We start from the raw sequence: 57,061 nt of genomic DNA, 5'->3' as shown, positions 1-57,061 counted from the left end.
GTGCGCGCCACCGGGCAGCGGCCGCCGTCCCAGCCGACCGCCTGGATGTGGCTGGAGCCGTGCACGACCTCCGGGTAGCCCCCGGCGGCCGCGTTCCACGGCGCCTCGATCTTGTTCCACACGCCCAGTGCCTCGGTGCCGCCCGGCACCGGCAGCCTCTGCCCGCCGCGCACCACGAACTGGTGCTCGCCGAGCGGCGCGTCCGGCGCGATGCCCGCCGCCGTCAGCTCGGCGACGGTGTCCGCGAGCGCCCGCCCGATCCCGGGCGCCGCCTGGTTGAGCGTACGGGGCGTACGAACGGGATCGGCTGCCGAGAACGGCACCAGCCACAGGTCCTTGGCCGCCGTGCCCGCCGTCAGCTTGCGCCAGAACCGGTCGAAGAGCAGCGCGCCCCGACTGCCGGTGTCGGCCGTACGGTCCCAGCCCGCCAGCACCGCGCAGGCCGCCGAGACGTCCACCGCCCGGCCGTCGCTCGCGGTGGCCGCGCCGGCGGGCAGGGCGGCGCAGGCCTTCGCCGCGTCGGCCGCCGCCAGGTCGCCGGCCGGGACCCGGTCGGCGAACTGCTGCTCCTGCAGATCGGCCACGGTCAGCCGGCCCTTCGCGGCCATCGCCGCCACGTCCTCGACGGCGCCGCGGGTGCGCAGCGACCGCGGGGTGCCCGCATTGCCCCATACCCGCTCGTACCCGGTCAGCGGCCGGTCGGCATTGGCCAGCCAGGCGCTGTCGTTGGAGTTCTCGGCGTACGGGGCGTCGCGCAGCGTCGGTGCCTTCCCCGGGCCGAACACCCCGGGCTGCACCGCGTCCGGGTCCGAGCCGGGCGCGCAGTCGCCGCGCGCACCGTCGAGGACCGCGAGCCCGGACGCCGGGTACGTGGCCCTGCCGAGCGGTGTGGAGCAGCGGGCGGCGAGCTCGTCGGTGATCCGGGGGAGCACCTGGGACTGGGTGAACAGCGTGCCGCCGGCGGAGTCCGCGGCGACCGTGTTGACCCAGGGCAGGCCCTGCGTGCGCTTCAGCGCGTCCTGGATCCCGGCGACCGAGTGGGCCTTGCCCATGGCGAGGGCGGTGTCGGAGCCGCGCAGGTTCGCGGCGTTCGGATCGTTCAGGGCGTACGCCGTACCGGCCGTCCAGGGCAGCGGCAGGCCCGGGCCGAGGCCGGTGACCACGGGCCCGTAGCGGGTCCACCACTGGGTGCGGGTGACGGGCTCGCCGCCCGCCACCTGGATGGTGACCGTCCGCTGCGTCATCTTCTCCGGCTGGCCGTCGACCAGATAGGCGGTCGGGTCGGCCGGGTCCAGGGTGAGCTGGTGCAGGTTGACCGGGGTTCCGGTGGCCACGGTGTGGCTCCAGGCCACCTTCTCGTTGAAGCCGATGTTGACCACGGCGGTGCCCAGCAGGGATCCGCCGGAGACGTTCAGCTCGCCGGGTATGGTCTGCTGCGACTGCCAGAACCGGCGGCCGCCCTGCCAGGGGTAGTGCGGGTTCCCGAGCAGCAGGCCGCGGCCGTTCGCGGTGGTGGAGCCGCTGAAGGCCACCGCGTTGGAGCCCATGTCGTAGCGGCCCGTGTCGAAGAAGGCCCGCGCGGCCTCGGCGGCTGCCGCGGGGTCGGTCGCGGGGTCGGCCGCGGCCGCAGGCTCCGTACGGGCGGCCCCGCCGGCAGCGGGCCCGGTACGGGGCGCGGCGGCGCCGGACGCCGCCCGGCCCGGCGGCTGCGCCGCGGCGATGCCGTCGACGGCGCGCCCCTGACCGCCGAGCACGGAGACGGCGAAGCCCCGGGAGGCCACGTCGAGGACGGTGACCGGGCGCACCCACGCCGCGCCCTTGCAGGCCGGATCGCTGATCTTGTTCTGGGCCAGCCAGGCGTTGTACCCGGCCGCCCAGCCGCGCATCAGCTCCTTGAGGTCCCGGGTGGGGCCGGCCGGGGCGGGCGTGGCGAGCAGCTGCTCGACGGTGCCGGACTCCCGCACCCCCTTGAAGTACACGTCGCTGGACAGGTTCCCGGCCGCGGAGGAGAGCGAGCCGTCGGGCGCCGCCTCGGCGCCGAACCAGCGCGAGCGCTCGCCCGCCACGGTCACGAACCCGTCGGCGAGCACACAGACCTGGTCGGCGGCCTGGGCCCAGCCGGTGCCGAAGCCGAGGTGCGCGTAGTCCCGGGCCAGTATGTGCGGGATGCCGTTCTCGGTGTACCGGATGACGGCGGACAGTCCGCCGCCGGACGGCCCGCGGTCGGCGGCGGCCGTCGCGGCCGAGGCCTGCGGCACTGCCGCCGTGAGGGCGAGCAGGGCGGCGCCGGTGAGCGCGGCGCGCCGGAGCAGCGGGCGGGTGCGGAAGTATCCGTCAAGCATGCGCAAGATGCCTCCCAAGTAGCCTGCGGATGGGCGTGGTTGCCCGTGGTACAGGCGGTGCTTGCGTGCCCCCACACTCATGCAGGCAGCCTGACGATCTGTCAACATCCCGTTCGGTATCCCGGTTGTGCCGGTTCTTGACCCCGGCCGCCGGCGGAGACGAGGATCACGCCATGACGGCAGCGCAGACGGTGCGGGCAGGGCAGGCCGGGGAGCCGGTGCGGCGCAACACGGTCGACGGGCTGGTGCGCGACAGCGCGCTGCGGGTCCCCGACCGGGTGGCCGTCCGCTACGGCGACCGGACCTGGACGTACGCGGAGCTCGACGCCGCCGTCTCCACCGGCGCCGCCGTCCTGCGGGAGCGGTACGGGCTGGCCGCCGGTGACCGGGTCGCGACCTTCGCCCACAACTCCGACGCCTACCTGCTCGCCTTCCTCGCCTGCGCCCGGGCCGGGCTCACCCACGTCCCGGTCAACCAGAACCTCACCGGCGAGGACCTCGCGTACATCCTGGACGACTGCTCGAGCGCGCTGGTCCTCGCCGACCCGGACCTCGCGGCGCGGATCCCCGAGGGCCATGCCGTACGGGCGCTGCGCGACGCGCCCGGCTCCTTCCTCGCGGAGCTCGCCGGGCCGCTTCCCTTCGCGGCGGACCGCGCCCCGGACGCCGTGGTGCAGCTGCTGTACACCTCCGGGACCACGGCGCTGCCCAAGGGCGCGATGATGACGCACAAGGCGCTGGTCCACGAGTACGAGAGCGCGATCGAGGCCCTGGACCTGGCCGAGGGGGACCGGCCGGTGCACTCGCTGCCGCTCTACCACTCGGCGCAGATGCACGTCTTCCTGCTGCCGTACCTGGCGGTGGGCGCGCAGAACACGATCCTGGACGCGCCGGCCGCGGAGGCGATCTTCGACCTGGTGGAGGCGGGGCGGGCCGACAGCCTCTTCGCACCGCCCACGGTGTGGATCGGCCTTGCCAACCACCCCGGCTTCGGGCGGCGGGAGCTGGGCGCGCTGCGCAAGGCGTACTACGGGGCCTCGATCATGCCGGTGCCGGTCCTGGAGCGGCTGCGCGCCCGGCTGCCCGGGCTCGGCTTCTACAACTGCTTCGGGCAGAGCGAGATCGGGCCGCTGGCCACCGTCCTCGGACCGGACGAGCACGAGGGGCGGATGGACTCCTGCGGCCGGCCGGTCCGCCACGTCGAGGCGAAGGTCGTCGACGAGGACGGTGCGGACGTGCCGGACGGCACGGCGGGCGAGGTGGTGTACCGGTCGCCCCAGCTCTGCCTGGGCTACTGGAACGACCCGGAGGCGACGAACAGGGCCTTCCGGGACGGCTGGTTCCGCTCCGGGGACCTCGCGGTGCGGGACGGGCAGGGGTACTTCACCGTCGTCGACCGGGTGAAGGACGTCATCAACTCGGGCGGCGTGCTGGTGGCCTCACGGCAGGTCGAGGACGTGCTGTACACCCATCCGGGGGTGGCCGAGGCGGCGGTGGTGGGCCTGCCCGACGAACGGTGGATCGAAGCCGTCACCGCGGTCGTGGTGCCGCGCGGCGAGGTGACGGAGGCCGATCTGCTGGCGTACGCCCGGGAGAGGCTGGCCGGCTTCAAGGCTCCGAAGCGGGTGCTGTTCGTCGACGCCCTTCCGCGCAACGCCAGCGGCAAGATCCTCAAGCGTGAACTCCGGGACCGGTTCGGGCAGGAGGGCCGGCAGGGCCGGTAGACCCGGCCGCTGCTCACCCGGGCAGCAGTCCGGTGTCCTGGAGGCGCCGCAGGGTGAGGTGTTCGTGGACCAGGCGGCCGACGAGGGCGCCGCCGTAGACGACGAAGCCGACGCCGACCAGCCAGGACTGGACGACCAGCAGGGTGCCGAAGGGGCCGTAGGTGACGGCGTTCGACGCGATCAGCGGGGAGAACACCAGCTGGGAGAAGACCCGCAGGCCGAGCAGGCCCAGACTGGTCGCCACCGCGCCCGGCAGCAGGGCCCGCCAGCGGACCCGGCCGCCGAGCAGCAGCCGCTGCGAGCCCCAGAAGAACGCGCAGGTGCCGATGAGGTCGCCGGTGGTGCCGAGGATCGTGCCGGGCGCGTCGTTCGACGGCGCGGGGATCTCGACGAGCAGCCCGAGGTAGCAGACCAGCAGCGCGAGCCAGACGACGTGCCGCCACATGGTGTGCCAGCGGGCGGTGGGCAGGTCCCAGACCTTCTCGTACCCGGTCTGCACGGCCGAGCCGAAGGTCAGGCCGAAGACGGCGAGGGCCGCGAGCCCGAAGGCCGTGGTCCGCTCGAGCGCCAGGTCGGCCGCGCCGAACAGCATCTCGACCCGGGCCCGCGAGGACTCGGTGACCCCGAGGGCCTGGCCGAGCCAGCGGCCGAAGCCGGAGCCGCTGCCGGGGGCGGCGGCCGCGACGACCACCAGCAGCGGCACCAGGGTCAGGAAGCCGAGGGCGGCGAAGCCCATGGCCCGGTGCATCAGCTCCATCTCCCGCCCCCGGCTCCACGCCAGCCCGGCCGGGGAGGCCTGGAGCCGGTCGTGGAGCTGTCGGAAGATCGAGGTCACGCCTCATGGACTACCCGGACGGGCCCGCCGGGTCCCGGAGGCTCCCCCGAAGTAGGCCCGAAGGGGTGGTTCCGGGGGTGAGCCGGGCCCGGCCCGGCCCCGAGGTACCGGCCCTCCCGGCCCGGCTACTGCGCCTCGCGCAGGTCCACCAGCCGCTTGATCTTGCCCACCGAGCGCTCCAGGGTCTCCGGGTCGACCACCTCGACGCCCACGGAGACCCCGATGCCCTCCTTGACCGCCCGGACCACGGCGGCCGCCGCGGACTCCCGCTGACCGGCATCCGCCTCCCGGCGCGCCTCCACCCGTACGGTCAGGGCGTCCATCCGGCCCTCCCGGGTCAGTCTCAGCTGGAAGTGCGGGGCCAGGCCGGGCGTGCGCAGCAGGATCTCCTCGATCTGCGTCGGGTAGAGGTTCACCCCGCGCAGGATGATCATGTCGTCGCTGCGGCCCGTGATCTTCTCCATCCGGCGGAAGGCCGGCCGCGCCGTGCCGGGCAGCAGCCGGGTCAGGTCGCGGGTGCGGTAGCGGACGACCGGCATGGCCTCCTTGGTGAGGGAGGTGAACACCAGCTCCCCGGACTCGCCCTCCGGCAGCACCTCGCCGGTGAACGGGTCGACGACCTCCGGATAGAAGTGGTCCTCCCAGATGTGGAGGCCGTCCTTGGTCTCCACGCACTCCTGCGCCACGCCCGGGCCGATCACCTCGGACAGGCCGTATATGTCCACCGCGTCGATGTCGAGCCGCTGCTCGATCTCGCGGCGCATCTCCTCGGTCCACGGCTCGGCGCCGAAGATGCCCGTACGCAGCGAGGTGCTGCGCGGGTCGATCCCCTGGCGCTCCATCTCGTCCAGCAGCGTGAGCATGTACGAGGGCGTCACCATGATCACCTCCGGCCGGAAGTCCTGGATCAGCCGGACCTGGCGGTCGGTCATCCCGCCGGACGCCGGGACGACCGTACAGCCGAGCCGCTCCGCGCCGTAGTGCGCGCCGAGCCCGCCGGTGAACAGGCCGTACCCGTACGCGATGTGCACGATCTGGCCCGGTCTGCCGCCCGCCGCCCGGATGGACCGGGCCACGACGTCCGCCCAGGTGGAGAGGTCCCCGTCGGTGTACCCGACGACGGTGGGGCGGCCGGTGGTGCCGCTGGAGGCGTGGATGCGGCGCACCTCGGAGCGGGGCACGGCGAACATGCCGAAGGGGTACTGGTCGCGCAGGTCGGCCTTGGTGGTGAAGGGGAAGAGGGAGAGATCGGCGAGGGAGCGGCAGTCGTCGGGGTGCACGCCGGCCTTGTCGAAGGCCTGCCGGTAGTGGGGCACCCGCTCGTAGGCACGGCTCAGCGTGCCGCGCAGCCGCTTGAGCTGGAGCGCGGCGAGCTCGTCGCTGCTCAGCCGCTCGCTGTCGTCGTGGACATCCGCATACGCCGTCATGCCGTCACCCCGTCGTGAGCAGTGAGCCGTGAGCCAACAAACCGACCGATCATTCGGTACATTGCCCCAGCCCGGTGGCGAAATCAATGACTCGAACGAGTGATCGCATGATGGGATGGGCCCATGTCGATCTTCAACACCCACGACGGAACCGAACTCGCCTACCACGTCCGGGGCGAGGGAGAGCCGCTCGTCTGCCTCCCGGGCGGCGCCATGCGGGCCTCCGCCTACCTCGGCGACCTCGGCGGGCTGACCGCCGGACGCCGGCTGATCCTCCTCGACCTGCGGGGCACGGGCGGCTCGGCGATACCGGCCGACGAGTCCACGTACCGGGTCGACCACCAGGTCGCCGACGTCGAGGCGCTGCGGATCCACCTCGGCCTGGAGCGCATGGACGTGCTGGCCCACTCGGCCGGCGGCAACCTCGCCCTGCTGTACGCGGCCGCCCACCCCGAGCGGGTGCGCCGCCTGGCCCTGGTCACCCCGACCTGCTGGGCCGTGGGCCTCGACTCGACCCCTGAGCAGCGCCTGGAGGTGGTCCGCAAGCGGGCGGGCGGCGAGCCGTACGACACGGCCATCGCCGGGTACGAGCGGATCCTCGGCATCCTGGCGGCCGGCGGCACCCCCACCCCGGCGGACTGGCGCCGGGCGATGCCGCTCGCCTACGGGCGCTGGGACGAGGAGGCGCGCGCCCACGTCGAGGCGAGCGACCGCGAGAAGAACGCGGCGGCGGGCGCCGCCTACGCGGGTCCCGGCGCCTTCGACCCGCCCGCCACCCGGGCCGGGCTCCGCCGTGTCGCCGGTGAGGTGCTGGTGCTGGCCGGGGAACTGGACAGCAATCCCACCCCCGCCCTTGCCGCCGAACTCGCGGGGCTCTTCCCGCACGGCGCCGTCGACGTCCAGGCGGACGGCGCGCACTTCCCGTGGCTGGACGACCCGCAGTGGTTCGCGGCCAGGGTGGAGCGCTTCCTGGCCGAAGGCGCCTGAGCGCCGGGCCGGCGCGGGCGGGCCGGCGCGGGCGGGCCGGGCGGAGGGCGGCCGCCCGGCCCCAGGCGTACGGTCGAAGGAGATGCCCCCGCCGAAGGAGGCGTGAAGGGAGGCGGTGGCGATGTCCGTCATCGACCCCGCGGTATCGGTACGGCTCGGCGCCGCCGGCGCCCGCCGCCTGGTCGGGCTGCTGGCCGAGGTGGCCCTCCTGCTGGAACACCCCGGCCCGCTGCGGCTCTCCGACGAGCAGGCCGAGGTGCTGGGCCAGGGCGCGGACCGCGACGAACTGGCGTCCTGGACCCGCAGCCTGGCGGCCGAACTGCGCACCCAGCTGTAGACGGGACCTGCGCGCGCGACCTGCGGGGCCCCGGCGGCCCCGTCCGCCGCCGCGGCGCCCGGCGGGATCAGTGCGCCGCGTCCGCGCCGGCGTCAGCGCCGGCGCCGGCGTCCGCCTGCGTCGCCACCGACTTCGCCCAGCGGTAGTCCGCCTTGCCGCTCGGCGAGCGCTGGATGGCCGGCGCGACGACCAACTGGCGCGGGATCTTGTACCCCGCGAGCCGGGTCCGGCAGTGGTTCTGGATCTCCTGCAGGCTCGGCTCCGGGGCGCCCGTCCGGACCTGGACCACCGCCGCCACGTGGTTGCCCCACTTCGCGTCCGGCACCCCGGCGACCAGGGCGTCGTACACGTCCGGATGGGACTTCAGCGCCTGCTCGACCTCCTCGGGGTAGACCTTCTCGCCGCCCGTGTTGATGCACTGCGAGCCGCGCCCGAGGACGGTGACGATGCCCTCCTCGTCCACCGTCGCCATGTCCCCGAGCAGCACCCACCGCTCGGAGCCCCTCCGGAAGAAGGTCTCGGCGGTCTTCGCCGCGTCGTTGTAGTAGCCGAGCGGGACGTGGCCGCGTTGGGCGAGCCGCCCCGGTACGCCCACCGGCACCGGCTCGTGCGTCACCGGGTCCACCACCTGCGTACGGTCGTTGACGACGAGGCGGAAACCCTTCTCGGGGCCCGAGTCGTCGGCCGCACGGCCGTTGGACCCGGATTCCGAGGACCCGAAGTTGTTCAGCAGCAGCACGTTCGGGACGAGCTGCTGGAACTCGGCCCGTACCGTCTCCGACATGATCGCCCCGGACGAGGAGACGCTGAACAGCGAGGACAGGTCGATCCCCTTGAGCGGGCCCTTCAGGGCGTCGATGAGCGGCCGGAGCATCGCGTCGCCCACCAGCGAGACGCTCGAGACCTTCTCCTTCTCGATCGTGCGCAGCACCTCCTCCGGCGCGTACTTGCGGTGGATGACCACCCGCTGGCCGTAGTTGAAGGCGATGAACGAGGTCAGCGTCGAGGTGCCGTGCATCAGCGGGGGAGCGGGGAAGAAGGTGAGCCCGGCGCCCTTCGACGCGACCCGTTCGGCGAGCTCCTCGGGCCGCTTCACCGGTTCGCCCGAGGGTTCGCCGCCGAAGAGCCCCGCGAAGAACAGGTCCTCCGCGCGCCACATGACGCCCTTGGGCATGCCGGTGGTGCCGCCCGTGTAGATGATGAACAGGTCGTCGGGGGAACGGGGCGCGAAGCCGCGCGCGGGCGAGCCGGCCGCCTCGGCGTCCGCGTACGCGACGGGCGCGACGGAGGGCTCCGGAGCGCCCTCCGGGACCGGCCCGACGCGGATCAGGTGGCGCAGCTTCGTCGTCTGCGGGAGGGCCGCGGCCACCCGCTCCGTGAACTCGCCCTCGAAGACCAGCGCGGCGAGGTCGGCGTCGTTGTAGAGGTAGACCAGCTCCTCCTCCACGTACCGGTAGTTGACGTTCACCGGGACGAGGCGGGCCTTGAGGCAGGCCAGGACGGTCTGGAGGTACTCGATGCCGTTGTACAGGTGCAGGCCCAGGTGCTCGCCGGCCGTCAAACCGCTGTCCAGCAGGTGGTGCGCGATGCGGTTCGCCGCGGCGTCCAGCTCCGCGTACGTGAGGCGGCGCTCGGCGCCGGTCCCGGGGTGGTCCACGTACACGAGGGCCTCGCGGTCCGGAACCACGTCGACGACCGACTCGAACAGGTCGGCAAGGTTGTACTCCACCGTTCCTCCTCACCCCCGAGGTTGCCCGTTGCCGGGCCCATGGCCGTGCTGCCCGCGGCGGTCATTAGAGCGCCGCTCGGCCCAAGTGGGAAGGGCGCGGTCCAACAAATCTGACTGTGTGTCAGAAAACTATTGAACTGCACCGGGCCCTCCTGCAACCTGTTCTAGGTCTTGAGACGGGAGGACGGCAATGGGTGGGACCGAACACCTGACCGTGGAACGCCACGGCGCCACGCTGGTGCTCACCATGAACAGGCCCGAGGCGAAGAACGCGCTCTCGCTGCCACTGCTGGTGGGGCTGTACGACGGCTGGCTGGAGGCCGACGCCGACGACACGATCCGCTCGGTGGTCCTCACCGGCGCGGGCGGGGACTTCTGCGCGGGGATGGACCTCAAGGCGCTGGCCGGGAAGGGGATGGCGGGTGACCGGTACCGCGACCGTCTGAAGGCCGACCCCGACCTGCACTGGAAGGCGATGCTCCGCCATCACCGGCCGCGCAAGCCGGTGATCGCGGCGGTGGAGGGCTACTGCGTGGCGGGCGGGACCGAGATCCTGCAGGGCACGGACATCCGGGTCGCCGGCGCGGGCGCCACCTTCGGGCTCTTCGAGGTCAAGCGGGGCCTGTTCCCGATCGGCGGCTCGACGGTACGACTGCCGAGGCAGATCGCGCGGACGCACGCGCTGGAGATGCTGCTGACCGGGCGCCCCTACTCCGCCGAGGAGGCCGCCCGGATCGGCCTGGTCGGGTCGGTCGTCCCCGAGGGGACCGCGCTGGCCAAGGCCCTGGAGATCGCGGAGGCGATCAACGCGTGCGGGCCGCTGGCGGTGGAGGCCGTCAAGGCGTCCGTCTACGCGACCGCCGAGATGACGGAGACGGAGGGGCTGGCCGCGGAACTCGTCCGCGGGTGGCCGGTCTTCGACACGGCCGACGCCAAGGAGGGCGCCCGGGCGTTCGCGGAGAAGCGGCCCGCGGTGTACCGGCGGGAGTAGCCGGGTCCCCCGCCGGGCCCGCGCATGGATCTGCACGTGTCGTGACCGTTCCGAGTATCGGAGAGCCTCTTATGACAGCAGCCGCGTCCCCACCCGAGGTGCTCCGTGCGCCCCTCGTCGTCGAGTTCCCCTTCACCCGGTCCCTCGGGCCCGTCCAGAGCGCCTTCCTCACCGGGCTGCGCGAGCGCGTCGTCCTCGGCGTCAGGACCACCGGCGGCACCGTGATGGTCCCGCCCGCCGAGTACGACCCCGTCACCGCCGAGGAGATCCGCGAGCTCGTCGAGGTCGGCGCCACCGGCACCGTCACCACCTGGGCCTGGAACGGCGCTCCGCGTCCCCACCAGCCCCTGGCCACCCCCTTCGCCTGGGTCCTGGTCCGCCTCGACGGCGCGGACACCGCGATCCTGCACGCCCTCGACGCCCCCGGGCCCGAGGCCGTCCACACCGGCATGCGGGTCCGCATCCGCTGGGCCGAGGAGCGCACCGGCGCCATCACCGACATCGCCTGTTTCGAGCCCCATGACGGCGGCGCCCGCGCGGGGGCCACCCCGCACGACGGGCAGTTCGACGACGCCGTCACCGGCATCGTCGCCGCCGCCCGCCTCGACTACACCTACAGCCCCGGCCGCGCCCAGACCGCGTACATCAACGCCCTCGCCGAGCAGCGGACCGTCGGCGAGCGCTGCCCCTCCTGCCACAAGGTGTACGTGCCGCCGCGCGGCGCCTGCCCCACCTGCGGGGTCGCCACCACCGACCAGGTCGAGGTCGGACCGGCCGGCACCGTCACCACGTTCTGCATCGTCAACATCAAGGCCAAGAACCTGGACATCGAAGTCCCCTACGTCTACGCCCACATCGCCCTCGACGGAGCCGACCTCGCCCTCCACGGGCGGATCGGCGGCATCCCGTACGACCAGGTCCGCATGGGGCTGCGCGTCGAACCCGTCTGGACCGAAGGCGGCCGCCACCCCGACCACTACCGCCCCACCGGCGAGCCGGACGCCGACTACGACGCGTACAAGGAGCTCATCTGATGCCCGCGACGAGCAGGTACGCACGCGACGTCGCCGTCGTCGCCTTCGCGCAGAGCGACCACCGGCGCAGCACCGACGAACTGAGCGAAGTGGAGATGGTCATGCCGGTCCTGCACCAGGTGCTGGCCCAGACGGGCCTGAAGGCCGGCGAGATCGGCTTCACCTGCTCCGGATCCAGCGACTACCTCGCCGGCCGCGCCTTCTCCTTCACCATGACCCTCGACGGGGTCGGCGCCTGGCCGCCGATCTCCGAGTCGCACGTCGAGATGGACGGCGCCTGGGCCCTCTACGAGGCCTGGGTCAAGATCCAGACCGGCGAGGCCGACACCGCGCTGGTCTACTCGTACGGGAAGGCCTCCCCGGGGTCCGTACGGGACGTCCTGACCCGGCAGCTCGACCCGTACTACCTCGCGCCGCTCTGGCCCGACTCGGTGGCCCTGGCCGCCCTCCAGGCCCAGGCCCTGATCGATGCGGGCGAGACCGACGAGGACGCCCTCGCCGCCGTCGGCGCCCGCAGCAGGGCTTCGGCGGCCGGCAACCCGCACGCCCAGCTCGGCGGCACCGTCCCACAGGGCGACTACCAGGTCCGGCCGCTGCGCACGGGAGACTGCCCGCCCATCGGCGACGGCGCCGCCGCCGTCGTCCTCGCCGCGGGCGACACCGCGCGGCGGCTGTGCGGGCGTCCCGCCTGGATCACCGGCATCGACCACCGCATCGAGGCGCACGGCCTGGGCCTGCGCGACCTCACCGACTCCCCGTCCACCCGGATCGCCGCCGAGCACGCCGGGGTCTTCGAACGCCCGGTGGACACGGCGGAACTGCACGCGCCGTTCTCCTCCCAGGAGGTGATCCTCCGCAAGGTGCTGGGTCTCGGCGAGGACGTCGTCGTCAACCCGTCCGGCGGGCCGCTCGCCGCCAACCCGGTCATGGCCGCCGGCCTCATCAGGATCGGCGAGGCCGCCGCCCGGATCCACCGCGGCGCCTCCGACCGGGCCGTCGCGCACGCCACCTCCGGCCCCTGCCTCCAGCAGAACCTGGTCGCCGTCCTGGAAGGGGACCGAGCATGAGCAAGGAGCCCGTTGCCGTCGTCGGCATCGGTCAGACCAAGCACGTCGCCGCCCGCCACGACGTCTCCATCGCGGGGCTCGTCCGCGAGGCCGCGGCGCGCGCCCTCGCCGACGCCGAGCTGACCTGGGCGGACATCGACGCGGTGGTCATCGGCAAGGCCCCCGACTTCTTCGAGGGCGTGATGATGCCGGAGCTGTACCTGGCGGACGCCCTCGGCGCGGTCGGCAAACCCATGCTCCGCGTCCACACCGCGGGCTCGGTCGGCGGGTCCACCGCGCTGGTCGCCTCCAACCTCGTCGCCGCCCGGGTCCACCGCACCGTCCTGACCCTCGCGTTCGAGAAGCAGTCCGAGTCCAACGCCATGTGGGGCCTGTCGCTGCCCGTCCCCTTCCAGCAGCCGCTGCTGGCCGGGGCGGGCGGCTTCTTCGCCCCGCACGTGCGCGCGTACATGCGGCGCACGGGCGCGCCCGACTCGGTCGGCTCGCTCGTGGCGTACAAGGACCGCCGCAACGCGCTGAAGAACCCGTACGCGCACCTGCACGAGCACGACATCACCCTGGAGAAGGTCCAGGCCTCGCCGATGCTGTGGGACCCGATCCGGTACTCCGAGACCTGCCCCTCCTCGGACGGGGCGTGCGCGATGGTCCTCACCGACCGGGCGGGCGCGGCCCGTTCGCCGCGGCCGCCGGCCTGGGTGCACGGCGGGGCGATGCGCAGCGAGCCGACGCTGTTCGCGGGCAAGGACTTCGTCTCCCCGCAGGCGGGCAAGGACTGCGCGGCCGACGTCTACCGGCAGGCCGGGATCACCGATCCGCGCCGCGAGATCGACGCCGTGGAGATGTACGTGCCGTTCTCCTGGTACGAGCCGATGTGGCTGGAGAACCTCGGCTTCGCCGAGGAGGGCGAGGGCTGGAAGCTCACCGAGGCCGGGGTCACCGAACTCGACGGCGACCTCCCGGTCAACCCCTCGGGCGGGGTGCTGTCCACCAACCCGATCGGCGCCTCCGGCATGATCCGCTTCGCGGAAGCGGCCCTCCAGGTCCGCGGCCGGGCCGGTGAACACCAGGTTCCGGGCGCCCGCCGGGCCCTGGGCCACGCGTACGGCGGCGGCGCGCAGTTCTTCGCGATGTGGCTGGTGGGGGCAACGGCCCCGACCTCCTGAACGCAACCGCCCTTCCCGGCGGGCGTGCGGCTGGTGCCGGACCGGCCACGGGTGACTCACCGTGGCCTGTGCGGCACCCGCTGCGATGGTTACTCTGGCCCCCGGACGACGTACCGGGAGGAGCACGCACGTGGCCGAAAGCATGATTTCGCAGCCCCTGGCCGGCTGGGGCAAGCCGGATCTCGATCTCAGCGAGGCGGACTGGCAGTCGAGCAGCCGGGGAGCGGGCGACGTCCAGATCGCCTTCGTCGAGGGGTTCATCGCGATGCGCAACAGCGACCGCCCCGAGAGCCCCTCGCTGATCTTCGCGCCGGACGAGTGGCGCAAGTTCGTCATGAACGCGCGGGGCGGGGAGTTCGACCTGACGTAGGCCGGCCCGATGCGGCGCACCACCGGACGCGGAGCCGCCGCGCCGGTGGCGCCGCCGCACAATCCGCCTGACGCGGCCGCCCGGATGTGCGAGGGTGGCCGGTATGACGATCACCATCCGCCGAAAGGGCGATGCCGCGTAGACGGCCCGGCGCGCTGCGCGCCGAACGAGGAACGTACGAGGACCGGCGGCCGCCCGCCTGGGCATGGCAACTGCCTTCCGTGGACCGGCTCCCGCCCGCCGCCGCCGCGGCGGTCCACTGGGCCCGGCCCGGCCGGGGCGACGAGGTCACCGACCTGCTGACGCGGTACCGGGCCTTCCTGAGCCGCCCCGGCGGCCCCCTGCTCCTGGCCCCTTCCCCGTGTCCTGCCTGCCCCGGATGCGCGCGCGACGACGTCGCCGTCGTCCGGGACGAACTCGCCGATCTCCACCACACCCTGCCGCCCGTCGCGCGCACCGCTCTGGGCCGCGTCCTGCGCGGCCTGGACACGGAGTTCCGCCGGCGCACCCTGCCCGAACCGGACCCGCCCGCCGACCGCTGGACCGACTGGAGCGGCCGCCCCCTCGCCTGGTGGCACCGCCGGATCTACGCGAACGGGGGCCGGGCGACCTGGTGAGGGGGCGGCGGCGTCCGCGGGAGGCGTTCCACCAGCACCCGCGGCCACGCCGCCGCCAGCACCAGCAGCCACACCAGTTGTACGGCCGCGGCCTCCCGGGCCGCCGCCCCCGCCGCCAGTACGACGGCCAGCGGCGGCCCCACCAGCAGCAGGACCTCCCGCTTCCCACGGCCCGAGCCCGCCGACGCCACCCCCGCGATCGCCAGGTACACCGCCAGGCTCCCGCACAGCAGCCACCGCACCGACTCCGGAACCGGATGGTCCGTGTACTCCACCGCGTTGCCGAGCGCCGCCGCCAGCGCCGCCACCGAGCCGGCGACGAAGCAGTGCAGCGGGAGGACCAGCCGTACCGGCAGGACGTCCCACGCCAGCAGCGGCACCCCGTCCGCCCCGTGCCGCAGCGACAGCGACCACAGCAGGAGCAGCAGCAGGAACGCGCCGACCCCGACCCCGTACAGGGCGGCGTCCCACTCCACCCGGGAGGCGGCGGCCACCACCTGCGCCACCGCCTCGCCCAGCACGATCAGCTGGAACAGGCCCAGCCGCTCCCCGAGATGCGGCGCGTCCATCAGGGCCGCCACCGGCTTGGGCGCGGCCCGCCGCCGGCGCGCCGCCTCCTGCGCGTACTGCGCGTCCACCCGCGCGGCCAGCCTCGTGCCGGACACCGAGAACATCACCGCCAGGTCGATGGCCAGCCCCAGCGCCCACAGCGCGTACCGGGCCGTACCGTCGAACCACATCGACACGACCCACGGCGTCAGCCCCAGCCCCAGCTGGGTGATCGGCAGGTCCGGCACGTACTCCCCGCGCCGCTCCCACGCCTTGCCGGCCAGCGACCGCACCAGGATGTAGGCCAGCGCGAACGCCCCCGCCCGGTCCTCCCGTACGCCGTGCACCGAGGCCGCCATCACCGCCATGCCGAACATCCCCGCCAGCACCGTCCACGTGCGGACCTCCTCGCCGCTGACGTTCCCGTACACCGTGAACAGCATCCAGCCCGTCCAGAAGGCCAGGAACATCACCGCGTACAGCGCCACGTCGTCCCCGCCGGGGCTGCCGTGCAGCAGGTGCGCCAGCTGGGCGACGCCCGCCACCGCCGTCAGGTCGAAGAACAGCTCCAGCCAGGACGCGTGCCGTTCGCCCTCCGCGGGCGCCGACCCTGCCGGCGCGGAATCGGTCATAGCGGGATGATAGGTAGGGTGGCCGCATGAGCGGCGAGAGCGACCTGAGGAAACTGCTGAGCGGCATGCGCCCCGAGCTGCACGAGGGGCGGTACGTCTTCTGCACCGTCCCCGGAGCCACCGCACCGCCCCGCGGAACCACGCCCGTCGCCACCGTCCTGGAAGCCGAGGGGCTCACCCTGGTCCTGCGCCAGGAGGACGCCGACTCCGCCGGCCTCACCTACGACTACACCGCCGGGTGGATCACCCTGCGCATCCACTCCGCCCTCGACGCCGTCGGCCTCACCGGCGCCTTCGCCGCCGAGCTCGCCGCGCACGGACTCAGCTGCAACGTCATCGCCGGGTACCACCACGACCACCTCTTCGTACCCGCCGAGCGGGCGGCCGAGGCCGTCGCGGTACTGGAGCAACTGGCAACCCGTTCGGCGCAAGAGGGACACCCGTAAAGGCCTGCAACGGCCCGATACCAAAGATTCCGATCTTTCCAGGCAGAGGGCCTTCCCCCACGCGTGCGCGGGCGTACGCTGATGCCCCGAACAGGCCTGGGGGGTACCAGCCATGACGGAGCGCCGGACCCGCAAACGGCGAAGGATGTTCGAACGCGAGGCGGAACTCGCCACCGTGGACGAAGCCCTGGAGCAGCTCACCGGCTCCGGCGGCGACGGCCGTACGGATGCCGTCGCGGGCGGCGCGCTGCTCGCCTTCTCCGGCCCCGCCGGCCTCGGCAAGACCACCCTGCTCGCCGAGGTGCGCCGCCGCGCCCTCGCCCTCAACTGCACGCTCCTGGCCGCCCGCGGCGGCGAACAGGAACAGAGCCAGCCCTTCCACGTCGCCCGCCAGCTCATCCAGCCCCAGCTGGCCGACCGCTCCGAGGCGGAACTGCACGCCGCCCTCGGCAGCTGGTACCCCATCGTCGGCCCCGCGCTCGGCCTGTGCGCCCCCGAACAAGGCGCCCCGCCCGACCCCCAGGGCCTGCGCGACGGCCTCGACTGGGTCCTGACCCACCTCACCGTGCAGCGCGCCCCCGTCGCCCTCGTCCTCGACGACGCCCACTGGGCCGACCCCGAATCCCTCTCCTGGCTCGCCGCCTTCGCCCCGCGCGCCGAGCACCTCCCGCTGCTCCTCGTCGTCGCGTACCGCCCCGAGGAACTGCCCGCGCACGCCGAGGCCTTCCGTACGCTGCCCGGCCGCGCGGGACACCGCCCGCTGGCCCTCGCGCCGCTCACCGAGGCCGCCGTCTCCACCCTGGTCCGCGACGCCGTCGGCGACCACGCCGACGAGGCCTTCTGCCGGGAGGCCTGGGCCGTCACCACCGGCAACCCCTTCGAAGCCGTCGAGCTCACCGCGAAGGTCCGCGACAAGGGCCTCGACCCCACCTCGGCCAGCGCCCCGCTGCTGCGCGACCTCGCCGCCGCCCAGCGCGGCAGCGGCCTCGTCGCCCGCCTCGAACGCCTCGGCCCCACCACCGTCCGCTTCGCCTGGGCCTGCGCCGTCCTGGGGACCGCCATCCCGCAGGAACTCGCCGCCCGGGTCGCCGGCCTCGGCTCCGAGGAGGCCGCCGACGCCACCGGGCGGCTGCGGGAGGCCCGCATCCTGTCCGGGCCCGGCGAAGAGCCCGACGCAGGGCTGGAGTTCGTCCACCCGCTCATCGCCACCGCCCTCTACCGGGCCATCCCCGACGCACTGCGGGTCGCCCTCCACGGACAGGCCGCCGTGGCCGTCGTCGACGCCGGGCTCGGCGCCTCCAACGCCGCCCGCCACCTGCTGGAGACCCACCCCGAGAACGACCCCTGGGTGGTGCGGACCCTGCGCGAGGCCGCCGCCGAGAACCTGCGGGCCGGCGCCCCCGAGGCGGCCCGCCGCCAGCTCGCCCGCGCCCTGCGCGAGCCGCCGGACTTCGGCGAACGCGCGGCCGTCCTGTACGAGCTCGGCTGCGCCTCGCTGCTCACCGAACCCGCGAACACCGTGAACCACCTGCGCGCCGCGCTCGCCGAACCCTTCGACGACCCCGCGCTGCGCCAGGGCATCGTCATCCGGCTCGCCCAGGTCCTCGCCCACAGCGACCGCCTCGCCGAGGCCTCGGACTCGCTCGCGCGGGAGATCCCGTACACCCCGGACGCCCGGACCCGACTGCGCCTGCAGTCCGAGCAGTTCATGTGGGACGCCTTCGACGCCGTCGAGCCCGACTCCCCGGCGCGCTCGCGCCGGCTGGCCCGCCTCGCCGACCGGCTGACCGGCCGCGACCTCACCGAGCGGTACATCATCGGGCTGCGCGCCTGGGACGCCTGCCTGCGCGGCGAACCGGTGGACGTGGTCCTCCACCACGCCGTACGGGCCCTGGGCGCGGAGTTCAGCTGGGCCTACGAGGACCGCGGCTTCGAGGTACCGGTCCTCGCCGCCATGGTCCACATGTACGCCGACCGGCCCGGCCGGGCGGAGGAGCTGTTCGAGGCCGGCACGGCCGAGTTCGAGCGGCAGGGCTGGCGCGGGGCCCACCTGTCCTTCGCGTACAGCCTGCGCGCGTACATCCGCTACCGGCGCGGGCGCCTCGCGGAGGCCGAGGAGCTGGCCCGGGCCGGGCTGCGGCTCGCCGAACGCGTGGGGCGGGGCACTCCCGTGCACTGGTACAGCATCGCGATCCTGGCCACGACGCTGCTCGCGCGGGGCCGGGTGGACGAGGCCTGGGAACTGGCGCAGGAGCACGGGTTCGGGGAGTCCTTCCCGGCGGCGGTGGTCTTCCCGGACGCGCAGACCGTGTACGCCGAACTGCTGCTGGCCCGCGGCCAGACGAAGGCGGCGGCGGCCGAACTGGAGGCCGTGGACCGCAGGCTGAGCCGGCGCGGGATCCAGAACCCGTCCTGGTGCCCCTGGCAGCTGCACCTGGCCCGCGCGGTGGCGGCGCAGGACCCCGAGCGGGCCCGCGACCTGGCCGAGGACGCGGTCCGCCGGGCCCGGGCCTTCGGCGCCCCCTCGGGCATCGGCCAGGCGCTGCGGGTCGCCGCGGAGGTCGTACCCCCGGCAGAGCGTCCGGCGCTGCTGACCGAAGCGGTGTCCCTGCTGTCCGAGTCGCCCGCGGGGTACGAGCTGGCGCTCGCCCTCGCCGCACTGGGAACCGAGCTGCGCGACACGGCCCTGCTGACCCGGGCGGCGGTGACCGCCCGCGAGTGCGGCGCCGACGGCCTGGAGCGCGGCGCGGTGGACGCCGTGCTCGCGCTCGGCGGAGCGCTGCCGTGCGCCGCGGCGCCCGAGGCCGCCCTCACGGAGGAAGAGGCCGGACTGGCGCGCCGGGCCGCCGAAGGCGACCCGGCGGTGTCCGGCCCGATCCTGTCGGCGGTCTGCCGCAAACTCGGCACGGACCGCACCGGTCTCCGCGAGGCGCTGGAGGTGTTCGCCCGCAGCTCGAGGTGATACGGCCGCTGCCGGCGGGGGCAGGGTCAACCCCATGGACCACTCGACGAGGCTCTCCCACTTCCGCAACGAGACGTCGGCCTTCGAGAAGGCCGTCCGGCGGGCGATCGACGGTGCCGCCCCGGTTCCGCTGGTGCCGTCCTGCCCCGGGTGGTCGGTCGCCGACCTGGTCGGGCACCTGGGCGCGGTGCACCGGTTCGTGGCCCGCATCCTGCGCGAGCGCCTCGCGCAGGCCCCCGACCACACCGATCCCACGCTCTTCGAGCTCCCGCGGGACCCGGCGGTGCGGGCGGCCTGGCCGAAGCCGGAGGGCGAACCGAACCGGGGGCCGGTGCCGGAGGCGCTGACGGAGTGGTTCGCCCAGGGCGCGCGGCAGCTGGAAGCCCTCTTCGCAGAGCTCGGGCCGGACGTGCTGGTGTGGACGTGGTCGGCGGACTCCGGGGACCGCACGAGCGGTTTCTGGCTGCGCATGCAGACCATCGAGCTGGCCGTGCACCGGTGGGACGCCCAGTCCGCGACCGGGGCGCCGGAGCCGGTCGCCGCGGCGATCGCCGCGGACGCGGTCCCGCAGACCTTCGAGGCGATGGCCCCGTTCCGGCGGGCCGTGGCCGGGGCCCCGGCCGGGGCGGGGGAGCGGTACCGCTTCCGGCGGACGGACGGGCCCGAGTCCTGGACGGTCACGTTCTCGGGGGAGCGGGTCCTGGTCGGCCACGCGGTCACGGACCCGGTGGACGTCGAGGCCGCGGGCACGGCGTCGGACCTGATGCTGTTCCTCTGGCGGCGGATCCCGTCCACCGATCTGGCCGTCACCGGGGACGCGGACCTGCTGCGGCACTACTTCACCCTGGTCCCGCCGGTCTGACCGCGGCGCGGGCCCCTCCCCGCCCCGCGCAGCCGCCCCCACCCCCCGCCGCGGCAGGCCGGGCCCGCAGGCACGCCCTCCGGGGGACGGGCGGGGCCCGGGACCGGAAAACGCGGGCGGGCACGTACCATGGCGGCATGTCCTTCCTCCGCCGCAACCGCGCCGCCACACCCGCCGGCCCGGACTTCGACGTCCTGGCCATGGACCCGGGGGACTGGCCGGGCAATCTCGGGGCCGGGCTGCTGCCCGCGCCCGACGGCAGCTGCCAGGGCGTCTTTCTCCGCTACGACCTGTTCGGCGGACGCGGCCCCGCAATGATCATCGGCAACCTCCCCGAGGGCTCTCCGGCCCGGGAGCTCACCGAGGGCCAGGTCCCCTTCGAGGTGGCCCAGCTCCTCGACGCCCTCGAGAACGACGAGGACGTCGAGGTCACCGGCACCGAGGACTGCCCCGTCATGCAGGGCGACAACCTCCTCATCGTCCGGAAGATCAAGCTCTCCGAGGGCCGGATCAGCTGCGTGCAGTTCGACCGCAGCGACAACGTGCTGGTCACCATCGCCAGCTGGGACCGGCCCATCACCGACGACCTGTACGCCCTCCTGAAGCCGCTGCCCGCCGAGCTCTTCCAGCAGGGCTAGCAGCCGCCGTCACCTACGCGTCCGCGATGTCGTTCGCCGCCACATAGCCGAACGTCATCGCGGGGCCGATCGTCGACCCCGCCCCCGCGTAGCTGTGCCCCATCACCGCCGCGCTCGCGTTGCCCGCCGCCCACAGGCCCCGGATCACCGACCCGTCCGGCCGCAGGGCGCGCGCCCGCGCGTCCGTGACGATGCCGCCCTTCGTGCCCAGGTCACCCGGCACGATCTTGAAGGCGTAGAACGGCGGCGCCCAGACCGGGGCCAGGCACGAGTTCGGCTGCACCCCCGGGTCCGTGTAGTAGTGGTCGTACGCCGTGTCGCCCCGGTGGAAGTCGGGGTCGGTCCCGTTCCACGCCTGCGCGTTGAACCGGTTGAGGGTCGCCCGGAGCGCTCCCGCCGGGACCCCGATCTGGCCGGCCAGCGCGTCCCAGGTCCACGCCTTCTTCGCCGCGCCGGCCTGGTACCACGAGTCCGGGAACACGATCGTCGGCAGGATGTCCTTGAACAGGTACTTGTTGCGGTAGTTCTGATCCACGATCAGCCACGCCGGGATGTGCGAGCCGACCGCGCCCCGGTCCTTCTCGTACATCACGTGCACCACATCGCTGTACGGCGCCGCCTCGTTGACGAACCGCGCGCCCGCCCCGTTCACGATCAGCCCGCCCGGCAGGGTGCGTTCGGCGAGGCAGAAGTACGGCTCGCCCGGCAGCGGGATCGACGGACCCCACCACGCGTCCTCCATCAGCGCCAGCGCCGCCCCCGCCCGCTGCCCGGCCCGGATCCCGTCGCCCGTGTTCTCCTTGGCGCCCACCGACCACTGGGTGCCGATCGGCTGCTGCTGGTACTGCGCCCGCATCTCCGCGTTGTGCTCGAAGCCGCCCGATCCGACGACCACGCCCCTGCGGGCCCGTACGACACCCCGTACGCCCTCCTTCTCCACCACCACACCGGTGACCGCGCCCGCCTCCTGCACCAGGTCGACCAGCGGGCTGTTCAGCCAGACCGGCACGCCCGCCTGCATCAGTCCGGCCCGCAGCCCGGCCGCCAGCGCCTGGCCCATCGTGAGCGGCTTCTGCCCGCACAGCGCGGCCTTGGTGCCGCGCGCCAGGCACTCCGTGGACACCGCCAGCCCCTTGGCGTTCACGGCCGCCAGGTTCAGCCACTTGTAGTCCTGGCTGAACACCACCATCCCGGCCGGGACCGGCATGTACGCCGGATTCAGCCGGGCCAGTTCGGCGCCCAGGACGTTGCCGTCGAGCTGGTCGGGCTCGATGGACCGGCCGTTCGCCAGTCCGCCCGGGAGGTTCGGGTAGTAGTCGCTGTACCCGTCCATGTACCGGAAGCGCAGCGGGCTGTTGGCCATCACGAAGTCCAGCATCCGCGGACCGTGGGCGAGGAAGGCGGCCTGCCGGTCGGCCGGCGAGCCGTCGCCGACGACCGCCGCCAGGTACGCCGCTGCCTTCTGCGGGGTGTCCGGCACCCCCGCGGCCAGGATCACCGAGTTGTTCGGCAGCCAGATCCCGGCCCCGGAACGCGCCGCCGAACCGCCGAAGGTCGGCGCCTTCTCGACCACCAGCACGCTCAGACCCCGCTTGGCGGCGGTGAGCGCGGCCGTCATCCCGGAGGCCCCGGACCCCACCACGACGACGTCGTACTCGCCGAGCGGGACCCCGTCCGCGGCGCGTGCGACGGCCGACGGCAGCACGGCGGCCGCGACCACCCCCGCCCCGGCCCCGGCGAGGACCGTCCGGCGGGAGGGGAGGGCAGGGCGCGCGGGATCGGCCGGTACGGGACCGGGGCTCGCGGGATCAGGGCGTACGGGATCAGGGCGTACGGGACCGGCGCTTGCGGACATGGGCGGGCTCCAGCGGAGTGGGGAGGGCGGGGACGGCGGCTCCAGCATGTCTGATGCTGAGTCAGAAAAGGTGTTCGGGGGATCATGTGATGTCAAGGCACGTGCAGGGGTGGCGAGTCGGGGCGAGACGTCCCCGAACGCACGAAATCCCGTGGTACGCACATCGAGTGCGTACACCACGGGATTTTCGTACGGGGTGCGGGCCGCCGGGATCAGCGGGTCCCGACCGCCGCGCGTACCGCCCTGCGGGCCATGCCGCAGTCGTCGTGCAGGCGGCGCAGCAGCAGCCGCTGCTCCTCGCCGGAGGACAGGGCGCCCACCGGCAGGGACTGGGTCGGGGCGTTCGCCAGCATGGAGCGCTGGACCGCCGTCTCACACATCCGGATCTCCCGGGTCAGCACCAGCATCAGGTTGACCAGGAAGGCGTCCCGCGAGGCCGGACCGGCCGACTGGGCGAGCCGGCTGATCTGGCTGCGCGCGGCCGGGGCGTCGCCCAGGACCGTCCACAGCGTGGCCAGGTCGTAGCCGGGCAGGTACCAGCCCGCGTGCTCCCAGTCGAGCAGCACCGGCCCCGCCGGGGACAGCAGCAGGTTCGACAGGAGCGCGTCACCGTGGTTGAACTGCCGCTGCACGCCGGCCAGTTTCAGCCCGCACAGCAGCTTCTGCAGATCACCCAGGTCCCGGTCGGTGAGCAGTCCCAGCTCGTGGTACCGCGCCACCCGCTGCGCGTAGTTCAGCGGGTCCCCGAACAGATCGGCCGGCGGGCGCCACTGGTTCACCCGGCACACCGCGCCCAGGGCGGCCCGTACGTCGGCCCGCGGCGGGGCCTCCACGGGGTGCCGCTGCAATGCTGCGACCCGGCCCGCCATCCGTTCGACCACCAGCGTGCAGTTCTCGGGGTCCGCGGCGATCAGCCGCGGCACCCGGACCGGCGGGCGGTGCCGGACGAACGCCCGGTACGTCGCTATTTCGTGCCGGTACCGCTCGCGCCATTCCGGCGAGTGGTCCAGTAAAACCTTGGCGACGGCGGTCATCCGGCCTGTCGTCCCGACCAGCAGGACCGACCGGCCGCTGCGCCGCAGCACCTGCACCGGCGCGAACTCGGGACAGATGCGCTGCACCGAGGCGAGCGCGGTGCGCAGTTGCGCACCCTGCGGTCCCGACAGGTCGATTCTTCCGCTGAGCGGCTGCGGTCCGGCCCCGGGCATCCGCCGCGCCCGTACGGCGCCCTGCGCCGGTGCCGCCTGGCGGCCGGGGTCGAGGTAGGGGCCGCCACCCGCCTGGAGCGTGCGGTGCGGCCGGACCGGGGCGGACACGGAGGACGTTGCTGCGTACATGGCGTTACGGATCCCTTCGTGCGCCGACGAGTTGCGTACGCCGCCCCGCCGGTCCCGTACTTCACCCTGGGGAGTTCCGCCCGGAGACCGGGTCGGGGAGGCGCATTCCTACCTGACACCCGGCCGTGGGTGGCGGACCACGAAGCGTGCCCTGGCGAAGCCTGGCGAATATGCGCGGGGCCCCTGACGGAGGGCTACTGTCAAATCAGCCGAGAACCTGGGGGCTTGACGTGAGCAAAGGACCAAACACCCGCCTGAACGACTTGTTCGGCCTGGCCGGCTGGTCGAAGGGTGAGCTGGCGAGGATGGTCAACCGGCAGGCGGCGGCCATGGGCCACCACCAGCTGGCGACCGACACCTCGCGGGTGCGGCGCTGGATCGACATGGGGGAGACCCCGCGCGAACCGGTGCCCACCGTACTGGCAGCCCTGTTCACCGAGCGGCTCGGTCGTGTCGTGACCATCGAGGACCTCGGGTTCGTACGGCAGCGGCGCACCTCCAAACGGCAGCCGGACGGGGCGAAGGAGAACCCCGACGGAATGCCCTGGGCGCCCGAACGCACAGCCGCGGTCCTCACCGAATTCACGGGAATGGACCTCATGCTCAACCGACGCGGTCTGATGGGCGCGGGTGTCGCGCTCACCGCAGGCTCCGCCCTCACCCACGCCATGAACGACTGGCTGCACACCGATCCCGCCCCGGCCAAGGCCCCACAGACCTTCGGCGACTCCTTCCAGGCCGACCCGGTCGGCTACGACCGCTACGAGGCCGCCCCCATCGGCTCCCAGGAGATCGAGGCCCTGGAGCGCTCCGTGGAGGTCTTCCGCGCCTGGGACGCCTCCCGGGGGGGCGGACTGCAGCGCAAAGCCGTGGTCGGCCAGCTCAACGAGGTCGGCGGCATGCTCGCGTACCACCACCCCGACCACCTGCAGCGGCGGCTGTGGGGCGTGGCGGCCAACCTCGCCGTGCTGGCGGGCTGGATGTCCCACGACGTGGGTCTCGAACCCACCGCGCAGAAGTACTTCGTCATCGCCGCGCACGCCGCCCGGGAGGGCGGGGACCGGCCGCGGGCGGGCGAAGCGCTGTCCCGGGCGGCGCGCCAGATGGTCCACCTGGGCAAGCCGCACGAGGCCCTCGACCTCATGAAGCTGGCGCAGTCGGGCTCAGGCGAGCAGACCCTGCCCCGCACCCGCGCCATGCTGCACACCATCGAGGCCTGGGCACAGGCCGCCATGGGCAAGGGACAGGCGATGCGCCGCACCCTCGGGGAGGCCGAGGACCTGTTCGTGTCGGACAAGGGCGACGTGCCCCCGCCGTCGTGGATGCAGAACTTCGACGAGGCGGACATGCACGGCATGCAGGCCCTGGCGTTCCGCACCCTCGCCGAACACGACCCCTCGGTCGCGCCGATCGCCCAGCGGCACGCCCGGGAGGCGCTTCGGCTGCGGTCCGGCGGCCACCAGCGCTCGCAGATCTTCGACTACATCTCCATGGCCTCGGCCTGCTTCATCGCCGACGACCCGGAGCAGGCCGACCGCTACGCCCGGCTCGCGCTGGTCTCGATGAACGAGACCTCCTCGCACCGGACTTGGGACCGGCTGCGCGAGATGTACCGGCTCACCGGCCAGTACGCCGGGTACGCGCGCATCGAGGACCTGCGCGCGGAGATCAAAATGGCCCTGCCGAACAGCCCGACGCAGCGCACCGTCTAGGCCTTGCGCGGGAACCCCGCGCCGGTGCGCGCACCGGCACCCGTACGGAGAAGAGAAAGGCCGCGCCTCCCGGCGCGGCCCTGAAGAGTCACCGACCGGCGCTCAGCCGCCGACCCTGGCCACCAGGACGCAGGCGTCGTCCTCGCGTTCGCTCTCGCCGAATTCCTCGACCACCATCCGCACGCAGTCCTGAGCCGACCGCGCCGCCGTGAACCGCGGCGCGAGGGCCAGCAGCCGCTCGGTGCCGTCCGCCCGGCTGAACTCGATGCTGCGCGGCGTCAGTCCGTCCGTGTGCAGGACGAGTACGTCGCCGGCCTGCAGGCGTTCCTCGGCCTGCCCGTACGCCGCCCCGGAGGTCGCGCCCAGCAGTACGCCCTCCGGCGGCTGCAAGGCGCGGCCCGAGCTGCCGCGGAACAGCAGCGGGGCGGGATGGCCGGCCTGCGCCCAGGACAGCACACGGCGCGCGGGATCGTAGCGGCAGCAAACGGCCGAGCCGAGCGCCGGCTGTACGGAGGTCTCCAGGAGCTGGTTGAGCCAGCCCATCAGCGGGCCGGGCTCGATCCCCGCCATGGCCATGCCGCGCAGGGCGCCCAGCATCATCGCCATCCCGGAGGTGGCCGTCACCCCGTGCCCGGTCAGGTCACCGACCGTCAACAGCGAGCAGCTGCCGGGTAGTTCGAGCGCGTCGTACCAGTCCCCGCCGATCAGGGCGCTCGTCGTGGAGGGCAGGTAGTGCGCGGCGACGTCGAGCGCTCCGGTGGTGTGGTGCGGGAACCGCAGGGAGCCGCGCCACGGGGGGAGCACGGCTTCCTGCAGCTCGACCGCCAGCCGGTGCTCGGTCTGTGCGATCTCCCGCCGGCGCTGCAGCGAGTCACGGGACTCGCGTACGGCGCGCTGGCTTCGGCGCAGCTCACTCACGTCCCGGAGCACGGCCCACATGGAGGCCGTGCAGCCGTCGGAGTCGAGCACCGGCTCGCCTCGCATGTGCAGCGTCCGGACGCGGCCGTCGGCCCGGACGATGCGGAACTCGCCGTCGATCGGTTTGCCGTCGACCAGACAGGCCGTCACCATCGAGGTGAGCAGCGGCTGGTCCTCGGAGAAGAGCGTGGAGCCGAGTTCGTCGAGGGGGAGCGGTCCCGCCTCGGGCGAGCGACCGAAGATCTGGAACAGCTCCTCGGACCAGTTGACCTCGTCGGTGAGCAGGTTCCACTCGGCGCTGCCGACACGGGTCTGCTGGGGCTCGGTCCCGGCCGCCGGCGCCCCCTCGGGGAGCTCCTCGAGTTCGGGTGCGGGCGGCAGGCCTTCCTTGAGCTGTCCCAGGTGCTCGCGCAGGTCGTCGAGGTGGTGTACGGCGAGGTCGCACAGGGCGCGCTGCCAGCGGCCCTGGGCGTCGTCGTCGTCGACGACGGTGTCGCGGCGCACCGCGTCGACCTCGCCGCGCAGCCAACGGGTCTGCGAGATCAGGGCGTCCACCGAACCGGAGGGCGGCTGCGCGGGACGGTCCGCGAAGAGGTGGGACGGCATGAGAACTCCGATACAGGCGGCGCGGCACGGCCAAGTCTGAAGGAAGGACCGGTTACGACTGTTGCACAGGCGGCGACGGCCCGTAAGGCGTTTGGCAACATCCGTAATGTCGTTGCTTCTGGCATATGCCAAGGGCCTCCCGGCCCCCCCTTCGTCTGTACGAACGTTTCCGGTCAGCCCTGCCGGCATCCCGTCGGCGGTCCCGTGCCGCCCCGGGTCTCACACGACGAGCGGCACCGGGTGGATCTCGCTGGCCGGGTGCCCCGTGCGCTCGTGGATCCGCTTCACCGCCTCCGCGGACGGCGCCTCGGACAGGCAGTACACCGTGCCGGACTCCGGGTCGGCCCAGGCGCGCTCGAAGTGCACCTTCTCGTCGCCCTCGATCGCAAGGTCCGCCTTGTGGGCGGCCATCAGCTCCGCTTCGGTGATGCCCTTCATGCCGTGGTGGACATCCATGAACATCGTCACCGCCGCACACCTCCTCATGTGTCTTTGCGAGTGCAGTCCTCGCTCCTCCCATCGTCCCCCCGCGGCCGGAAACCGGCCCTCCGGAGGAGGCGGATCGATCGTACGGACGAGATGTACGAGACCTCCGGGCGGCAGAACCCGTACCCGAGCCGGATCAACACCCCCGCGGGAGTACCCCCCGAACGAAGGACCCCTGCCCGCGCGGCCGGTAACGCCGCCCCGCTTCCCACCCCACCCCGTGATCGCTACTCTACGTGCCGGTAACGAGTCGGAGGAGGTCCGCGAACGCGGGCCCGTGCAGGGGTTGGGACACAGCAACATGACCGGGCAGAGCCGCCGCTCCTTCCTCACGTACCTCGTCGCGGCGCCGACGCTCGCCCTCGTCACCCGGGCCGGAGCCGACGTCCTCGCCCCGCAGCCCGCCCACGCCGTGGTCCCGAGCCTGCCCGCCCCGGCCGATCTGGTGGACCTCGGCGACCTGTTCATCCTGGCCGGCGCGCCCACCTCCGCCCTGCTGGCGCTCGCCGTGGAGGCGGACGGGACCATCCGCTTCCGCCTGCCGCGCGAGGAGGTCGGCCAGGGGCTCACCACCGCCGTCGCCATGCTCGTCGCGGAGGAGCTCGACGCGCCGCTGGCCGCCGTCCGCGTGGAACTGGACGACGCGCGGCCCGAGCTGCTGTTCAACCAGCTCACCGGAAGCTCCAACTCCATCCGCTCCCTCTACGGGCCGGTCCGGCAGGCCGCCGCCACCGCCCGGGCCCGCCTGGTCGCGGCGGCCGCCCGCCGGTGGGGCCTCGCCGCCTCCTCGCTGACCACCGCGAACGGCGCCGTACGGGCCCCCGACGGACGCACGGCCGACTACGGCAGCCTCTCCGCGGCCGCCGCCGACCCCACCCTGATCGTCCTCGGCGCCACCCCGAAGAAGGCGGCGAAGCACTCCCTCGTCGGCAGGCCCACCGGCCGGATCGACGCCCGCGCCATGGTCACCGGCGCCCAGCAGTACACCCTCGACCTCGACGTGCCCGGCGCCAAGCCCTGCGTGGTGCGCCGCCCGCCCTCCCTCGGCGGCAGCGTGAAGGCCGTCGCCAACCTGGCCGCCGTCCGGGCCATGCCCGGCGTCCTGCACGTCGTGACCATCCCGACCGGCGTCGCCGTCGTCGCCGAGACCTTCGGGCAGGCCCTCGACGCCAAGGCAGCCCTCCAGGTCACCTGGGGTCCCGGTCCCGCAGACCAGCTCTCGGACGCGCAGGTCCGCGCCAAGCTGCGCGCCGCCACCCCGCCGCTGCTGGTGCCGCCGCTGCTCACCCCGTACGTCGACGCCGAGTTCGACTTCGCCTTCGTCAGCCACGCGCCCATGGAGACCAACTCCGCGGTGGCCGACGTACGGGACGACCGCGCCGAGATCTGGTCCGGGCTGAAGTCCCCGATCGTGGCCCGGGAGACCATCGCCGCCGACCTCGGCCTGCCGCTGGACAAGGTCACGGTGCACGTGGTCCAGGCCGGCGGCTCCTTCGGGCGGCGGCTCTTCTTCGACGCGGCCCTGGAGGCCGCCCGCGTCTCCAAGGCCTGCCGCCGTCCCGTCCGGCTGATGTGGACCCGCGTCGACGACACCCGGCACGGCCGGATGCGCCCCGCCACCCACCACAAGATCCGCGCCACCCATCTGCTGGGCGAGGTGCTCAGCTTCGAGCACCGGGTGGCCGCCGCCGAGACCGACTTCCGGCACGGGCTCGGCGAGATCATCACCGCCACCGCCGCCAGCCTGCCGCTCGGCATCGGCAACGCGACCCTGGCGCAGACCCTGTTCCACACCACGGTCAAGTCCCCCTACCACTTCGGGCTCACCACCCACGGGCTCAGCGAGGTGCCCACCGGCATACCGACCGGCTCCTGGCGCTCGGTGTACTCCGCCAACACCCGGGGCGCCGAGGAGATCGTGGTCGACGAACTCGCGGCGCGGACCGGCAAGGACCCGTACGAGTTCCGGCGCGCCTTCCTGAAGACCGCCGCCCAGCGCGCGGTGCTCGACAAGGCGGCGACCGAGGGGGAGTGGGGACGGCCGATGCCGGCGGGCTGCGCGCAGGGCATCGCCTTCCACGACGAGTACAAGTCCCGCACCGCCTGCCTGGTCGAGATCGACGCCCGCGACCCGGAGCACGTCCGCGTCACCAAGGCCGTCATCGCGGTCGACGTGGGCCTGCCCGTCAACCCGCGCGGACTGGAGGCCCAGATGATCGGCGGCCTCACCGACGCGATCTCCACCACCCTGAAGGCCGGGCTGCACCTGGACAAGGGGCTGCCGCTGGAGGGCAGTTACAGCCAGTTCCACTGGGCCCGGCAGCGCGACACCCCGCAGGACGTGCGGGTCTTCGTGCTGCCGGCCACCGGGGAGGAGCCGGGCGGTGCGGGCGAGCTCGGCGTACCCGCCGCGGTGGGCGCCATCGCCAATGCCTGGGCCCGGGCCACCGGCAACAAGCCGCGCAGCTTCCCCCTCGACTTCGACGTCGACTTCACCCCGTACCCCCGCTAGAACAGCCCGTCAGTTCAGGAGAGTCCGCCGTGCCCTCGCACACCTTCACCGTCAACGGGCAGAGCGTCACCGTGGACGCGCCCGACGATCTGCCCCTGCTGTGGGTGCTCCGCGACATGCTGGGCGTGCGCGGCCCCAAGTACGGCTGCGGCGTGGACGTCTGCAAGGCCTGCACCAGCCATCTCGACGGGGCGGACATCCGCCCGTGCGTGGTGCCGGTCGCCGCGTGCGCCGGCAAGACGGTGACCACCATCGAAGGGCTGGCGAACGGGGACGAGCTGCACCCCGTGCAGGAGGCCTGGCTCGAACAGGACGTCGCCCAGTGCGGTTTCTGCCAGCCCGGCCAGATCATGGCCGCCGTCGCCCTGCTGAAGCGCACCGGCGCGCCCACGGACGAGGACATCGACGCCATCGCCAACATCTGCCGCTGCGGCACCTACTTCCGCATCCGGGAGGCCATCCGCAGCGCGGCCGCCCGGATGTGAGCGCCCGGGCGCGAGCGAGAGGGGCCCCGGGGACTCCCCCGTCGATCCCGGGGCCCGACCGCTCGCGGTCAAACCTAGGCGGCCGGTTGCCGGTTCGCAGGGTCCGCCGTGCACAGTGACCGGGCGGGAGGGGTATCACCGAGCACAGTGATGCGCCGGGTGGTTGACTGCGACAGCGCGACCCGGACCGAAGGGAACCTCTCATTTCGCACCCGCCCATCCCGCACACGCCGGCGGACCGGACCCGCAGCCGGTCCGAGGACGTCCTCAAACTGCACCGGCTCGCCCAATCCCGCGGCTCGGCCGCGCTGTTGCAGTGGCTCGCCGCCCGGCTGGGCGGCTGGACCGGCGTGGTGGACGCCGGCGCACCCGCGGGTCCGGAGCTCGCCGTCCGCGGGGCCGCGGAGCTGCACGCCCGGGGCGTGCGCTCGGCCGTCCTGCACGGCGAACGCTCGGCCGCGCTGCTGTTCGCGCTCGACGGGAGCCGTGCGCTGGCCGCCGTACTGGACCTGCCGCACCACCCGGGAGCGTCCGCCCTGCTCGCGGACGCCGCCGCCGTACTGGCCCTCGTCCTGCGGGCCGAGGAGGCCGAGCGGCGCGAGGAGCGGGCCGAACTCGCCGAATCACGGGCGCGTGAGGCCGTCCTGCACCTGCTGATGAACGGCCGGCTCTCCACCGCCCACCAGATCGCCGAGGCGCTCTGCCCCTCGCTGCCCGAGCCGATGCGGATGTACGTCGTGGAGTGCCGGGCCGGGGCGCGCGGCGAGGTGGCCCGGCTCTGCGAGGAGCTGACGGGCGGCCGGGCCTGGATCGTGCGCTGCCCGGTGTACGTGCGCCACCTCATCGTCCTGGTCCCCGGCGACCTCGCGGCGGTCTCGGCCGAGCACGATCCGCTGGCCGAGGCGCTGGTGGCGGCGGTCGGCGACTGCACCGTCGGGGCCAGCACGGAACTGCCGCTGCGCGAGGCCCCGGCCGCCTACACCCAGGCCTTCCACGCCCTGGCCGTCGCCCGCGGCCGCGTAGGGCGCCGTGCCCGCTTCGGCCCCGGGCCCGAGCTGGAGCTGGCCGCCCATGCGGCCGGGACCGGCTGGGCCGAGGCGCTGCTCGCACCCCTGCACACGTACGTGCCCCGGCGCCCCCAGGACCCCGGCGCGCAGGAGCTGCGGGCCACCGCGCACGCGTGGCTGAACTTCTGCTCGCACGCGACGCGGCTGCTGAAGATCCACCGCAACACCCTGGCCACCCGGCTGCGCCTGATCGAGTCGGTGCTCGGCACGGACCTCGCGCGGCTCCCCGAGCAGGCGGCGCTCTCGCTCGCGCTGCGGCTGACCCCGGGCGGGGCGGGCGGCGGCGCGGGGGCTTCCCCGGGCGCCGGCGCGCGGGCTCCCCGCGCCGGCGCGGCCGGCGCTGCGGACGGCCTGGACGGCGTACTGCGCCACCCCGACCTGGCGGCCTGGGCCCGCGCGCACCTGGCGCCGCTGACCGGGCGGGACGCCCCGCCCGGCGCCCGGGAGACCGTACGGGCCTGGCTGCTCCACGACGCGCAGCTGGTCCCGGCGGCGGCCGCGCTCGGCATCTCGGTGCCGGGCACGCGCAAGCGGCTGTCCCGGATCGAGGCGCTGCTGGAGCGCTCGCTGCTGCGCTCGCCGAGCGCACGGCACGACCTGTGGCTGGCTCACCGGGCCGAGGAACTGGCCGGGTTCGCGCCATGACACAGTCCAGATAAGGGACAAAGTGCATGAAACATGCACGATCATGCCGGGATGAGGCGTATCAATCTGAAGCGCGTGCTGGTGGGCGAACCGCTCGACACCGCGCGACTGGGCGAGACCCTGCTGCCCAAACGGCTCGCGCTGCCGATCTTCTGCAGCGACCCGCTCTCCTCGGTGGCCTACGCCACCGAGGAGATCCTGCTGATCCTCGCCCTCGGCGGCGTCGCGCTGCTCCACCTCGCCTGGTACGCGGCCGCCGCCATCGTCTTCCTGATGATCGTGGTCGTCGCCTCCTACCGGCAGACCTGTTACGCCTATCCCGGCGGCGGCGGTGCGTACATCGTCAGCTCCGAGAACCTCGGCCAGACCGCCGCGCTGACGGCCGCCAGCGCGCTGCTCGTCGACTACGTCATGACCGTCGCCGTCTCCGTGGTCTCCGGCGTGGACGCCATCACCTCTGCGATCCCCTCCCTCAGCGACCACGAAGTCGTCCTGTCGGTCGGGTTCGTGGTGCTGCTGACGATGATGAACCTGCGCGGCGTACGGGAGTCGGGACGCATCTTCGCCATTCCGACCTACGGGTTCGTCCTCGTCATCTACGTCATGTTCGCCGTGGCGGCGGTCCGGCTGGCGAGCGGCGCGACCATCCGCGCCGAGTCCGCCGACCTCCCCATCACCGCCGAGGGCACGTTCACCGGCCTGGGCCTGGTGCTCCTCGCGATGCGCGCCTTCGCCTCCGGCTGTACGGCGCTCACCGGTGTCGAGGCGATCAGCAACGGCGTGCCCGCCTTCCGGAAGCCCAAGAGCCGCAACGCCGCCAACACCCTGGCCGTGATGGGCGTCCTGTCGGTGACCATGTTCCTCGGCATCACCATCCTGGCCATGGTGTACGAGGTGCACGTCGCCGCCGACCCGACGGAGCTGGGCCTGCCGCCGGGCACGCCGATGTCCACCGCGCTCGCCCAGATCGGCCGAGCCACCTTCGGGAACTGGCACTTCCTCTTCTACCTGCTCCAGGCCGTCACCGCGGGCGTGCTGATCCTCGCCGCGAACACCGCCTTCAACGGCTTCCCGATGCTCGCCTCGATCCTGGCCAAGGACCGGTACGCGCCGCGCCAGCTCTTCAACCGCGGCGACCGGCTCGTCTACTCCAACGGCATCGTGCTGCTCGCGCTCGTCGCCGTCGCCCTCATCGTCTCCTTCGACGCCCAGCTGACCCGCCTCATCCAGCTCTACATCATCGGCGTCTTCGTCTCCTTCACCCTCTCCCAGGCGGGCATGGTCCGGCACTGGCGGCGGGAGCTCGCCTCCCCGGCCACGCCCCGGGAGCAGCGGATCCACATCCACCGCCGGAGGGCGATCAACGCGGTCGGCGCCACCCTGACCGCGGTGGTCCTGGTCATCGTCCTGCTCACCAAGTTCACGCACGGCGCCTGGCTGGTCGTCATCGCGATGCCGCTGCTGTTCGTCGGCATGAAGGGGGTCCGCCGGCACTACGACCGGGTCTCGGCCCAGGTCGCCGTCGCCCCCGGGGTCAAACCGCGCAAACCCTCCCGCCACCACGTACTGGTGCTGGTCGCCAACGTGCACGCCCCGACGCTGAAGGCGCTCGGCTACGCGCAGGCGCTGCGGCCGGACACCCTCACGGCCGTCACCGTCGCCGCCGACGAGGAGGACGCGCGCCGGCTGCGCGAGGCCTGGGCGGAACACGACCCGGGCGTCCCGCTGAAGATCCTGCACTCCCCGTACCGCGAGGTCGTCGGGCCGGTGCTCGCGCACATCCAGGAGCTGGCCGCCGCCGAGGGGACGGACATCCTGTCCGTGGTGATCCCCGAATACGTGGTCGGGCACTGGTGGGAGCAGCCGCTGCACAACCAGAACGCGCTCCGGCTGAAGGCGAGGCTGCTGTTCACCCCGGGCGTCGCGGTGATCGACGTACCGTACCTGCTCGAGTCGGCCCGGCCGGCCGCGCCGCACGAGCCGGCGGAGTCGACGAGGGCCTGACGTCAGCCGCTGCGGCGCGGGGCGCGGCCGGCCGGCTTCGCCCCCGGTGCGGCCCCCTCGCCGGCGGCCCGCTGGAGCACCGCCGCATGGGCCAGCGCCAGCTCCACCACGTGCGCCGGGTCGGACAGCGTGCGGCCGGTCAGCTGCTCGAGGCGCCGCAGCCGGTTCGAGACGGTGTTGCGGTGGCAGTACAGCCGCTGGGCGGCGTACGTCGTCGAGCCCTGGCAGGTCAGCCAGGTGCCCAGCGTGTTCAGCAGCACCCGGCGGTCCTCCGCGGGCAGCGCCAGTACCGGCCCCAGCACCACCTGCCGCAGCCGGCCCGCGAGTTCGGCCTGCGAGGCGACCAGCGCCGTCGGCAGCCGCTCGTCCAGCAGCGCGGTGCACGGACCGCCGGACGCCGGGACGGTGCGCAGCGCCAGCGCGGCCAGCCAGCGCGCCCGCGCCAGGTCGCCGGGGGTCTCCACGACCGGGCTGACCCCGGCCCGGGCTCCGAGCGGGCCGAGCAGCTCCCGTACGGACTCCAGCGGATGGTGGCCCAGCTCCACCAGGCCGGTCTCGCCGTCGGCGCGGATCCGCCACAGCACCCGCAGGCCGCTCGCGGCCGGCTCGCCGGAGCCGCCCGAGCCGCCCGCCCCGAGCACGACGACCGCGAACCGGCCGCGCTCGGGCAGCCCCAGCTGGGCAGCCGCCTCCGAGACCGCGGGCCCGTCCGACGGACCCGCGCCGTCGAGCAGCGCGTCCAGGAGGGCGGCCCGGCGCTCCCGGTCGCGGTCCCAGCGCGCGGCCTCCGTACGGCGGTACGCGTCGGCCACCGCGTCCGTCAGCTGGTCCAGTACGTCCCACAGCACGGCCGCGGCCGGCAGCAGCCGGGGCAGCGCCGCCGGATCGTGCGCGGCCACGGCCTCGTTGAGGGCCTGCCACACCAGCCGGCCACCGCGCCGGTAGGTGCGCAGCAACGAGGCGAGCGGCAGGCCCTGTTCCGCGCGGAGCGTGCCGGTGGCGCGCGCATCGGCGAGTTCCACGGGCAGCCCCCGGACGCCGAGGACCAGACCCTCGACGGCCTGCCGCAGGTTGTGGTGGATCCGCTCGCGCAGCTCGGCCCGGCCGAGCAGGGCGGCGTACGCCGGGTCCTCGGCCAGCGTCCGGTCGGCGAGCCGGTCCGCCGTCACCGCGATGCGGCGCGACAGGTCCTCTCGTATCTCCTCGATGATCCGCTCCATGACGGGCAGCGTGACACGTGGGAAGCGTTCGAGGGGAGGGTCCGGACCGTGCCGCATCCGCCGGCGTGTCCGAATCACTGCATGTGGAGTGGCCACCGTGCGTGCTCCGCAGTCCGGACACCGGCAGGGAACCGCCCATGCCCGTACGGCTCCTGCACCGCGTCGGCGCTGCTCGAGCCGTACCCGCTGGAGGAACTCGTGGGGACGATGGTCGAGCGCCTCCTCCCGGAGCGCCCCGCGCACTGATTATTGTGCCGGTGGGGAGTGCCCGCACGACGCGCGGAGGGACCGTGGAGATGACCGGCGGCTCGGGCGGCGGCATACGGTGGCTGGCGGACTGGGACGGCTGGTACGCCGGCCTCACCTTCGCCCGCGGCATAACACCCGGCGAACTCGCGCTGCGCCTCGGCGCGCTGCCGGGCATCCGGCCCGGCCCGCTGGGCGCGACGGACGCCTGGAGCATGGTGACCGAGAGCATGGACGGCGACGGCGTGGCCCGCGTCGGCAGCTGGGGCGGCTGGTCCTTCGCCGTCGAGCACGGCATGCCGGCCGGGGCGGAGCGACTGTCCGAGGTCTCCCGGTCCGGCGTCGAGGCCGTCCACCTCGACCCACAGCCGGACCACCCGCCCAAGCAGTTCGCGTACGCCCGGGACGGCGAGATCGTGTGCTGCTTCGGCCTCGGCGAGGAGGGCTGGCGCGGCGGCCACCGGCCGGACTTCCTGCTCCCGGAACTGGTCGCGGCGGGGATCCTCGCCCCGGACGGCACCCACGCCCGCCCCGAGGACGAACCCTGCGCGGACCGCGACCGCCGCACCCTCGCCGTCCTCGAACACCGCTTCGCCCTGTCCCTGCCCCGCCACCTGATCGAGGACACCCCCCTCCCGGCCTTCGTGACGTGCACCCAATAGCCCGCGCCCGGGCCGGAGTGCGGCGTTTTGCCCGACTGTGGGGGGAGCGGAGCCGAAGCGTGGTGATCTTATGCCCGGAAGTGCGCGAGTCAGCTGGGATTGCGGGCGGTAAGCGACTTTTATGGGGGTGCCAGGACTCGTACCGGAGCAGGGGGAGTATTCATGGGCACCGACGGAAGCCAGAAGGACAGCGCACCCACCCTGATCGGTTCCGTGCAGCGCGCGCTGCGCCTCGTCGAGGCGATGTACGCCGAGGGCGGGGCGACGGCCAAACGGCTCGCGCGGGTCACCGGCATTCCGCTGCCCACCGTGTACCACCTGCTGCGCACCCTCACCCACGAGGGATACGTGGAGCGCGAGGGCGGCGCGTTCCGGCTCGCGGAGCATCTTCCGCTTGCTTCCTGAGCGCCCGTGCGCTCTTGCGCGATCTGCGGCCGTGATCAACATTCGTGATCAGAAGTCGACGGGTTCCGGCCAAGCTGTCGCGTGGTTCTGTGCATGTTCCCGCGGAAAATGCCAGAAGCCCCTTCCGTGCTGTGGAACGTGAGTAAGTTCCCTCCTGTCGCGCCGTAGACCGTGCACTTCGCACGTCTGGCCGGGAGGGGAGCCCGCGTGCCCGGGATCGACGAATGCCTGCTCGAAGCCATGGCCCTGCCTGGTGCGCGGGGGGCCGCGCTGGTCGACTGGAGCAGCGGACTGGCCCTCGGCACCGCCGGGGACTCGCCGGTCGGCGACCACGAGACCACCGCCGCCGAGACCGCCGAGCTGGCCCGGGCGGCCGCCGAGTACGAGTCCTTCGCCCAGCCGGCCCCGGACTCCGCCCAGGGCGAGCCCGCCGGCCTGCCGGTGGAGGACCTGATCGTCACCACCCGGACCGGCTACCACGTCCTCCGGTTCGTCGAGACGAGCTTCGACAGCAGCGTCTTCCTCCACCTGTGGCTGGACCGCGCCGACGGCAACCTCGCCCTCGCCCGGCACAGACTCCGCGCCCTCGCCGAGGGGCTGGTCCTCAGATGACCGCCGCCCAGGTCGGCGGGCTCCCCGCCGTGGCCATCTCCCCCCTGCTCACCCGGCTCGCCGCCGAGCGCGCCACCGGCGCCCTGCTCCGCGACCGCGGCACCCTCTTCCTGGAGGACGGCCGCATCGTGCACGCCGAGAGCCCGGCCACCCCCGGCCTCGACGTCCTCCTCACCACCGGTGGCGGTCTGGCCCCCGAGCGCTGGCGCGAGGCGGTGGACCGGGCCGGCGCCCGCCGCCAGGTCGCCCGCTTCCTCGTCGACAGCGGCGGCCTCGCCGGCGGAGAGCTGGAGATCTGCCATCTCGCCGCGATATTCGACGCCGCCTTCTTCGCCCTGTCCCCGGGCACCGGGCCCTCCCGGTTCCGCCGCGGGGCCACCCACTGGATCGGCTCCGTCCGCTCGGTCCCGGCCGCCGCCGTCGAGCGGGAGACCCGGCGCCGGCGGGAACTGCTCGACGCCGTGTGGCCGTACCCGCTGCTGGACACCTCCCCCGTGGTGCCGCGGACCGCCGCCCCCGGCCAGACCGTCACCGCGCGCCAGCGGATCCTGCTGGGCCAGGCGGACGGCGTACGGACCCCCGCGGACCTCGCCTGGGTGCTGGGCCGGCCGGCGTTCCACACGCTGCTCGACGTACGGCGCCTCGCGGCGGCCGGACTGGTCGAGACCCCCCATGCGCCGGTCCTGGCACCGGTCGAAACACCCCTGCCCGACTGGATGACCCAGACCCAATCCCCGGACGTGGCGCTGCTTCGCCGGTTACGCGACGCACTGGAGGCAAGCCTGTGAGGCTCCCGCTGCGACCGGCTCTGCGCTCCGAGCGCGCCGACCGCTCCGAGCGGAGGCAGCCCGAAAGGAGAAAGGCCGACATGAGCACGGCGATGGTGCCCCCCGAGGCCGAGGCCGACATACTCGCCGAGCTCCGCAGGCTGCGCGCCCGGGTCCCCCAGCTCACGGGCGCCCTCGCCGGCAGCGCCGACGGCCTGGTCCTCGCACAGGACAGCGCCGCCACCGAGGTGGAGTCCGTCGCCGCACTGACCGCGGCCGCCCTGGGAGTCGCCCAGCGGCTCAGCGACTGCACCGGCCAGGGCGGATTCCGTGAGCTGCTCATACGCGGTGAACACGGATACGTGGCCACCTACGCGGCCGGGGACGCAGCCGTCCTCACCCTCATCGCGGAGCCCCGCGTCAACGTCGGCCGCCTCCATCTGGAGGCCCGCCGCTCCAGTCTCCGGATAGCGGAGCTCATCGACCACGTCCTCGGGCGCCGCGGCCCCGAGATCCCGTCGGCCTGAGCCGCCCCGGCGCACCACACCCCGTACCCACGACCGACCGACTGACCGCAGAAACCGCAGACACCGTAGAAACGGCAGAAGAAAGAGGAGGGCCTCTCATGGCCACCGTGGAAACCGCACTCAAGGAATGCACCGCCGCCATCGACGGCGCGATCGGCGCCGCCCTGGTCGACTACGACAGCGGCATGGCTCTCGGCACCATCGGCGGAGGCAAGGAACTCGACCTCCAGGTGGCCGCGGCGGGCAACACCGACGTGGTCCGCGCCAAGGTCCGCACCATGGACATGCTCGGCCTCAAGGAGGAGATCGAGGACATCCTCATCACCCTCGGCAGCCAGTACCACCTCATCCGGCTGCTGAAGGGGCGCGGGTCCAAGGGCTTCTTCCTCTACCTCGCGCTCGACCGCAGCCGGGCCAACCTCGCGATGGCCCGACACCAGCTCAAGAAGATCGAGGCGGAGCTCGAAGTCTGAGCAGACGTTCGGTCAGACCCCGACGAACAGGTGGCGGGCGGCTGAATTCTTTGCCGTCCGCCCCAGGGGACTAGGGGCATATGTCCATGATGGGGGGACTTTATCATCCCGTTACCGAGTAGGATGCTGTCATCACCTGATCATCGAAATAGCTTAAAACGCTGGAGAACCCGCCACCCATGCCCCCGCGCCTGAGCATCGTCGTCCCCGTCTACAACGTCGAGCTCTACCTCGACGAGTGCCTGGAGTCCATTGCCGCCCAGACGTTCGACGACTTCGAGTGCATCCTCGTCGACGACGGGTCCACCGACACCAGCGCCGTCATCGCCAAGGCCTTCGCCGCGCGGGACAAGCGTTTCCGGGTCGTCATGCAGGACAACGCCGGACTCGGTGCCGCCCGTAACGTGGGCGCCCGCCACGCCTCCAAGGACAGCGAGTACCTGGCCTTCGTCGACAGTGACGACACGATGCCGGACTACGCCTACGAGCGCCTGATCGCCGCCCTCGACGAGACCGGCTCCGACTTCGCCGGCGGCAACGTGAAGCGTTTCCGCTCCGTCGGCATGCAGCAGTCCTGGGGCCACCGGGCCGCCTTCGCCAAGACGCAGCTGAAGACACACATCTCCAAGTTCCCGGCGCTGGTCACCGACCGCACCGCGTGGAACAAGGTCTACCGGCGCAGCTTCTGGGACGAGCACGGCTTCCAGTACCCGGAGGGCATCCTCTACGAGGACGCCCCCGTCAGCATCCCCGCGCACTACTTCGCCTCCAGCGTCGACATCATCAGCGACTGCGTCTACCACTGGCGCGTCCGCGAGACGGGCGAGCGCTCGATCACCCAGCGCTCCACCGACCCGGTCTCCCTGATCGACCGCGTCACCTCCGTCCGCCTGGTCCGCGAGGCCCTCAAGGCCAAGGAGGGCGCCAAGTACGTCCGCTACCTGCGCGACTACGACTACAACGTGCTGAGCGAGGAGCTCCCGCTCATCTACAAGTACGTCGGAGAGGGCGGCGCCGACTTCCGGGCCGCCTTCGTCAAGGAGGTCGGCGGGCTCGTCCGCGAGATCGGCACCGGCCCCTGGTCCGCCCTGACCGTCGCCGACCGCCTCAAGGCGTACCTGGCCCGCGAAGGCCGCGTCGAGGACTTCATCGCCCTCACGCAGCACCAGAGCGACTACTCCTACAGCGTCCCCGTCAAGGGGCTGGCCCGCCCGCAGGCCGACTACCCCTTCCTGCACGGCCGCCCGCCGGTCCCCGCCAAGATCCTCACCCTCGGCCCGCGCGAGCGCCGCGTCGTCAGCCGCCTCGAGCAGGCCGTGTGGAGCGACGGCAAGCTGCTGCTGCGCGGCTACGCGCTGCCCGGCCACCTGGGCGCGGAGAGCCGCCTCGGCTCGCGCAAGGTGCTGGTGTTCCGCGAGGGTGGCAAGCGCCGCCGCACCGTCGTCAGCACCCGTACGGTCGCCTCCCCGATGGCCACCGTGAACTCCCCGCACCTCGCCCTGCGGCACGCCGACTGGGCCGGCTTCACCGCCGTCGTCGACCCCACCGCCTTCCAGACGGGCGGCAAGTGGAACGACGGCATATGGACCACGTCCATCGCCGTCACCGGCGCCGGCGGCCTGCACCGCGCCCGCCTCAAGGGCGGCGAGTCCGACACCGGCCAGAACCCGCCCGCCCACTGGGTGGCCCCGGACGTGCGCATCGTCCCGAACTCCACCGGTGCCCTCACCATCCAGGTGGAGGTCGTCCGGGCCCGCGCCCTGGACGTCCGCCCGGCCGGTGACGACGCCGTCGAGGTGGCAGGCGAGCTCGCCGCCGAGATCGGCGCCGACGCGACCCTGCGTGCCGAGCACGTCTCCACCGGCACCGTCCTCACCTTCCCGCTCGAGACCACCGCCGCCGGCGGCGCCGGGCGCATCCCGTTCACCGTCCGCGTACCGCTGGCCGGGCTGGCCGCCGTACCGGACGCCGCGTGCGAGCCCGGCGAGTGGACCCCCGAGCCGTGGAGCCTGACCGTCGTCGGCGCCGACGGCTCCGACCACCGTCTCGTGCACGACGAGCGCGGCGGCTTCGCCGGCCTGGTCGTGCCCCTGACCGGCGGGGACGCCGGCCGCACCCTCTTCGCCAAGCGCGGCAACACCGGACACCTGACCCTCTCGGTGCAGCCCTCGCCGCCGCTCGTCGACTCCGTCGCCACCCGGAACGGCACCGTCACGCTGAAGGGCCGCTTCGTCGCCCCGACCGACGAGCCGTACGAGCTGGTCCTGCACGACGCCCACGGCACCGAGTTCAGCTACCCCGTCACCCGTGACGGCGACCGCTTCGAGTCCTCGTTCGAGCCCGTGCTCCCCGAGGCCTACGCCGGCCGCACCACGCTGCCGCAGGGCCGCTGGTGGCCCACCCTGCGCCCGCTCGCCCAGGGCGGCACCACCGCGGGCCTGCTCGGCGTCGACCGGGGCGCCCCGGTGCAGTTCGCTCCCACCGCCCTGCACGCCGGGCCGCACGCCCTCACCGTCGAGGGCCGCCGGATGCGGGTCGAGGCCCGCTTCTACGACCGCATGGTGCTCGTCGCCGACCCGCTGCTCAGCCCGCACGACCGCTCCCGGTACGCCCAGCGCGTCACCCGGTACGAGACCTACCCGGCGCAGCGCGCCCTGCCGGTCAAGGACATCGTCGTCTACGACACCTTCCAGGGGAACGGCGCCGGCGACTCGCCCCGCGCCATCCACGAGGAGCTGCTGCGCCGCGGCGAGAAGCTGGACCACGTCTGGCTCGTCCGCGACGGCCGCGCCGAGGTCCCCGCGACCGCCCGCGCCGTGCAGTACGACAGCGTCGAAGCCTGGGAGGTCCTGGCCCGGGCCCGGTACTACGTGGTGAACGACAACGTGCCGCGGCGCTTCCAGCGCCGCGCCGGCCAGATCGTCGTCCAGACCTGGCACGGGACGCCGATCAAGGAGATCGGCCACGACTTCATCCACGACTACTACACGAGCCCCGAGATCCTCGAGGGTCTGGAGCACGACAGCGCCCAGTGGTCGCTGCTCGCCTCCCCGAGCTCGTACGCGACGCCCCTCCTCAAGCGCGCCCTCGGCTACCAGGGCGAGGTCATCGAGTCCGGCAGCCCGCGTACGGACGCGCTCGTCAAGCCCGACGCGCAGCGGATCGCGGAGGTCCGCCGCCGGCTCGGCCTGCCCGAGGGCAAGAAGGTCGTCCTCTACATGCCGACCTGGCGCGAGAACCGCGAGGGCTGGTCGGGCGGCTACAAGCTCGACCTGCAGATCGACCTGGACGCCGCGCGGCGCGAGCTCGGCGAGGACCACGTCCTGCTGGTCCGCGGCCACCACCACGTCACCGAGCAGGTCCGCGACGACGTGCGCGACGGCTTCGTCGTGGACGTGTCCCGCTGGCCCGACGCGACGGACCTGCTGCTCGTCGCCGACGTGCTGATCTCGGACTACTCCTCGGCGCTGTTCGACTTCGCGCTCACCGACCGGCCGATCCTGCTCTTCACGTACGACCTGGAGCACTACCGGACCACGCTGCGCGGCTTCAACTTCGACCTGGCGGAGAAGGCCCCGGGCCCGCTGCTGGCGGACTCGGCGAGCCTGATCGAGGCCGTGCGCAACGTGGACGCGGTCGGGGCGGAGTTCAAGGAGGCGCGGGCCGCGTTCCGCGCCGAGTTCTGCGACCTGGACGACGGCGGCGCCGCCGAGCGCGTCGTCGACCGGATGCTCTCCCTGGCGGTCAAGCCCGCGGTGTAAGCCGTTGGAGTGCATTCGGGAAGCGTTACGGACCGGCCCCGGGCCCACCGATGAATTTCGGGCCCGGGGCCGGTCTGTATTGAGCGAGACGGTGCCCACCGCACGGACTCGACCACGCACCCGCCTGGAGGCAGTCATGAGCAGCAGCAACGGATTCACCACGTGTCTGTGGTTCGACGGCGATGCGCAGGCCGCCGCCGACTACTACGTGTCCGTCTTCAAGGACGGGAAGATCGGGCGGACCGGCTACTACAACGAGGCGGGCCCGGGCACGGCCGGTGACGTGATGGTCGTCGAGTTCGAGATCAACGGCCAGAAGTTCATCGGCCTCAACGGCGGCCCGCAGTTCCCCTTCACCGAGGCGATCTCGTTCCAGATCCACTGCGCCGACGAGGCGGAGTCGGACTACTACTACGACGAGCTGACGAAGGACGGCGGCCAGGAATCCGCCTGCGGCTGGGTCAAGGACAGGTTCGGGGTGTCCTGGCAGGTCATCCCGCCCGGTGCCATCGACCTGATCTCCGACCCGGACCCGGGGCGGGCCACCCGCGCCACCGCGGCCATGATGAAGATGAAGAAGCTGGACGTGGCGGAAATGCGGCGGGCGGCCGACGCGGGCTAGCAGGGCCCCGGCCCAACCCCCTGGGCAGCCGGGCCGAGGTCGCCGATCCGCGCGAGCAGCGCCGGGAGGGCCGTCCCGATCGGCTCGCGGATCACCTCGTCGGCGAGCGGGTCGTACGGGGTCTCCTCGGCGTTCACGATGATCAGGCGGGCCCCCGCCTCCGCGGCCATCCCGGCCAGCGAGGCGGCGGGCTGCACCTGGAGCGTGGTCCCGACGGCGATGAACACGTGAGCGCCCTTGGCCACGGCCACGGCCTGCCGCAGCACCTCGGGGTCGAGCCGCTCGCCGAACATCACGGTCGCCGACTTGAGGATCCCGCCGCAGGCCAGACAGGCGGGATCCGGCTCACCGGCGGCGACCCGGGCCAGCGCCTCGTCCATCCCCGACCGGGCGTGGCAGGACGTGCAGACCACCGCCCGCGCGGTCCCGTGCAGCTCGAACACCTTGCGCGGAGGCATCCCGGCGAGCTGGTGCAACCCGTCCACGTTCTGCGTGATCACCCGTACCGGGGTACCGCCGCGCTCCAGCGCGGCCACGGCCAGATGCGCGGCATTCGGCTGCGCCCCGAGGGCGCCGACCTCGGCGCGCATCTGCCAGGAGCGGCGCCGGATCTCCGGATCCGCCATGTAGTACTCGTACGTCACGAGCTTCTCGGCCCCGGGATCCCGGCGCCACAACCCCTGCGGCCCCCGGTAGTCCGGAATCCCGGAGTCGGTGGACATCCCGGCCCCACTCAACACTGCGACAAGCGGCTTACCCATGCTGCGACCCTACGTACGGCCGGTACGGGACCGCGACCGGTTTGTCTTCGTCCGAGAGGGGCGTTCCTGCGGTGAATCCCGCCCCCCACAGGAGTGAGATACGCCGTCCACCCCTGCCCGCGCAGACCTCAGGCGGTTACACATCCCGCATGAAGATCATGCCGTACAGCCTCGGTGCCCTGCTGCTGCCCTTGCTCGCGCTGCCGGCCCCGACCACTGCCGTCGCCGACCCCGCCCCGGTCGCCGCCCGCCACCGGCACAACGCCGCCGAGATCAGTGCCTTCCTCACCTCCTTCTACGGCCACCACGGCCCTTCCGCGTACGACCGCGACCACCGCGTCTCGCAGCAGCTCAGGGAGAAGCAGGCGCACCACCCGCACTCCGACGTTCTGCTCTGCGCGCAGAACGAGCCGTGGGAGATCGCCATCGGGGCGGTCACCGTCGCCCAGTCGGCCGGTGTCGGCTGGGCCACCGTCACCACCCACTGGAGCGCGGACAGCACCGACACGTTCACGGCGTACGTGCGGCTCGACTCCCGGCCGATCAAGCTCGACGACGTGATCTGCGCGGGCTGACCGCTCGTACGCCGTCTGGTACAACACCGGACATGACGGGATTCGAGATCACCGGCGCGAGCGCCGCCGACATGGAAACGATCCGTACCTGGGCCGACGAGGAGGGGTGGAACCCCGGCGACTCCGACCGGTTCGCCTTCGCGGTCGCCGATCCGGCCGGTTTCCTCGTCGGCCGGATCGACGGTGAACCGGTGGCCTGCATCTCGGCCGTGCGGTACGGGTCCGCCTTCGGGTTCATCGGCTTCTACATCGCCCGCCCCGCCGTCCGCGGGCAGGGTTACGGGATCCGGCTGTGGCACGCCGGGATGGAGCGGCTCGACGGGCGGCTCGTCGGCCTGGACGGGGTGGTCGACCAGCAGGACAACTACCGCAAGTCCGGGTTCCGTTCGGCCTGGAACAACGTCCGGTACGAGGGAGTCCCACCGGTGAACGGGTCGAGCGTCGGCGCCGGCGCCGGCGGGGCCGGGGTCGAGGTGGTCGACGCGGCCTCGCTCCCCTTCGGGCAGCTGGCCGCCTACGACCGCCGGTTCTTCCCCGCGTCGCGCGACGCCTTCCTGTCCGCCTGGACCGCTCTGCCCGGCCGGACTGCCCTCGCCGCCGTCCGCGACGGGCGGATCGAGGGCCTCGGCGTGGTCCGCCCGTGCAGCGGGGCCTCCCGGATCGGCCCGCTGTACGCCTCCACCCCGGGCATCGCGGCCGCCCTGCTGCACCGGCTCGCTGAGCACACCCCCGACGGGGCGGTCGCCGTGGACGTGCCCGACGCCAATCCGGCGGCCACCGCCCTGCTGGCCGGTCTGGGGCTGACCCCCTCCTTCGAGGCCGCCCGGATGTACACCGGGCCCGCCCCGGAGGTCGAGCTGGCCGGGATGTACGGGGTGACGAGCCTCGAACTGGGCTGACGGGCCGGCGGGCTGACGGCCCGGCCGGCGTGAGGCGGGATGCCGGACGGCGGTCGCACGACGCCGCCCGGCCGGTCGCGTCGTGCCGGGTCAGAAGCCGAACAGGGCGCCGCTGGTGTGCCGCAGGCCGCAGGGGTTGCCGAAGGTGTACGCGTAGTGCAGCCGGCGGCCCTGCCACACCCCGTCGGCGGTGACCGTCATCGGGTTCCACTCCCTGGTGCAGTCGACGCCGGCGCCCGGCGCCGCGACCGCGTCCAACTCGTGTGCGTTCGCACGCAGTTCGGCACACGCGGCGGCCGAGGCCGGGTGCGTCCCACCGGGGGCCGGTGCACAGACGAGCGTCACCGCGCGCAGCACCGTGCCGTGCGCGGTGTCCTCCCCGGCCGTGATGCTGAGGACGAGGGCGGACGGCGCGTACAGGCTCTCCGCACCGGACGGTGCGGCGTCGGCAGCTCCGGGCCAGGCCAGGGCCGTGAGAGCGGTGAGCGCCATGGCGGCGGAACCGAGGCCGAGACCCTTTGCGATGGACCGCATTTCGAACTCCCTTGAGTGGTTGCTTCGGATAGCGGACAGGAGTCTTGCCGACACGGACCGTGAACGCCCGTTCGTACCCCCATTTCTCGTCACCGATCGTAAGCGAATGTATGCAGACCGCAGCGGTGTGAGGGTGCTGACCTGTGGGGGAGCGGGCCGTCGAATCGGCCGAACACACGCGCTGAAACATTCCGGGGGCCGGTCCCGACCCGCCCCCGGGAGTGGTTTCGACGTGCTAGCGGGTCGTCGAGATGCGCGGGGCGTAGAGATCGATGAGCCGCGTGCGGGTCTGCTGGAGCCGCAGCGCGAGCACGCGTCCGACCCAGTGGCCGACGGCGGAGCCGAAGGCGGGATCGGCGTCCATCAGCATCCGCACGGCGGTCGCGTCGAACTCGTACGAGCGCACCGGGGTCATCGCCTCCGCGCTCAGCTGCCACACGTACGGCGGGAAGAGCCAGGACCAGCCCACCAGTTCACCGGGACCGAGGTTCTCCACGGGGGCGGGCCGGCGGCCGGGCAGGGGGATCTGGAGCGTCACCGTGCCGGACCGCACGATCCAGAAGGCCTCGGTGCGGCCGCCCTCCTCGAAGATCGTCGCGCCTTCGGGGAAGTTGACCTCGCGGGCCTGTGACATCAGCCGTCCGCGGTGTTCGGCGGAGAGGACGGCGGCGATTCGGATGGGGGAAGGTGTGCTCACGACGGCCTCCGATCAGGGCCCCCCACTACCCCCAGTGTCGCCGACGCCCGTGCGAATGCGGGCGCGGCGCATCACCCGGTTCTCCGAGTACCCCGCAGGCGGCCCTGCACACGCCGGACGGGGGCATCGCCGACGACTCCCGGAAGTCCCTCCGGGGGCCGCGGCGCCCGTTCCGTCCGGCGGGTCCTTCCGCAGGGCCCCGGCGCGGGGTCATTCCTCGGCGTTCGCCTCCAGGCAGGCCAGCTCCATCGCGTCGAGGACCGCCTCGTGGCTGCGCCGGCTCAGCTCGGCGACGTTCTCGATCTGCGCCGTGGCCCAGGCCGCCAGGGTCATGACCAGGACGCGCAGCCCGTCGGTGCCGTGCTCGGCCAGGATCGCGTCGGCGACGATCATCGCGTCCTCGGGAACCTGCTCGGGTGGCTCGAGTCCGGCGAGACCGCGCAGCATGGTGAGGGTGCGCCGGGAGATCTCCGGCGTCATCCTCGCCAGCCGCAGGTCCTCTTCTTCGTCCATCTGCCCCACCCTCCCGTGCGTTCCCGTCCCCCTCAGGGGCACGGTAGGCGCTGAGGGCCCCGCGCGGGGCGGTTTCGCCAGGGTGACCGCACGTACGGGGCCGGCCGCCCGCACCGCACCCGCCCCGGCCCCGCGGCCTGCGTGGGCCGTGGCGGGGCGGCGGCCGGAAAGTGGGCGCTCCTGTGGGTTCCCTGGTGGGCGACCGGCCGGTAACTTGGCCGCGGCATCCGTCCGTTGCCCGACCGGCCCGGACGGCCCGACCCCGGCAGGAGCGATATGAAGAGCCTCGTCCGCGCGCTGTTCGGCGCCCTCCTGCTGCTGGTGGGAGTCCTGCCGGCGGTGGCTGCGCCGGTGCCCGCCGCGGCCGCGCCGGCCGCGCCCGCGGGGGAGGCGTGGAGCCCGCCGCTGTCCACCCGCGGCCGCTACATCGTCGACGCGGACGGCAACCGGTTCCGGCTCCGCTCCGGCAACTGGGACGGAGCCCAGGGCTCCTGGAACGGCAGCGGCGACCGCAACGACCCCGCCACCCACCACGCCGGCCAGAACTCCCACGGCATCCCGATCGGCCTGGACCGGGTGGCGCTGCCCACGCTGCTGGCCGACTTCCGGGCCCTCGGCCTCAACAGCATCCGGCTGCCCTTCTCCAACGAGATGCTCCGCACCACCGCCCCCGTCCCGGACGCGGCCGTCGCCGCCAACCCGGCACTGCGCGGCCGCACCCCGCTCCAGGTCTACGACGCGGTCGTCACGGCGCTGACCGACGCCGGATTCGCCGTCATCCTCAACAACCACACCGTCACCACCCGCTGGTGCTGCGGGCTCGACGGCAACGAGCGCTGGAACAGCGGCCGGTCCACCGCGCAGTGGGCCGACGACTGGGTGTTCCTGGCCCGCCGCTACCGCGACAACCCCCGCGTGGTCGGCGCAGACCTCTACAACGAGGTCCGCCGCGACGTCCTCGACGACCCCAACTGGGGCCTCGGCGACGGCCACGACTGGCAGGCGGCCGCCCAGGAGGCCGGCGACCGGATCCTCGCCGAGGCCAACCCGAACCTGCTCATCGTGGTCGAAGGCATCAACTGGACGGGCATCCCCGTGGACGGCTTCCCGCACGGCCGCCCGACCCTGACCCCCGTGCGCACCCTGTCCCACACGCTCGTCGTGTCCAACAAGCTCGTGTACTCGGCCCACTTCTACGGGTACACCGGCCCCCGGCACAGCGGCGCGACCGGCATGGGCGAGACCCACGACCTCCGCTACCAGGACATGAGCCGGGCGCAGCTCGAACAGACCCTCTACGACCAGGCCTTCTACGTATCCGCCGAGACCGGCACCCACTTCACCGCCCCCGTCTGGATCAGCGAGTTCGGCATCGGCGCCGACGAGACGGGCGCCCTCCCGCGCGCCTGGTTCCAGAACCTCACCGGCTATCTGACCGCCGCCGACGCCGACTTCGCGTACTGGCCGCTGGTGGGCTGGAGCACCACCGCCCAGGGCGCACCGGGCGGCGACTCCTGGGCGATGCTCCGCTACGACTCCTCCGGCCGCCGCTCCGGCGTACTCGATGCGGCCGACTGGCGTACGCAGCCGTGGACGGCCCTCGCCGGCGCCGCGGGGCGCACCGGGCAGGTGCCCGCCACCCCCGCCTGGTACCAGCTGACCACCGACCACCGCGACCACAGCGCCTCGCTGCGCACGCGGGCCACCGGCGACTGGGACAGCGGCGCCCGCAAGGCGGTCTGCCCCGACGGCGCCCGCCTGGCCGGACTCGGGCACACGGGTGGCCGCGGCCTGTGCACCACCTCCGACCTGCGGGCCCCCACGGGCGGGCACACCGTGGTCCGCGACGAGGCGTACGTCCCGGCGGGCGGCGACTGGGCGGGCGGATACACGAAGTTCCAGTGTCCGGCCGGCCAGTTCCTGATCGGGTACAGCCTGCGGGGCGAGCGGGTCTCGGCGGCCCTGTGCGCGCCGTCCCGTACGGCCCTCCCCGCGGGCGGGCGCACGCTCTGGTTCGACCGCGGAGACAACCGCCCGCCGCTCGCCCCCGGGGGCGAGTACGCGTACGGCGACTACAAGGGCCAGTGCCTGCCCACCGAGTACGCGGCGGGCATCGCCTTCACCACCCGCGCGGCCTCCCGCCCGGGCCCGGCGGCGCTCCTGTGCCGCCCCCTGCCGTCCGCCTGACCCCGCCGCCTGACCCGTCCGCCTGACCCGGCCGCCCGCGCGGCCGGCGGGATCGGTGACGTCAGCGGCCGCCGTGGGCCACGGCGCCGGTGAGCAGGCCCGGGAGGTCGCGCATGTCGGTGAAGACGACCGTGCCCGGGCCGGCGAGGTGGGACGCCGGCGTCAGGCCGCCCGCGTAGCCGAAGGAGCGCATGCCGGCCGCGCGGGCCGCCTCGACGCCGGGACGGCTGTCCTCGACCACCGCGCAGGCCGAGGGGGAGACGCCCATGCGCTGCGCCGCGTACAGGAAGACGTCCGGGGCGGGCTTGCCGCGGGCAACCTCGGTGGCGCTGTGGATGCGGCCCGCGAAGCGCTCGTAGAGGCCGGTGCGGCCCAGGGTGTGCCGCATCTTCTCGTGGCTTCCGCTGGAGGCGACGCAGGTCGGCAGGGTGATCGCGGCGAGCGCCTCGGGCAGGCCGTCGACCGGGGTGAGCCCGGCGTCCACCGCTTCCGTGTGCATCTGCGCGAAGCGCTGCTCCCACTCCCGGGCGGCCTCCGTGCCGAGGCGGCCGGCGACCAGCTCCCGGTTCGAGGCGCTGGAGCGGCCGATGAAGAGGCTGATCGCCTCGTCCTCGGTGAGCGGCCAGCCGAACTCCGCGCCGAGGGCGACGTTCACGCGGGTCGCGATCCGCTCGGTGTCGACGAGGACCCCGTCGCAGTCGAATATGACGAGTTCGAACGGCTCAGTGGAAGTGATCATGAGGGCAGGATAGGCGGGCCGGCAGGGCCTGGATCCGGCAATTTGGCATCCGATACGTCAAGTGTGCTGAACGCGTGCCCAAAGGGGCCTAGGGTGCGCCCGTACGCACGGTCGCGAACGGCTGTACGGCTGTTTTCGGCCACCACTGCACAGTGAACCGAACTGGGGGGCTCATGCGTAGATCCAGAGGGCTGGCGGCCGCTCTCGCCCTGTCCCTGGCCGGCACCGGTGCCGGGATGGGCCTCGGCCTCGTCCCGCAGGCGGCGGCCATCACCCCGCCCGTGGCCTTCACCGCCGACGCGCTGTCCACCTGGCAGCCCAACGGTGTCGTCTGGGCCCTCGCCGAGGCGGGCGGCACGGTGTTCGTCGGCGGCACGTTCTCCGCCGTACGTCCCCCCGACGGCGCCGGCGGCAGCGAGCAGCCGGCGGTGAACTTCGCCGCGCTCGACGCCGCGACCGGCGCCCCGACCTCCTGCACCCTCTCCTTCACGGTCGGCGGCGGCACCGCCACCGTCCGCGCCCTCACCCTCTCGCCGGACAAGAAGACCCTGTACGCGGGCGGCTACTTCGGGGCGGTCAACGGCACCCCGGTCTCCAGCCTCGCCGCCATCGACGTGGCGACCTGCACCGTCAAGCCCTCCTTCCGGCCGGCCTTCGCGGCCACCGTGCGGGCCCTGGCCGTCACCAACGACACCGTCTACGCGGGCGGTGACTTCCTCACCGTCGCCGGCCAGCAGCGCGAGCGCTTCGCCGCCGTCGACGCGGCCGACGGAGCGCTGCGCCCCTTCACGGCCGACGCCGACGAGCCGGGCCGCGCCGTCGAAGTCACCCCAGACGGCAACAACGTCGTCCTCGGCGGGGACTTCTTCACCGTCAACGGCACGAACACGCACGCGCTGGCCGTCGTCGACGCCACCAGCGGCGCGCTCACCAAGACGTACCCCGGCTTCATCGAGACCAACTCCGTCGTCAAGGACATCGCGACGGACGCGACCGGGTTCTACACCGCCAACGAGGGCACCGGCGGCGGCGTCTTCGACGGCCGGATCGCGCTCAACCTGAGCGATTTCAACCAGCGCTGGCGCGACACCTGCCTGGGCGCCACGCAAGCCGTGCTCCCGTACCAGAACGTGCTGTACAGCGCCTCGCACGCGCACGACTGCTCCAGCGTGGGCGAGTACCCGGACGGCCAGCGCCACCACCTGCTCGCGCAGCCGACCACCAGCGTCGGCAAACTGGGCTGGGCCCCCGACACCAACGACGGCATCGGCGAGGGCATCGGCCCGCGGGTGATGGCGGTCGGTTTCAAGGGCGGCGTCCAGTACCTCTGGGTCGGCGGCGAGTTCACGACCGTCAACGGTTCCGCGCAGCAGAGCCTGACCCGGTTCGCGTCCACCGGGGACACGGGCGCGCCCACCGTCCCCGTCGCGACCGCGGCGAGCTTCAGGCCCGGCGAGGTGCAGGTGCGCTGGCGCACCAGCCTCGACCTCGACGACAGCGCGCTGACGTACCGGATCTACCGGAACGGCTCGGGCACGCCGATCGCCACGGTCACGGCCGACTCGCTGTTCTTCAAGCGCCCGCAGGCCTCCTGGACCGACACCACCGTCACCGCGGGCCAGACGTACACGTACCGGGTGACGGCCACCGACGCGGCCGGCAACACCAGCGCCCTGTCGGCGACCGCGAGCGTGACCGTCCCGACCTCGGTCGACGCCTACCCCAACCAGGTCCGCTCGGACGGCGCCCAGCTGCTGTGGCGCTACGACGACGCGACCCTGCCCAACGTCGCCGACTCCTCCGCGAGCGGCAACCAGAACGGCGTCCACCTGAACGCCCCCGCCCTGCGCCAGACACCCGGCGCGGTCTCGGGCGCGAGCACGGCGATCGGCTTCAACGGCACGGACACCCGGGTCTACGGGGACCAGCGCCAGAGCATCGGCAGCAGCTACACCATCGAGACCTGGTTCAGGACGAACACCACCCGGGGCGGCAAGCTCCTCGGCTTCGGCAACAACCAGGTGCGCGGCAGCAACCAGTACGACAAGCACCTCTACATGACCAATGACGGGCGCATCGTCTTCGGCGTCTACACCGGCGCCACCCGCACCGTCACCACGGGCACCGCGTACAACGACAACAAGTGGCACCACGTCGTCGCCACCCAGGGACCGGGCGGCATGGTCCTCTACGTGGACGGCGCCCAGAAGGGCACCCTCGGCGTCACCACGCACGAGAACTATGCCGGCTACTGGCACGCCGGCGGCGACAGCCTCGGCGGCTGGCCCGACCGCCCGACCAGCGAGTTCTGGGCGGGCCAGCTCGACGAGACCGCCGTCTACCCGAGCGTCCTGAGCGCGGCCCAGGTGCAGAACCACTACGCCCTGGCCACCGCCCCGGCCGACTCGGTCGTCCAGGTGCAGGCGGCCGAGGACACGTACGCCAACGCGGGCGCCCCGGACGCCAATTACGCGACCTCCTCCTCGCTCGCCGTGCGCGGCACCTCGCTGTACACGAGCTACCTGCGCTTCAGCCTGCCCGCCGCACCCGCGGGCACCGTCCTCAAGTCGGCCGCCCTCAGCGTGAAGACCAGCACGATGAGCGGAGCCGGAACGGCCGACACCGTCTCGGTGGTGCCGGTCACCGGCAGCTGGACCGAGGCCGGGACCACCTACAACAACCGCCCCGCCACCGGCACTCCGGCCCTCGGCAGCTTCGCCGGGATCCCGGACGGTTCGGCGGTCCACACCACCGGCCTGTCCACGGCCGCCCTAGCGGGCGCACTCGGCACGAGCTACAGCCTGGCCCTGACCAGCCCCGGTACGGACGCCCTGTGGCTGTGGTCCTCCGAGGCCACGGCCGACGAAGGCACGCCGCAGCTCACGCTGACCTTCGGCGCGCCCTAGGACTGACCTGACCTGACCTGACCTGACCTGACCTCGACCGAGGGGGCGTGGACCGCAACGGTCCGCGCCCCCTCTGCCGTTCGGACACCCCGCTCCGGCTAGGCCGCCGTGTAGGTGAACTCGTACGGGACGGACGTGTCGCCGTGGCGGTACGTGAACGAGCCGGAGCCCGCCAGCCCGGCCAGCTCGCCCGTCGCGGAGCCCGGGACCACCTCGAACGTGCACCGGGTGCCGGAGGCGTCGAACGTGCCGCGCTGCTCCATGACGAACGTGCCCCTGCGGCCGTCGACGGTGCCCGACAGGAGCTCCATGCCGGTGTAGGAGCCGCAGTCCGCCCCGGTGTACGTGAACGTGTAGCCGGCATGGGTCGCCCCGGCCTCGATCCCGCCCGTGAAGGAGTTGACGACCGTGGAGCGGGCGAGGCGCGGGGTGGAGTCGGCCGGACCGACCGGCTGCTCCTGCCAGTCGGCGAACGTGAAACGGCCGGTGGTGCGGGCAGCGGTACGGGCGGACGTGGCGGACGTGGCGGACATGGCGGACCTCCTGGTTCACGGCCGGGCGGGCTCGGTCCCTCCGGCGCGGGGACAGCCTGCCCGGGATACCTGACATCCTCTGGCAGGTATCCCGGACACAATGGCCCCATGCGCGCCGACCGGCTCCTCTCCCTGCTCCTCCTGCTGCAGAACCGCGGCCGGATGACCGCACCCGAACTGGCCGCCGAGCTCGAGGTGTCGGTCCGTACCGTCTACCGGGACGTCGAGGCCCTCGGTGCCTCCGGCGTCCCGGTCCATGCCGACCGGGGACCCGCCGGCGGCTACCGGCTCATGGACGGCTACCGCACCCGGCTCACCGGCCTCACCGACGCCCAGGCCGGCTCCCTCTTCCTCGCCGGCGCGCCGGGCCCCGCGCAGGAGCTGGGCCTCGGCGCCGATCTGGCCGCGGCCCAGCTCAAGCTCCAGGCCGCGCTGCCCGCCGCACTCGCCGACCGGGCCCGCCGGCTCCAGGACCGCTTCCACCTCGACGCCCCGGCCTGGTTCCGCGACGCCGACCCCGTCCCGCACCTCGCACAGATCGCCCAGGCGGTCTGGGACCAGCGCGCACTGCTCACGCACTACCGCCGCTGGAACGGCGAGGAGCGGGCCGGGCGCCCGCTGCACCCCCTCGGCCTCGTCCTCAAGGGCGGCATCTGGTACCTGGTGGCGCGGGCCGCCGACGGGCGCGTGCGCAGCTACCGGGTCTCGCGCTTCCTCGCCGTGGACACCGCGGAGGAGGGATTCGAGCGTCCGGCCGGCTTCGAACTCGCCGCGTACTGGGCGGAGTCCGCCCGCCGGATGGAGGAGGCGACCCGGCAGGGAACCGCGAGGCTGCTGCTGTCCCCGCGCGGCCGCCGGCTGCTGCCGATGCAGTTCGGCGCGGCCGGCGCACGGGCCCTGGCCGGCGCCGTCCCGGCCGACCCCGCGGACCCGGACGGCTGGATCCGCGTCGACCTCGACGTCGAATCCCGGGCCGTCGCCGTCGGCGACCTGCTCCGGCTCGGCACGGAGGCCGAGGTCCTCGGCCCGCCCGAGCTCCGCCAGGCCCTCGCGGACACGGTCGCCGCGCTGGCCGAACGGTACGGCTGAAATCGCTTGTGCCCCGGACCGCCGGGCGGTGATGATCACGGCATGACGATGCTGAAGACCGTGGCGTGGAAGGGCGTACTGCGCCCGGGCCCGTGAGGCCCGAACCGCCGGTCCACGGACCGGCCGACAGTGTGGAGACCTGGATCCGGGAGGCCCGCCGCGATCCCGCGAGCGAGGCCTGCGGTCTCGTACGGCGCGTGGTCTTCGATGCCGTCCTGGCGGACCGCACCGGACCGGTGGCCGTCAGGCTGCTCGACGCAACCGCCGACGAGCGGGCCGACGTACGCCTCCTCCTCCTGGAGATCGTGACCGGGCTGAGCGGGTGCATCCACGACCCGTGGCCCGAATCGGCAGCCGCCGCCGTGGCCCGGCTGCGGGATCCCGACGAGCCGGTGCGCCGGGCAGCCGCCTGGCTGCTGGCCGAGGCGGACCACCGACAGGCCGTGGAACTGCTGACCGGCCCGGGGCGGGAACGGGATCCCGTGGCACGGCTGGCACTGGCCGAGGCCCTGCTCGTACGGCCGGACGCGCCGGAGCGGCAGCTACTGGCGGCCGACCGCGACCCGGCGATTCGGCTGAGGGCCGCCCGGCGGCCCGACACCGAGGCCGTGCTCGCGGACCTCGATGCCGGCGGCGCACGGCTCGGCGGTCCCGGCGGCCGGGTGAGCTGGGGAGCGGGCACGGTATGGGGCCTGGCGGCCCGGGCCGGTGACGAGAACACCTGCTACGAGCACGTCGGGCTGCTGGCAGCGCGGGACAGCGCGGTGGCGCAGCGCGCCGCGGTCGACATGGCGGAGGTGGCCCTGCGGGAATGGCGGGCGGCTCCGGAAGCGCTCGTCCCGCACCTGCGGCCGCTGCTGGGCGCCGCCGCCGACCCCGGGGTGCGGTCTGCTGCCGCCGCGGTGCTCGGGAGCCCGCTGGAGACCACCCGGCTCTGCGTCCGCGAACTCGCCGGCCTGCTGGACGAACTGCCCGACGCGGCGGCCCCCGCACTTGCCCGGATCGGCGACGCACGGGCGCTGCCGCAGTTGTGCCGGCTCGTCGCCGAGGGCCGGACGGCGGAGGTGGTCGGGGAGGCAGCGGAAGGCCTGGCCGAGGCGGGCGCCGATGTCGGGCCGCTCGTGGCAGCGGCCGCGGAGTTCCTCGACCGGCACGAGGGCGCGACGGACCGCAGCGCGACCGACCGCAGCGCGGCCGCCGCGGTGGGCGTGCTGCGGGTGTGCGGGGCGGCTTCGGCGGTCGCCGTACGGCAACTGCTGCGCCTGCTCGGCGCGGACGACGCAGGATGGCTGCGGACCCGGGCCGTCCTCGCCCTCGGCGCGATCGGTCCGGGGGCGGCCGCTGCGGTGCCGCTGCTCGAAGGCCTCGCGGGGGGCGGCTGCACACGCTTCGAGGGGCATGTGGAGATGGCCCTGATCCGGATCACCGGGGAACGGCGCCGGGCGGATCGGCTGTTCGCGCGGCTGCCCGCTTCGCGGCGGAACGCGAGCCTGGCCGCGGACCTGCTGGAGTGGTTCGCCGAGCACGGCGGACTGGAGCCGCAGCACGTCGCGTACCTGTGGGAGGCCGTGGACACCGAGGACGCGGTGCACCCGAAGTGGGCCGCCGCCTTGTGGCGGCACGAGGGGGCGGCCGCCGCGGCTCTCGCCCTCGGGATCCTGCCGCGCGCTCTGGACGGCGAGTTGTACGGCCCGTATGCCTGCACGGTCCTGGGGGACATGGGCGCGAGCGCCGCACCGGCCGTCCCCGCCCTGCGCGCGGTGGCCGGGAGACCGGTCCGCGTTGCGCTCTACACGGGCAGCTTCGAACGGGATACGCGGGGCGACGAGCGCCTAGCCGCGGCCGCCCGCGAGGCCCTGCACCGGATCGGCGAGGCCGCGGCCGGACGGACTGACGACGCCCCCTAGTGACCTGAGTCGGAGGTTTGGCGTTAGTTCGGTATGAGCCGTCCTGGTCCGAAGATTCCGCCGTTGTCCGTGACCGATGCCCAGCGG

At 73.5% G+C, this 57,061-nt stretch carries 48 protein-coding genes (1 of these 48 cut by a window edge); 32 read left to right on the top strand and 16 right to left on the bottom strand.

What is annotated here, in order from left to right; genetic code table 11:
• Window positions 1-2,342, bottom strand: partial view of a penicillin acylase family protein gene (locus ACFYXK_RS30285; RefSeq protein ID WP_389414022.1) — the 5' portion only. It extends 160 nt beyond the left edge of the window; the window shows 2,342 of its 2,502 coding nt (coding positions 1-2,342); it begins with the start codon at window positions 2,340-2,342; its stop codon lies off the left edge, out of view.
• A 173-nt stretch (window positions 2,343-2,515) separates the two neighbouring features.
• Here ACFYXK_RS30285 and ACFYXK_RS30280 point away from each other — a divergent pair, with 173 nt between their 5' ends.
• Window positions 2,516-4,066 carry a fatty acyl-CoA synthetase gene (locus ACFYXK_RS30280; RefSeq protein ID WP_389414021.1) on the top strand — a complete coding sequence of 517 codons (1,551 nt, stop codon included), beginning with the start codon at window positions 2,516-2,518 and terminating at the stop codon, window positions 4,064-4,066.
• Window positions 4,067-4,079: 13 nt separating this feature from the next.
• Here ACFYXK_RS30280 and ACFYXK_RS30275 read toward each other — a convergent pair whose 3' ends face one another.
• Both ACFYXK_RS30275 and paaK read right to left on the bottom strand, forming a co-directional pair.
• The gene (locus ACFYXK_RS30275; protein WP_389414020.1) at window positions 4,080-4,901 is read right to left on the bottom strand and encodes a YhjD/YihY/BrkB family envelope integrity protein; all 822 of its coding nucleotides are present in this window, start codon (window positions 4,899-4,901) and stop codon (window positions 4,080-4,082) included.
• A 125-nt stretch (window positions 4,902-5,026) separates the two neighbouring features.
• Window positions 5,027-6,328, bottom strand: a complete 1,302-nt coding sequence (paaK, locus tag ACFYXK_RS30270; RefSeq protein ID WP_389414019.1) for a phenylacetate--CoA ligase PaaK — start codon at window positions 6,326-6,328, stop codon at window positions 5,027-5,029.
• A 123-nt stretch (window positions 6,329-6,451) separates the two neighbouring features.
• Here paaK and ACFYXK_RS30265 point away from each other — a divergent pair, with 123 nt between their 5' ends.
• Together ACFYXK_RS30265 and ACFYXK_RS30260 are read left to right on the top strand one after the other, a co-directional pair.
• The gene (locus ACFYXK_RS30265) at window positions 6,452-7,315 is read left to right on the top strand and encodes an alpha/beta fold hydrolase (protein WP_389414018.1); all 864 of its coding nucleotides are present in this window, start codon (window positions 6,452-6,454) and stop codon (window positions 7,313-7,315) included.
• Window positions 7,316-7,436: 121 nt separating this feature from the next.
• Window positions 7,437-7,652 (top strand): hypothetical protein, encoded by a 216-nt coding sequence (locus ACFYXK_RS30260; RefSeq protein ID WP_389414017.1) that lies wholly within the window; start codon window positions 7,437-7,439, stop codon window positions 7,650-7,652.
• A gap of 67 nt (window positions 7,653-7,719) precedes the next feature.
• Here ACFYXK_RS30260 and ACFYXK_RS30255 read toward each other — a convergent pair whose 3' ends face one another.
• Window positions 7,720-9,381: an acyl-CoA synthetase gene (locus ACFYXK_RS30255; RefSeq protein ID WP_389414016.1), complete on the bottom strand. Its 1,662-nt coding sequence runs from the start codon at window positions 9,379-9,381 to the stop codon at window positions 7,720-7,722.
• A gap of 190 nt (window positions 9,382-9,571) precedes the next feature.
• Between ACFYXK_RS30255 and ACFYXK_RS30250 the strand changes: the two genes are divergently transcribed.
• From ACFYXK_RS30250 to ACFYXK_RS30225, 6 genes are all read left to right on the top strand, one after another.
• On the top strand, window positions 9,572-10,372 hold the full coding sequence (locus ACFYXK_RS30250) for a crotonase/enoyl-CoA hydratase family protein (protein ID WP_389414015.1): 801 nt from the start codon (window positions 9,572-9,574) through the stop codon (window positions 10,370-10,372).
• A 71-nt stretch (window positions 10,373-10,443) separates the two neighbouring features.
• Window positions 10,444-11,406 carry a Zn-ribbon domain-containing OB-fold protein gene (locus ACFYXK_RS30245; protein WP_389414014.1) on the top strand — a complete coding sequence of 321 codons (963 nt, stop codon included), beginning with the start codon at window positions 10,444-10,446 and terminating at the stop codon, window positions 11,404-11,406.
• Window positions 11,406-12,473, top strand: a complete 1,068-nt coding sequence (locus ACFYXK_RS30240) for a thiolase domain-containing protein (protein ID WP_389414013.1) — start codon at window positions 11,406-11,408, stop codon at window positions 12,471-12,473. Before ACFYXK_RS30245 ends, ACFYXK_RS30240 begins: the two co-directional genes overlap by 1 nt.
• Entirely contained in the window at window positions 12,470-13,636 is a 1,167-nt protein-coding gene (locus ACFYXK_RS30235; protein WP_389414012.1) for a thiolase domain-containing protein, read from the top strand. The genes ACFYXK_RS30240 and ACFYXK_RS30235 overlap by 4 nt, the downstream gene beginning before the upstream one ends.
• A 130-nt stretch (window positions 13,637-13,766) precedes the next feature.
• Window positions 13,767-14,006 (top strand): DUF397 domain-containing protein, encoded by a 240-nt coding sequence (locus ACFYXK_RS30230; protein WP_053787172.1) that lies wholly within the window; start codon window positions 13,767-13,769, stop codon window positions 14,004-14,006.
• A 131-nt stretch (window positions 14,007-14,137) separates the two neighbouring features.
• Window positions 14,138-14,623: a hypothetical protein gene (locus ACFYXK_RS30225; RefSeq protein ID WP_389414011.1), complete on the top strand. Its 486-nt coding sequence runs from the start codon at window positions 14,138-14,140 to the stop codon at window positions 14,621-14,623.
• Here the strand turns inward: ACFYXK_RS30225 and ACFYXK_RS30220 are convergent.
• A complete protein-coding gene (locus tag ACFYXK_RS30220) occupies window positions 14,593-15,804 on the bottom strand; it encodes a low temperature requirement protein A (protein WP_389414010.1) in 1,212 nt (403 codons plus the stop codon). The genes ACFYXK_RS30225 and ACFYXK_RS30220 overlap by 31 nt on opposite strands.
• A gap of 26 nt (window positions 15,805-15,830) precedes the next feature.
• On the opposite strand from ACFYXK_RS30220, the gene ACFYXK_RS30215 reads away from it, so the two are divergent.
• From ACFYXK_RS30215 to ACFYXK_RS30200, 4 genes are all read left to right on the top strand, one after another.
• Window positions 15,831-16,250, top strand: coding sequence for an ACT domain-containing protein (locus tag ACFYXK_RS30215; RefSeq protein ID WP_389414009.1), 420 nt, complete (start codon window positions 15,831-15,833; stop codon window positions 16,248-16,250).
• Between the two features lie 145 nt (window positions 16,251-16,395).
• Window positions 16,396-19,212, top strand: a complete 2,817-nt coding sequence (locus ACFYXK_RS30210) for an ATP-binding protein (RefSeq protein WP_389414008.1) — start codon at window positions 16,396-16,398, stop codon at window positions 19,210-19,212.
• 34 nt (window positions 19,213-19,246) lie between these two features.
• Window positions 19,247-20,074: a maleylpyruvate isomerase N-terminal domain-containing protein gene (locus ACFYXK_RS30205; RefSeq protein ID WP_389414007.1), complete on the top strand. Its 828-nt coding sequence runs from the start codon at window positions 19,247-19,249 to the stop codon at window positions 20,072-20,074.
• Between the two features lie 137 nt (window positions 20,075-20,211).
• On the top strand, window positions 20,212-20,712 hold the full coding sequence (locus ACFYXK_RS30200; RefSeq protein ID WP_053787178.1) for a hypothetical protein: 501 nt from the start codon (window positions 20,212-20,214) through the stop codon (window positions 20,710-20,712).
• Window positions 20,713-20,725: 13 nt separating this feature from the next.
• Here the strand turns inward: ACFYXK_RS30200 and kstD are convergent, their stop codons facing one another.
• Complete coding sequence (gene kstD, locus ACFYXK_RS30195; RefSeq protein ID WP_389414006.1) at window positions 20,726-22,567, bottom strand: 3-oxosteroid 1-dehydrogenase; 1,842 nt, start codon at window positions 22,565-22,567, stop codon at window positions 20,726-20,728.
• A 212-nt stretch (window positions 22,568-22,779) separates the two neighbouring features.
• Window positions 22,780-23,904, bottom strand: a complete 1,125-nt coding sequence (locus ACFYXK_RS30190; protein ID WP_389414005.1) for an aminoglycoside phosphotransferase family protein — start codon at window positions 23,902-23,904, stop codon at window positions 22,780-22,782.
• A gap of 230 nt (window positions 23,905-24,134) precedes the next feature.
• Between ACFYXK_RS30190 and ACFYXK_RS30185 the strand changes: the two genes are divergently transcribed.
• Window positions 24,135-25,616: a hypothetical protein gene (locus tag ACFYXK_RS30185; protein WP_389414004.1), complete on the top strand. Its 1,482-nt coding sequence runs from the start codon at window positions 24,135-24,137 to the stop codon at window positions 25,614-25,616.
• Window positions 25,617-25,718: 102 nt separating this feature from the next.
• Here the strand turns inward: ACFYXK_RS30185 and ACFYXK_RS30180 are convergent, their stop codons facing one another.
• On the bottom strand, window positions 25,719-27,140 hold the full coding sequence (locus ACFYXK_RS30180) for a PP2C family protein-serine/threonine phosphatase (protein WP_389414003.1): 1,422 nt from the start codon (window positions 27,138-27,140) through the stop codon (window positions 25,719-25,721).
• A gap of 219 nt (window positions 27,141-27,359) precedes the next feature.
• The gene (locus ACFYXK_RS30175; RefSeq protein WP_389414002.1) at window positions 27,360-27,608 is read right to left on the bottom strand and encodes an SCO4226 family nickel-binding protein; all 249 of its coding nucleotides are present in this window, start codon (window positions 27,606-27,608) and stop codon (window positions 27,360-27,362) included.
• A 319-nt stretch (window positions 27,609-27,927) separates the two neighbouring features.
• Here ACFYXK_RS30175 and ACFYXK_RS30170 point away from each other — a divergent pair, with 319 nt between their 5' ends.
• From ACFYXK_RS30170 to ACFYXK_RS30155, 4 genes are all read left to right on the top strand, one after another.
• Complete coding sequence (locus tag ACFYXK_RS30170; protein ID WP_389414001.1) at window positions 27,928-30,138, top strand: molybdopterin cofactor-binding domain-containing protein; 2,211 nt, start codon at window positions 27,928-27,930, stop codon at window positions 30,136-30,138.
• Between the two features lie 29 nt (window positions 30,139-30,167).
• Window positions 30,168-30,623, top strand: coding sequence for a (2Fe-2S)-binding protein (locus tag ACFYXK_RS30165; protein ID WP_389414000.1), 456 nt, complete (start codon window positions 30,168-30,170; stop codon window positions 30,621-30,623).
• Window positions 30,624-30,934: 311 nt separating this feature from the next.
• Entirely contained in the window at window positions 30,935-32,335 is a 1,401-nt protein-coding gene (locus ACFYXK_RS30160) for a helix-turn-helix domain-containing protein (protein WP_389413999.1), read from the top strand.
• 51 nt (window positions 32,336-32,386) lie between these two features.
• Window positions 32,387-34,339 (top strand): APC family permease, encoded by a 1,953-nt coding sequence (locus ACFYXK_RS30155; protein ID WP_389413998.1) that lies wholly within the window; start codon window positions 32,387-32,389, stop codon window positions 34,337-34,339.
• Window positions 34,340-34,341: 2 nt separating this feature from the next.
• On the opposite strand, the gene ACFYXK_RS30150 is transcribed toward ACFYXK_RS30155, so the two are convergent.
• Window positions 34,342-35,559: a PucR family transcriptional regulator gene (locus ACFYXK_RS30150; protein WP_389413997.1), complete on the bottom strand. Its 1,218-nt coding sequence runs from the start codon at window positions 35,557-35,559 to the stop codon at window positions 34,342-34,344.
• A 296-nt stretch (window positions 35,560-35,855) separates the two neighbouring features.
• Between ACFYXK_RS30150 and ACFYXK_RS30145 the strand changes: the two genes are divergently transcribed.
• The 8 genes from ACFYXK_RS30145 (at window position 35,856) to ACFYXK_RS30110 (ending at window position 43,634) form a co-directional block, all read left to right on the top strand.
• Window positions 35,856-36,467, top strand: a complete 612-nt coding sequence (locus ACFYXK_RS30145) for a DUF6461 domain-containing protein (RefSeq protein WP_389414050.1) — start codon at window positions 35,856-35,858, stop codon at window positions 36,465-36,467.
• 162 nt (window positions 36,468-36,629) lie between these two features.
• A complete protein-coding gene (locus ACFYXK_RS30140; protein WP_383511404.1) occupies window positions 36,630-36,872 on the top strand; it encodes a helix-turn-helix domain-containing protein in 243 nt (80 codons plus the stop codon).
• A 207-nt stretch (window positions 36,873-37,079) separates the two neighbouring features.
• Window positions 37,080-37,484 carry a hypothetical protein gene (locus ACFYXK_RS30135; protein WP_389413996.1) on the top strand — a complete coding sequence of 135 codons (405 nt, stop codon included), beginning with the start codon at window positions 37,080-37,082 and terminating at the stop codon, window positions 37,482-37,484.
• Complete coding sequence (locus ACFYXK_RS30130; RefSeq protein ID WP_389413995.1) at window positions 37,481-38,272, top strand: transcriptional regulator; 792 nt, start codon at window positions 37,481-37,483, stop codon at window positions 38,270-38,272. Before ACFYXK_RS30135 ends, ACFYXK_RS30130 begins: the two co-directional genes overlap by 4 nt.
• Window positions 38,273-38,352: 80 nt before the next feature.
• The gene (locus ACFYXK_RS30125) at window positions 38,353-38,778 is read left to right on the top strand and encodes a roadblock/LC7 domain-containing protein (protein ID WP_030295551.1); all 426 of its coding nucleotides are present in this window, start codon (window positions 38,353-38,355) and stop codon (window positions 38,776-38,778) included.
• A 98-nt stretch (window positions 38,779-38,876) separates the two neighbouring features.
• Window positions 38,877-39,251: a hypothetical protein gene (locus tag ACFYXK_RS30120; protein ID WP_389413994.1), complete on the top strand. Its 375-nt coding sequence runs from the start codon at window positions 38,877-38,879 to the stop codon at window positions 39,249-39,251.
• A 179-nt stretch (window positions 39,252-39,430) separates the two neighbouring features.
• Window positions 39,431-43,012, top strand: coding sequence for a CDP-glycerol glycerophosphotransferase family protein (locus ACFYXK_RS30115; protein WP_389413993.1), 3,582 nt, complete (start codon window positions 39,431-39,433; stop codon window positions 43,010-43,012).
• 136 nt (window positions 43,013-43,148) lie between these two features.
• Window positions 43,149-43,634, top strand: a complete 486-nt coding sequence (locus ACFYXK_RS30110; RefSeq protein WP_389413992.1) for a VOC family protein — start codon at window positions 43,149-43,151, stop codon at window positions 43,632-43,634.
• Here the strand turns inward: ACFYXK_RS30110 and ACFYXK_RS30105 are convergent.
• Window positions 43,631-44,395 carry an NAD-dependent deacetylase gene (locus ACFYXK_RS30105; RefSeq protein ID WP_389413991.1) on the bottom strand — a complete coding sequence of 255 codons (765 nt, stop codon included), beginning with the start codon at window positions 44,393-44,395 and terminating at the stop codon, window positions 43,631-43,633. The genes ACFYXK_RS30110 and ACFYXK_RS30105 overlap by 4 nt on opposite strands.
• A gap of 149 nt (window positions 44,396-44,544) precedes the next feature.
• Between ACFYXK_RS30105 and ACFYXK_RS30100 the strand changes: the two genes are divergently transcribed.
• Both ACFYXK_RS30100 and ACFYXK_RS30095 read left to right on the top strand, forming a co-directional pair.
• On the top strand, window positions 44,545-44,970 hold the full coding sequence (locus ACFYXK_RS30100; protein WP_389413990.1) for a hypothetical protein: 426 nt from the start codon (window positions 44,545-44,547) through the stop codon (window positions 44,968-44,970).
• A gap of 32 nt (window positions 44,971-45,002) precedes the next feature.
• Window positions 45,003-45,869: a GNAT family N-acetyltransferase gene (locus tag ACFYXK_RS30095; protein WP_389413989.1), complete on the top strand. Its 867-nt coding sequence runs from the start codon at window positions 45,003-45,005 to the stop codon at window positions 45,867-45,869.
• Window positions 45,870-45,959: 90 nt separating this feature from the next.
• Here ACFYXK_RS30095 and ACFYXK_RS30090 read toward each other — a convergent pair whose 3' ends face one another.
• From ACFYXK_RS30090 to ACFYXK_RS30080, 3 genes are all read right to left on the bottom strand, one after another.
• Window positions 45,960-46,403 carry an SSI family serine proteinase inhibitor gene (locus ACFYXK_RS30090; protein WP_389413988.1) on the bottom strand — a complete coding sequence of 148 codons (444 nt, stop codon included), beginning with the start codon at window positions 46,401-46,403 and terminating at the stop codon, window positions 45,960-45,962.
• A 235-nt stretch (window positions 46,404-46,638) separates the two neighbouring features.
• Entirely contained in the window at window positions 46,639-47,100 is a 462-nt protein-coding gene (locus ACFYXK_RS30085) for a cyclic nucleotide-binding domain-containing protein (protein ID WP_383511425.1), read from the bottom strand.
• A gap of 210 nt (window positions 47,101-47,310) precedes the next feature.
• Window positions 47,311-47,613 (bottom strand): hypothetical protein, encoded by a 303-nt coding sequence (locus ACFYXK_RS30080; RefSeq protein ID WP_030864982.1) that lies wholly within the window; start codon window positions 47,611-47,613, stop codon window positions 47,311-47,313.
• 276 nt (window positions 47,614-47,889) lie between these two features.
• On the opposite strand from ACFYXK_RS30080, the gene ACFYXK_RS30075 reads away from it, so the two are divergent.
• Window positions 47,890-49,800: a glycoside hydrolase family 5 protein gene (locus ACFYXK_RS30075; RefSeq protein WP_389413987.1), complete on the top strand. Its 1,911-nt coding sequence runs from the start codon at window positions 47,890-47,892 to the stop codon at window positions 49,798-49,800.
• 61 nt (window positions 49,801-49,861) lie between these two features.
• Here the strand turns inward: ACFYXK_RS30075 and ACFYXK_RS30070 are convergent, their stop codons facing one another.
• Complete coding sequence (locus ACFYXK_RS30070; RefSeq protein WP_389413986.1) at window positions 49,862-50,539, bottom strand: HAD family hydrolase; 678 nt, start codon at window positions 50,537-50,539, stop codon at window positions 49,862-49,864.
• Between the two features lie 173 nt (window positions 50,540-50,712).
• On the opposite strand from ACFYXK_RS30070, the gene ACFYXK_RS30065 reads away from it, so the two are divergent.
• On the top strand, window positions 50,713-53,445 hold the full coding sequence (locus tag ACFYXK_RS30065) for a DNRLRE domain-containing protein (RefSeq protein ID WP_389413985.1): 2,733 nt from the start codon (window positions 50,713-50,715) through the stop codon (window positions 53,443-53,445).
• Window positions 53,446-53,543: 98 nt separating this feature from the next.
• Here ACFYXK_RS30065 and ACFYXK_RS30060 read toward each other — a convergent pair whose 3' ends face one another.
• Window positions 53,544-53,978 carry a DUF3224 domain-containing protein gene (locus tag ACFYXK_RS30060; RefSeq protein WP_389413984.1) on the bottom strand — a complete coding sequence of 145 codons (435 nt, stop codon included), beginning with the start codon at window positions 53,976-53,978 and terminating at the stop codon, window positions 53,544-53,546.
• A 108-nt stretch (window positions 53,979-54,086) separates the two neighbouring features.
• On the opposite strand from ACFYXK_RS30060, the gene ACFYXK_RS30055 reads away from it, so the two are divergent.
• Both ACFYXK_RS30055 and ACFYXK_RS30050 read left to right on the top strand, forming a co-directional pair.
• A complete protein-coding gene (locus ACFYXK_RS30055) occupies window positions 54,087-55,067 on the top strand; it encodes a helix-turn-helix transcriptional regulator (protein ID WP_389413983.1) in 981 nt (326 codons plus the stop codon).
• A 131-nt stretch (window positions 55,068-55,198) separates the two neighbouring features.
• On the top strand, window positions 55,199-56,974 hold the full coding sequence (locus tag ACFYXK_RS30050; RefSeq protein WP_389413982.1) for a hypothetical protein: 1,776 nt from the start codon (window positions 55,199-55,201) through the stop codon (window positions 56,972-56,974).
• The last annotated feature ends 87 nt before the right edge of the window (window positions 56,975-57,061 follow it).

The sequence above is a fragment of the Streptomyces sp. NPDC002209 genome, from assembly GCF_042890265.1.
GTDB lineage: Bacteria > Actinomycetota > Actinomycetes > Streptomycetales > Streptomycetaceae > Streptomyces.
This window is presented reverse-complemented; position numbering and strand designations above follow the sequence as displayed.

Coding starts and splice junctions, on each gene's coding strand:
- ACFYXK_RS30080 (WP_030864982.1), bottom strand. CDS start 47,613: ATGGACGAAGAAGAGGACCTGCGGCTGGCGAGGATGACGCCGGAGATC.
- paaK (WP_389414019.1), bottom strand. CDS start 6,328: ATGACGGCGTATGCGGATGTCCACGACGACAGCGAGCGGCTGAGCAGC.
- ACFYXK_RS30095 (WP_389413989.1), top strand. CDS start 45,003: ATGACGGGATTCGAGATCACCGGCGCGAGCGCCGCCGACATGGAAACG.
- ACFYXK_RS30145 (WP_389414050.1), top strand. CDS start 35,856: ATGACCGGCGGCTCGGGCGGCGGCATACGGTGGCTGGCGGACTGGGAC.
- ACFYXK_RS30180 (WP_389414003.1), bottom strand. CDS start 27,140: ATGCCGTCCCACCTCTTCGCGGACCGTCCCGCGCAGCCGCCCTCCGGT.
- ACFYXK_RS30280 (WP_389414021.1), top strand. CDS start 2,516: ATGACGGCAGCGCAGACGGTGCGGGCAGGGCAGGCCGGGGAGCCGGTG.
- ACFYXK_RS30200 (WP_053787178.1), top strand. CDS start 20,212: ATGTCCTTCCTCCGCCGCAACCGCGCCGCCACACCCGCCGGCCCGGAC.
- ACFYXK_RS30155 (WP_389413998.1), top strand. CDS start 32,387: ATGAGGCGTATCAATCTGAAGCGCGTGCTGGTGGGCGAACCGCTCGAC.
- ACFYXK_RS30220 (WP_389414010.1), bottom strand. CDS start 15,804: ATGACCGATTCCGCGCCGGCAGGGTCGGCGCCCGCGGAGGGCGAACGG.
- ACFYXK_RS30060 (WP_389413984.1), bottom strand. CDS start 53,978: ATGTCCGCCACGTCCGCCACGTCCGCCCGTACCGCTGCCCGCACCACC.
- ACFYXK_RS30105 (WP_389413991.1), bottom strand. CDS start 44,395: ATGGGTAAGCCGCTTGTCGCAGTGTTGAGTGGGGCCGGGATGTCCACC.
- ACFYXK_RS30250 (WP_389414015.1), top strand. CDS start 9,572: ATGGGTGGGACCGAACACCTGACCGTGGAACGCCACGGCGCCACGCTG.
- ACFYXK_RS30110 (WP_389413992.1), top strand. CDS start 43,149: ATGAGCAGCAGCAACGGATTCACCACGTGTCTGTGGTTCGACGGCGAT.
- ACFYXK_RS30265 (WP_389414018.1), top strand. CDS start 6,452: ATGTCGATCTTCAACACCCACGACGGAACCGAACTCGCCTACCACGTC.
- ACFYXK_RS30150 (WP_389413997.1), bottom strand. CDS start 35,559: ATGGAGCGGATCATCGAGGAGATACGAGAGGACCTGTCGCGCCGCATC.
- ACFYXK_RS30120 (WP_389413994.1), top strand. CDS start 38,877: ATGGCCACCGTGGAAACCGCACTCAAGGAATGCACCGCCGCCATCGAC.
- ACFYXK_RS30170 (WP_389414001.1), top strand. CDS start 27,928: ATGACCGGGCAGAGCCGCCGCTCCTTCCTCACGTACCTCGTCGCGGCG.
- ACFYXK_RS30065 (WP_389413985.1), top strand. CDS start 50,713: ATGCGTAGATCCAGAGGGCTGGCGGCCGCTCTCGCCCTGTCCCTGGCC.
- ACFYXK_RS30070 (WP_389413986.1), bottom strand. CDS start 50,539: ATGATCACTTCCACTGAGCCGTTCGAACTCGTCATATTCGACTGCGAC.
- ACFYXK_RS30215 (WP_389414009.1), top strand. CDS start 15,831: ATGAGCGGCGAGAGCGACCTGAGGAAACTGCTGAGCGGCATGCGCCCC.
- ACFYXK_RS30205 (WP_389414007.1), top strand. CDS start 19,247: ATGGACCACTCGACGAGGCTCTCCCACTTCCGCAACGAGACGTCGGCC.
- ACFYXK_RS30100 (WP_389413990.1), top strand. CDS start 44,545: ATGAAGATCATGCCGTACAGCCTCGGTGCCCTGCTGCTGCCCTTGCTC.
- ACFYXK_RS30075 (WP_389413987.1), top strand. CDS start 47,890: ATGAAGAGCCTCGTCCGCGCGCTGTTCGGCGCCCTCCTGCTGCTGGTG.
- ACFYXK_RS30210 (WP_389414008.1), top strand. CDS start 16,396: ATGTTCGAACGCGAGGCGGAACTCGCCACCGTGGACGAAGCCCTGGAG.
- ACFYXK_RS30140 (WP_383511404.1), top strand. CDS start 36,630: ATGGGCACCGACGGAAGCCAGAAGGACAGCGCACCCACCCTGATCGGT.
- ACFYXK_RS30190 (WP_389414005.1), bottom strand. CDS start 23,904: ATGTACGCAGCAACGTCCTCCGTGTCCGCCCCGGTCCGGCCGCACCGC.
- kstD (WP_389414006.1), bottom strand. CDS start 22,567: ATGTCCGCAAGCGCCGGTCCCGTACGCCCTGATCCCGTACGCCCTGAT.
- ACFYXK_RS30240 (WP_389414013.1), top strand. CDS start 11,406: ATGCCCGCGACGAGCAGGTACGCACGCGACGTCGCCGTCGTCGCCTTC.
- ACFYXK_RS30245 (WP_389414014.1), top strand. CDS start 10,444: ATGACAGCAGCCGCGTCCCCACCCGAGGTGCTCCGTGCGCCCCTCGTC.
- ACFYXK_RS30090 (WP_389413988.1), bottom strand. CDS start 46,403: ATGCGGTCCATCGCAAAGGGTCTCGGCCTCGGTTCCGCCGCCATGGCG.
- ACFYXK_RS30115 (WP_389413993.1), top strand. CDS start 39,431: ATGCCCCCGCGCCTGAGCATCGTCGTCCCCGTCTACAACGTCGAGCTC.
- ACFYXK_RS30055 (WP_389413983.1), top strand. CDS start 54,087: ATGCGCGCCGACCGGCTCCTCTCCCTGCTCCTCCTGCTGCAGAACCGC.
- ACFYXK_RS30130 (WP_389413995.1), top strand. CDS start 37,481: ATGACCGCCGCCCAGGTCGGCGGGCTCCCCGCCGTGGCCATCTCCCCC.
- ACFYXK_RS30235 (WP_389414012.1), top strand. CDS start 12,470: ATGAGCAAGGAGCCCGTTGCCGTCGTCGGCATCGGTCAGACCAAGCAC.
- ACFYXK_RS30225 (WP_389414011.1), top strand. CDS start 14,138: ATGCCGCGTAGACGGCCCGGCGCGCTGCGCGCCGAACGAGGAACGTAC.
- ACFYXK_RS30260 (WP_389414017.1), top strand. CDS start 7,437: ATGTCCGTCATCGACCCCGCGGTATCGGTACGGCTCGGCGCCGCCGGC.
- ACFYXK_RS30125 (WP_030295551.1), top strand. CDS start 38,353: ATGAGCACGGCGATGGTGCCCCCCGAGGCCGAGGCCGACATACTCGCC.